The organism is Klebsiella sp. Q11, assembly GCF_964241505.1.
Classification (GTDB): Bacteria; Pseudomonadota; Gammaproteobacteria; order Enterobacterales; family Enterobacteriaceae; genus Klebsiella; species Klebsiella michiganensis.
In genome coordinates, this window is the sequence record NZ_CAXSXW010000020.1 from 56,446 (window position 1) to 112,860 (window position 56,415).

Consider the following 56,415-nt stretch of genomic DNA (forward strand, 5'->3'; position numbering starts at 1 on the left):
TAAAACCTTTGTCAGCTATACCGCCGCCACGCCGCGCCAGTATGCGCAGTCCCGATCAATAACAGACAATAATTAGCGTTTACGCTGGCGTAAGGTGACCTCAGATTAATACTGAGGTTGCTATGGACATACTCGCTACGCTCTTTCCCTCCGCCTTCCCCGCGCTGGCGCTCTCCCATTTTGTCGCCCTGCTGAGCCCCGGGCCGGATTTTTTTCTGCTGGTGGGCTACGCCATCCGCTATCGCCTGCGCGGCAGCGTCGGCCTGTGTATCGGCATTGCCGCCGGAAACGGTCTGTATATTCTTCTGGCCATTATCGGCTGGGGGATCCTGCGCCAGGCGCCGCTGCTGTTTACGGTGATTGAGCTGCTGGGCGCGGCGTATTTACTGTGGATTGGCAGCCTGCTGCTCAGAAGCCGTCCGACCACGCTGGCGCTGCACGGCGCCTCGGCTTCGCGCCCGCCGCTGGTGAAACAGCTTTTTCTCGGGCTGGGTTCTTCGCTGCTCAATCCGAAAAACGCGCTGTTCTACCTCGCGCTGATGACCTCCCTGCTGGGCCCGAACGTCACGCTGGTGCAGCAGGCCGTCAGCGGAGCCTGGATGACCAGCGTGGTGTTGATATGGGATCTGTTGCTGGTCACGCTGATTGCGCTACCGTCGGTGCAGCGCCGCCTTTCCGCCGTCGTCTGGCGAGTCGAGCGCACGGCCGGCGGCGTATTGATGGCTTTTGGTTGTTGGATTGTGTGGCAGTTTTTGCACGAGTTCGCCGTCAGGCTATATGCTTAAGCTTATGGAAAAACTCGCTGAACTGAAACGCGCCAAGCTGCTGGCGCTCTCGCTGCTGCTGATTGCAGCCGCCATTTTTATCACTACCCTCATGCTGCCGCCAACGCCATGGGTCGGTGCGCTAAAGGCTATTTCCGAAGCGGCAATGGTCGGCGCGCTGGCGGACTGGTTTGCGGTCGTGGCGCTGTTTCGCCGTATTCCGCTGCCGTTCGTTGCGCGGCATACGGCGATTATTCCGCGTAATAAGGACCGGATTGCCGATAATCTCGGCTATTTCGTGCAGGAAAAATTTCTCGATACGCCCTCTCTGGTCGCGCTGATCCGGCGCTATGAACCGGCGCTGATGCTCGGTAACTGGTTCAGCCAGCCGGAAAACGCGCGTCGGGTCGGCCAGCATCTGCTGCAGGTGATGAGCGGCTTCCTGGAGCTAACCGACGACGCGCGCATTCAGCGCCTGCTGCGTCGGGCGGTACATAAAGCGATTGATAAGGTCGATTTAACCCAAACCAGCGCGATGATGCTGGAAGGGCTGACGCGCGATAACCGCCACCAGAAGCTGCTGGATTCGCTGATTAGCCAGCTGATCGCCCTGCTCCAGCGCGACAGCTCGCGGGCGTTTATTGCCCGCGGTATCGTGCACTGGCTGGAGACCGAGCATCCGCTTAAAGCCAGGCTGCTGCCTACCGAATGGCTCGGTGAGCACAGCGCTGAAATGGTTACCGATGCGGTTAACACGCTGCTCGACGAAGTGAGTCAGGATCGCGCCCATCAGATCCGCCAGGCCTTCGATCGCGCGGCGCTGAAGCTGATCGACAACCTGAAGTCCGATCCGCTGATGACGGAAAAAGCGGACAATATCAAAGCGTATCTGAAAAACGATGAGACCTTTAACCGCTATCTGGGCGAGGTATGGGCCGATCTGCGCGGCTGGGTTAAAAACGATGTTAATAGCGACGATTCACGCATTAAGCAGCGCATTGCCGAAGCCGGTCAGTGGTTTGGCGAAACGCTGCTCCACGATGAGGCGCTGCGCGAATCCCTGAACGAACATCTTGAGCAGGCGGCGCACCGGGTGGCCCCGGAGTTTGCCGCCTTCCTGACGCGCCATATCAGCGATACGGTCAAAAGCTGGGACTCCCGCGATATGTCGCGACAAATCGAGCTGAACATTGGTAAGGATCTGCAGTTTATCCGCATCAACGGCACGCTGGTTGGCGGCACTATCGGTCTGCTGCTGTGGCTGTTTTCACAAATTCCTTCGCTGCTGCATTTACATATTTAATTCAACTTTTTGTTTTTAATGTATTTCTTATATGAATACATATTAACCATTAAAAACACATGGATATTTAGGTTGACCCTAAATTTATTGCAGTGTGAAGTGCTGAAATAGTGCGCGCATAAACGGCTATTTATGGCGTAGAGACTCAACAAGGAGCCCACCGATGTTGCAATGGATGACCCGTTTTTTCGCCCGCCATTCCACCACGCTGTTCTTCCCGGCGGCGCTGATCCTGTATGACTTTGCCGCCTATCTGACCACCGATCTTATCCAGCCGGGGATTATTCACGTGGTGCGCGACTTTGACGCCGACGTGGCGCTGGCTCCCGCCTCGGTCAGCCTGTATATGGCCGGCGGCATGGCGCTACAGTGGCTGCTCGGGCCGCTCTCCGATCGTATCGGCCGCCGTCCGGTGCTGCTCACCGGCGCGCTGATCTTTACCCTGGCCTGCTTCGCGACCCTGTTCACCACCTCAATGGAGCAGTTCCTCGCCGCGCGCTTTGTTCAGGGCACCAGCATCTGCTTTATCGCTACGGTCGGCTACGTCACCGTGCAGGAGGCGTTCGGCCAGACAAAAGCCATTAAGCTGATGGCGATTATTACCTCGATCGTGCTGATCGCGCCAATAATTGGCCCGCTCTCCGGCGCGGCGCTGATGCACTTCGTGCACTGGAAAGTGCTGTTCGGGATTATTGCCGTCATGGGCTTTATCGCCTGGCTGGGGCTACTGCTGAATATGCCGGAGACCGTCCGGCGCGGCGACGTCCCCTTCAGCGCCAGCGGCGTGCTGCGCGATTTCCGCGATGTTTTCCGCAACCGCGTTTTTCTGTTCGGCGCCGCCACGCTCTCGCTCAGCTATATTCCACTGATGAGCTGGGTTGCGGTCTCGCCGGTTATCCTGATTGACGACGGCGGGCTGACCACTGCCGAGTTCGCCTGGACCCAGGTGCCGGTCTTCAGCGCGGTGATTATTGCCAACCTGTCGGTGGCGCGCTGGGTAAAAGACCCGACGCGTCCGCGCTTTATCTGGCGCGCGGTGCCCATCCAGATGACCGGGCTGGCGATCCTGATCCTCGGCAACCTGCTGTGGCCGCACGTCTGGCTGTGGTCGGTGCTCGGCACCTGCTTCTACGCCTTCGGCATCGGGCTGATCTTCCCGACGCTGTTCCGCTTTACCCTCTTTTCTAACGATCTGCCAAAAGGTACGGTTTCCGCTTCGCTAAATATCGTGATCCTTAGCGTCAGCGCGCTCTCTATCGAAGCGGCGCGCTGGCTGTGGTTTAACGGCGGCAGGCTGCCTTTTCATCTGCTGGGGGTGGCGGCGGGGATCGCGGCCGCGTGCTGTCTGGCGGGTTTATTAAGCCGGATACGCCAGCAGCCGGAAGCCGAGCTGGCGCAGGAGTAGCGCACATTGGCTACTCCACGGTCCAGGCTTCACTAAAGCTCTCGTCGGCGAACAGCTCCGTCAGGCCGCTGATCTGTTTCAGGCGCAGCACCTCGTCCGCATCCATACCGAGCTCTTCGCCGATGCGCCGATCGTCCCAGCCCTGGCGATGTAAATCGCGGACGATGTCGGACATTGCCGCGATCTGATGTTTGCCCCTGGCGCGATTATGGCGAATGGTGGCGGCGATGCGCTCTTTCTGCCCTTCGCGTTCGGCATTGATGAGCGTCACCGGAAGATAACCATGCAGGCGCCGGTTCAGCTCCGGGCGACTCTTACCAATCAGATGGCGATGAAAACCGTCCACGACCAGGTGCCGTCGCTGCTGGCGAGCCACCACTACCGGTTGGGTAAAACCATCCAGTTCGATAGAGCGTTCCAGCAGTTTTTTTTCCACCGTCGCCATCACGTTGGGGTTGTAGTCATTCGCCTCAACCGTTTTGGCCTCGACCCACAGCACGCAGTCCACCGGCTCGCGGCAGAAGGGACTGTGCTGGTGGATCAGGCTCTTCAGCTCGTTAATCGCTTTGATTTTCAGGTCAACATCATCAAACGACTCGAGATATTCAATCACTGTCTTAGCCACATCCGGCGACATCAAAGCGTCCTCCACTCTTTACGTTTGTTACTCACCAGCCGACAGTAGCGCTCATAGTGCTTTGGCTGCGTCGGGCTGAACGACAGCATCCGGCACCAGAAATCGTTTTTCAGCAGCGTTTTGCAGATGCGGCGCCATGAGGGAACATCGCGATAGCCGAGATCTTTTTCCTGCTCGTCGGGAATATCGACAGGGAAACCGCGGGTCTGGTACCAGTGCAGATAAATAGCGATTTTATTACGGTAATGCTCGGCGGTTTTTGCCGGCATGCTGTCGAGCAGAAAGAGCGCATACTCGCGCCAGCTAAAATGCGCCGGTTTGCGGATTTTGGTCTTCAGCGCAAAGTAGTCGCCGCTGGCGTTGGCGTAAATCGCGCCGCTGTGCGCGCCGCATACCCGACGGCACATCCGCTCCCAGGTCTCCGGCTCAAGAATGTGATAGAGCCACAGCCCGCGCCGCTGCTCGGGGCCGAAGGGCTCGCAGACGCGCATATTTTTCAGCGGTACGCCGGCGCGGTGCATCAGGTCATAGAGCGGATTGTAGGGGAGGCGCGACTTATGATTAAAGATCCAGATGTCGCGGGTCCGCCAGTCATAGAGGGGATAGCAGGTATAGCTGAACCCTTCCGGCGAGGCGGTGGTCCAGGGTTTATCTTCCTCAAAGCGCAGTTTGGTCGGCGAGGTGAGCGCCATATAGCGATGCAGCGACTCGTCGGTGCGGATGCCGATCAGCGAAGCGAGACTGCGCCCCGCAGCCAGCCAGTGGGAAAAGGCCGGTATAAACGCTTCAAAGGTCATTTCCGGCTGATAAAAAGGGAAAAAACCGGCATCGGTGATGGCGTCATCCGGCGGTTGCCTCACCCATTCTTCCCCGGCCCGCCAGGCGACCCATTCCGGCTCATGCTGCGATACGCCGCTCACCGTGGTCATCGGCAGCGCCACCCAGTAAAAGCGGCTTACCACGTCCTGATAGCGCTCTTTCATATTTTGTACGTGCTGGATGGTTAATAAATATTGCGCTTCCCAGTCCACGAACAATACCGCAAACTTTTTCCCTTTTTTACGCGCAACGGCTGCCGCCAGATGAAATAATACCGTCGAGTCTTTACCACCCGAAAAAGATAAACAGACCTGCTCGAAAGTATCAAATACCCAATCCAGGCGCATCAGAGCAGCGTCAAAAACATTCATATTCAGTTTTACGCGTTTCATCCTTCACCCCTGATAAATGAATCGCCGTCAGAATGTACTTATAGAAAAATTCCGTAAGCCAGATAACCTGAAATCAGGTTCATAGATTATTCATCCAGATACCGAACATGCTGAAAAAAGGCGAGCGCGACTAAATGTTATTCACACCATAAAAATCATGTTATCTCATTTAAATTCATAAAGTTACGAGAATAACTCCTATTATCTTCGTTTTCTCGGGAGTACTGTGATCTCAGTCACAATTCTCCGCCGAGCGAGGTCATCAATATCCTTTATTGCGGCCAAAAACATCACGCCATATCGCAACTGACTCTCCGCAATCGGATATAATCAGCAGCCCCGATCCACCGTAACAATATTGATTAAGGAACGCCATGAGCGATATCGATCTCAGCCCGCCGCAACGCGATCTGCTGCGCGAGAAGCTGTCTAAATACTGCGAAGAGAATTTTGAGCTGGAACTGGAGCAATTTGACGCGGAATTCTTTGTCGACTTTATTGCGAAAGAGCTGGGTCCAATGTTTTATAACGCCGGGATTGATGCGGCCATCGCCACCCACCTTGCGTGGGGCGATCGGATTCAGGAAGAGATGGATCTGAAAAAAGTCTACTAGCGGAAGATCAATAAATACCCACATTAAACAGGGTTATAATGCGACCTCTTTCATCATCTCCCGTGTACGGGGAAGGAAAACCATGTCGCTTATCACCGATCTACCCGCCATTTTTGACCACTTCTCCGCAGCCCGCCAGCAGGGTTTCCTCACGGTCATGGAGCTTAAAGAGCAAAACATACCGCTGGTTGGCACCTACTGCACCTTTATGCCGCAGGAAATTCCGCTGGCCGCCGGCGCGGTGGTGGTGTCGCTGTGCTCCACCTCCGACGAGACGATTGAAGAGGCGGAAAAGGATCTGCCGCGCAACCTCTGTCCGCTGATAAAAAGCAGCTACGGTTTTGGCAAGACCGACAAATGCCCCTACTTCTACTTTTCCGACCTCGTGGTGGGCGAAACCACCTGCGATGGCAAAAAGAAAATGTACGAATACATGGCCGAATTCAAAGCCGTGCACGTGATGCAGCTGCCGAACAGCGCCAGCGATGATGCCTCGCGAGCGTTGTGGAAAGCGGAAATTTTGCGCCTGCAGAAGGTGGTGGAAGATCGCTTTGGTACGCCGATTACCGAAGCCGCCCTGCGCGAGGCGATTATCCTCAAGAACCGCGAACGGCGGGCGCTGGCGAACTTTTATCGCGTCGGGCAGCTCAACCCGCCCGCGCTCAGCGGCAGCGATATCTTAAAAGTGGTTTACGGCGCGACCTTCCGCTTCGATAAAGCGGCGCTGATCGATGAGCTCAACGACATGGCCGATCGGGTACGCCTGCAGTGGCAAGAGGGCAAACGGCTGGAGGCGCGGCCGCGTATTCTGATCACCGGCTGCCCGATCGGCGGCGCGGCGGAAAAAGTGGTGAAAGCCATTGAGGACAACGGCGGCTGGGTGGTCGGTTTTGAAAACTGCACCGGCGCGAAAGCCACCGAGCGCTGCGTGGAGGAGACGGGTGACGTTTACGACGCCCTGACCGAGAAATATCTCGCCATCGGCTGCTCCTGTATTTCGCCGAACGACCAGCGCCTGTCCCTGCTCAGCCAGATGGTGGATGAATATCAGGCGGACGGCGTGGTGGATGTCATTTTGCAGGCCTGCCACACCTACGCAGTGGAATCGCTGGCGATAAAACGCCACGTGCGCCAGCAGCACGACATCCCCTATATCGCCATTGAGACCGACTATTCGACGGCGGATATCGGCCAGCTCAGCACCCGCGTGGCGGCCTTTATCGAGATGCTTTAGGAGCGCGCGTGACCATTACCGTAGGGATTGATTCCGGATCGACCGCCACCAAAGGCATCCTGCTTGAAGACGGCGTGATTCAGCGCCGCTTTCTCTGCCCGACGCCGTTTCGCCCCGCCGACGCCATCGTTGAAGCGTGGGAAACGCTCCGCGCAGGCCTGAGCGAGCGCCCCTTTTTAACCTTAACCGGCTACGGTCGCCAGCTGGTGGATTTCGCCGATAAGCAGGTCACTGAGATCTCGTGCCACGGGCTCGGCGCGCGCCTGCTGGCCCCGCAGACCCGGACGGTCATCGACATCGGCGGCCAGGACAGTAAGGTTATCCAGCTGGACGAAGCGGGTAATCTCACCGATTTCCTGATGAACGATAAATGCGCGGCGGGTACCGGGCGCTTCCTGGAGGTGATTTCGCGTACGCTGGGGGCCAGCGTCGAGCAGCTCGACAGCATCACCGACGGTATTGAACCCCATGCGATTACCAGCATGTGCACGGTATTCGCCGAATCCGAGGTCATCAGCCTGCGTTCGGCCGGGGTGCCGCCGGAGGCGATCCTCGCCGGGGTGATCAACGCCATGGCCCGACGCAGCGCCAATTTTATTGGCCGTCTGTCGGCGCAGGGGCCGCTGCTGTTTACCGGCGGCGTCAGCCACTGCGCGGCCTTCGCGCGGAGGCTGGAGTGGCACGTGGGTATGGCGGTGCAGACGCATCCCGACGCGCAGTTTGCCGGGGCGATCGGCGCGGCGCTGATCGGCTTACGTCAGAGGAGCCGCCGGTGACGGAATATCTGTTTTTATTTCACTCAACGGTGGGGGTAGTGCGGATGCGCAAAGCCCTGCAGGCGGCGGGAGCGTCCTTCCGGGTGAAGGACATTCCGCGCCAGCTGCGCGGCGGCTGCGGGCTTTGCATTTATCTGAGCTGTGAGCCGGGCGAAGAACAGAAGTGGATTCTCCCCGGCCAAACGGAAGCTCTGTTTCGCGTCGCCGGGGATGATTATCAGCTGCTGGCTCAGTTTCCGCCGCAGGCGTAACCAGGGCGCGAATCATCGCCCGGCGGCGTACAGCGAGCACAATATCCGGCTTTGTTCCCTCAGCCCAGCAGCTGGCGAACGCAGGATTTAAACACCCGCACGCCATCCGCCAGCGCGGCGCGGTCGAAGTGCATCTCCGGATGATGCAGCCCCGGCAGCAGGTCGCAGCCCAGCCCCCAGAACCCGCCCTTCACCTGTGGACGCAGGCGCAGATAGTGGAAAAAGTCCTCGCTGCCCGGCGTACTCTTCGCCGCCGTTAAGCCGGCTTCGCCAAACGTTTCCCGGATCGCCTGGCTGACGATAGCCGTAGCCTGTTCGTCGATAATCGCGGCGGGCATCTCCTTGACGATCTGGATATCGACGGTGGCGCCGTAAGCCGCCGCGCTGCTCTCTATCGCCCGCACCACCCGCTCTTTCAGCGTTGCCATGCCGTCATTTTCCGCGCTGCGCAGATCCCAGCACACGTGCGCTTTCGCCGGCACCGAGTTGGTTACCCCCGCATCGCACAGAAAGCGCGTCGCTTTAGCGCTCCAGGTCAGCGAAGGCGCCAGATGAATCCCGTTTACCGCCTGCACCGCGTGCGACGCGGCATCCAGCGCGTTAACGCCCAGGTGAGGCCGGGCGGCATGCGCGGCTTTGCCGTGGAAATCGACCATCACCGTCGCCGAGGCGGAGTAGTACATCGCCGGCACCGCCTTGCCCTTCGGACACTCCTCCAGCGGCCTGAGGTGGAAGCCGAACAGCATCTCCACGTCGTCCAGCACGCCCGCGTCCGTCAGCGCGATCGCCCCGGTGCCCAGCTCTTCGGCGGGCTGAAAGAGTATTTTCAGCTTCCCGCGCTTCACCAGCCCTTCGGCGAGGATCTCTTCCGCGGCGGTCAACACCACCGAAGAGTGACCGTCATGACCACAGGTATGGCGAGCCTCTAAGCGGCCATCGATGATATGGCCCAGCGCATCCATATCCGCCCGCAGCGCCACGACCGGCCCCGGCTTACCGCTATCCAGCAGCGCAACAATGCCGGTGGTGCCGCCGACGTTGCGCTGAACCTGAAACCCCGCGGCTTCTAATGCATCGCCGATGTATGCCGACGTTTTGTGCTCCTCAAAGCCCAGTTCAGGGATTTGATGCAGATAATTGAAATGCTCTAAAGTTCGCGACACGTCTTACTCCTTGCCTTCTATTATGCAATCACGCGCATGACCAGCATGGCGATAACGGCATTGATAATGCTCACCGCCATCAGCAGCGGCCAATATTTTTTCGGGACATCCGCCACGCCGAGCAGGCGCCCCATGTACTGAAGCTGCGAACCCATGAGGAAAATCGCCGGGATGAGAATCGTGATATCCGCCACGTTGAGGGTGCCTTTGCTCAACAGGCTCACCGCCACGCCGGTTCCCGCAGAGGCGGAAAGCCAGGAGGTCAGCAATACGGTAATAGCTTCACCCGGCAGGCCAAACAGGCCCATCAGCGGCGCGCAGACGTGGCCGATGATCTGCATCACGCCGAGCAAATTCAGCATTTCTGCGATCACGTAGGCCATTAATACATTCGGCATCAGATTGTTGATGGCGATATTAAATCCTTTGCGCGCGCCGATAACGAAAATATCGAACGGGTTACTGCCGACTTTTGCCGAATTATTCATTTTCAAAATCCCTTTTATAAGCGGTATTCAGAACCAGACGCGTGATTGCCGCGCCGACAAATTTCAGCACAAACATTAAAAGCAGCGGAATAATGATAGGAATGGTTAACGAAGCGAAAAGCGCTGAGCCAATAGAGAAGTAGTTATTAATCAGACCGGCGCCGGAATATTGCCAGGCCCCCATAATAACCAGATCCTTACGATTTATTTTGTCGCTGTCATACAGCTCTTTGGTCAGCGCCGCCCCGGCATCGGTACTCTGTAAGTCGGTAATCAGCGCCAGGCCGGTATAACCCGGGATCCCGAGCAGCGGGCGAAGCAGCGGGGTCAGCAGCTTATGCGCCGCGCGGATCGCGCCGTAGTGGGTAAATATCTCCAGCAGCCCCAGCGCCAGCATCACCGTCGGCACCAGCGACAGGGCAAACAGGAAGCCGGCCTTGGCGCTGATGCCGCCGCTGCCGATAAAGGTGTTGGTTTCCGGCGTTTTCATGGTGCCGAACGCGCCGCCGAGGGTGGTAAAGTCAAACGCCCCCAGCCAGGCCATGCCTTCAACCTTAAACAGCAACCCGGAGAAAACTAACAATACGACGATCAGTGAAATCCAGGCTCCGGGCCCGACTTTCCACTCATTTGTCGTTTCGTCGGAGGAACATTCCAACGTTTTATTTTCACTCATACCCTGTCCTCTCACATAATGAAATGTTAGTGCGGTTGTTTGCAATTTGAAATTATGTCAATTTATTGTTATTCGAATTTATTATTTTCACTGATAAGCTTTTCCATATTCCCTTAATCAGCATCATCACCATTTCTTATTCTTCAACTCCCCGAGCCTTGCCGCCTTAATAGCGCGCCGGGAATAAGCGATGAGAATTTTCCTCCCTGTCAGTTTTTGTCCGAATTACGATTATCTATAACTTGCCGGGATGATAAATACCTGTGAAAGGGTGTTATTGTTGACCACAGGTCAACAAAGGAGCGAGAAACGATGTTGCATGAGAGGCCGATGAGCTATCTGTATGAAGTCGGGATTCAGGGAGGCATTCGCCGGGCCGCCGATATGCTGGGCATCAACCCGTCAGTCATCAGCCGCCAGATAGCGCAGCTGGAACGGGCGCTGGAGCTGCCGCTGCTGGAACGCCAGGGACGAAACGTGGTGCTGACCGAAGCCGGACGTCTGCTGGCGGAGGACTACTACGAAAGCCGTCAGCGCCGGGAAAAGCTGGAAAGTCACCTGAAGGATTTACGCCATATGCGCGGCGGGACTATCTCGGTGAGGATTGGCGGCGGGCTGGTCACCACCTTTATTGAATCGGTGATGAGCACCTTTTCTCAGTCCTGGCCTAACGTGTTCGTGGATATTATTGTCGGCAGCATGCAGGAGATGCTCAACGATATCGCCAGCGGCGAAGCGGATATGGCGGTCGCCTTCGGCCCCATCGGCAACCCGGAGCTTAAACGCCACAGCTTTCAGTGGGGCCCTATCTGCGCCGTGGTCTCGCCACAGCATCCCATCGCTGCCCTGCCCGCCGTCACCATCGATGAGCTTACGCAATATCGCCTGATCGCGCTCACCGACAGCTTTGGCCTGCAGCGCCATATGAACGCCATGTTTAAAACCGCCGGACGGCAGTTTCATCCGGCCTATCGCTGCAACCTCTTTTCCACCGCCATGAGCCTGAGCCAGGCGGGATTGGGGATCTCTTTTATGACCGCATACGCCGCCCGGGAAGCAATAGCCTACGGTATTCTGACCGCGGTCCCCATCGATCATCCCATCGCCAGCAGCGCCCAGTGCCACCTGCTACGCAACTCCGACCGCCGCTTTTCCCCGGCGGCGCATCATATGTGGCGGCTGCTGCACAACGCTTTTCGCGACGCGCAGCGGGCGCTGGCGGCCTGAGCTTATTCGGTCACCACGAACCGGGTTGGCGCAAAGCAGTTCAGCAGCCGATGCATAAGGAAGACCATGGTCAGAGTGACGATCAGCGCCACGGTGACGGAAGTGATGCGGTACAGATCGCTGAACACCAGGTCCTGGTCCGGATGCAGGTTCTGGCCGAACATGATGCCGATGGTGGTAATGCTGGCGAAGCCAACGCCGGCCCCCACCTTCTCCATCACGTGCAGGCGGGCGCTAAACGCCAGGCCGAGACCAATCAGCGGCATCATCAGCACCATATGATTGCTGAAGTCGTAGATAATCAGCTGCACCACCAGGATATAAAGGCAGGCCAGCACCACCCCCACCACGCGCCAGATCGAGCTGATCACCGCGCCGCGATAGTGCATCGGGAACAGAATTAAAATTCCCGCCATCAGCGCCGACAGCGAGTCGCTCAGGTCGCAGACCTGAAAGATCACAAAAATCATTGTCGCCACGCTGCCGGAGAGCAGCGATTCGTGGCGAATACGGGCAGCATCTTTTTCAATGCGCGGCGGCGGCTTGCGCGGTTCAACGTCCGGGATGAAGTAGTTAAGCAATGCGCTGAGCGCCACCGCCATCACGCAGGCCTCCATATTGGAGAACATCAGGGTGTGCCAGTTGCTGGTGGGATAGCTCATAAAGTTGAGCATCGTGCTTTGACACACCACGCCCATCGACCCCAGCAGAAACAGCGGCCCCTGGCTCATAAAGCGAAAGCGCATAACGTACAGGCCAAACACCACCAGCGTCATAATCACCGGCCACTGCGACAGATAGCCGACGATTAACACCATTTCGACGCAGTTCACCGCTGCGCTGAACACAAACTGCCGCGCCACGTGACGGTTAAATACCGGCACCAGCGACAGCAGCATCAGCGGATAAACCACGAAAAAGACGCCGTACTGTACGTCGTAGAAGGTCGAAATGCTCAGTGCGATAGTGCCGGCCACGGCGATGCGCAGCGTCTGGCGAAAATCGTTCGCCGTGTAGACGATGTTGCCGTGCGGGGTGAAGACCCGCGCCAGGGTATTAATAGACATAGTGCAGGAAGCTCACCAGATGGATCTGCGCGCCGGCGAAGGTACGGGCGAACGGACCATCGCTGTTATAGAGCTGTACCGTCGCGCGGGCGCCGGTGGGCAGCGGCTTATCCAGCGGTTCGTCCAGGGCGACGTGAATGCGCATGCGCTGCGCGTCGCGCACCCAGCGGGTGGACTGCTCCGGCTGCGATAGCTGGCCATTGACCTCTTCCTGGCCGGCCAGAATACCGGCATCGCTGCTGGTGACGTGCGCCGGGAAGACTTTCCCCGGCAGCGCATCAAACACCACCGCGGCATCGGTGTTGACGCCGGTGTGGCGCAGGCTCTTCTCGCGGAAATCGGCGACGATATCGGTCTGATTGCTCACCAGCGCCAGCAGCGGCGTGGCGGCGGTGGCGTACAGACCGGGGTTAAGCTGCAGATTGCTCACCATCCCGTCAGTCTCCGCGCGGACCTTCGTCCAGCCGAGGTTAAGCTGCGCCTCTTCCAGCGCATTGCGGTACTTCTGCAGCGTGACGTTGCGCCCATCGTCGCGCTCGCCGCGCTGGATCAGCAGATTCTGGATACTGGCGTTGAGCGCGCTGACCGACTGCTCGCTGGTCTGCCAGGTGGTGCGCACTTTATCCAGATCCGACTGGGAAACGTTCTGCATGGTGCTCAGGCGCTGGTAGCGCTCGAAGGTCACCTTATCGTTGCGCGCGGTGTACTGGGCGGTGCGCAGGTTGGCGCGGGCAGAGGCGATCTGCGCGTCCAGCTGCTGGTTGCTCAGCTTCGCCTGTTCAAGGGCGATCTGCGCCGCTTCCACTTTATTGATAAACGGCGTCGGATCCAGTTCATAGAGCAGGTCGCCCTTCTTCACCTGGCTGTTGTTGTGCACATAGACATGGGAGACATAGCCGGAGACGCGCGACGAGACCGGCGTGACCACGCGCATCACGGTGGAGTCCGGCGTGAGCGGGATCCAGATATCGGCAACGATAAACCAGGCGAATATGGCCAGGAAGGCGGCAATACTCACCCTTACCCAGCGGGCAAATTTCTGTTCAGGGGTCATCATAGTGTTTTAGATCTTGTTATCTTCTTCGCGGATAGTCCGCAGATTGCAGGCGATTTGATTTAACGTGGCGCTAAAGGCGGCGAGCTGCGCTTCAGGGATAGTTTCGGTGACGCGCTGTTGATAGGTCTCAATCACGCGGTTCAGCTTCTCCAGAATAGCGCGGCCTTCCGCCGTCAGCGTCAGCAGGCGTATGCGTTTGTCATAAGGCGATGTAGAACGCAGCAGATAGCCCTGCTTTTCCAGCTGCGTGAGGGTGCGCATCAGCGGCGGCAGTTCAATGCCCTGCACCTCCGCCAGCTCGCTGACCGAGACGTTATCCCCCAGCTGATGCAGCTGCATTAGCACCGTCCAGCTTGACTGGGTCAGGCCGGTGTCGGTAATGGCAGAATCAATAATCGCGCGCCACTGGCGCACCACCATCGCCATGCGCATCCCCATCGGGCGGCGGGCAAACAGGTCGTCTTCGGTCATCTTTTTTCCTCACTTAACGGTGAGGAAAATAATACTTATCACGGTAAGTATCAAGAAACGAAGAGTGGATAAGCATGAATTGATAAATTCTGTGAATGTATTATCCCCGGTCGCGCTCACGCTTACCGGGGCTACGGTTCTGCACGGTCTGGTCGCCCGGCCAGGCGCGTCAAGCGCCGCCTCCGGGGAAATCCCGGTCGCGCTTGCGCTTACCGGGGCTACAGCTCTGCACGGTCTGGTCGCCCGGACAGGCGCGTCAAGCGCCGCCTCCGGGGAAATCCCCGGTTGCGCTTACCAGGGCTACGGCTCTGCGTGGTCTGGTAGCCCGGACAGGCGCGTCAAGCGCCGCCTCCGGGAAAATCCCCGGTCGCGCTTGCGCTTACCGGGGCTACAGCTCTGCGCGGTCTGGTCGCCCGGACAGGCGCGTCAAGCGCCGCTTCCGGGGAAATCCCCGGTCGCGCTTGCGCTTACCGGGGCTACGGCTCTGCGCGGTCTGGTAGCCCGGACAGGCGCGTCAAGCGCCGCCTCCGGGGAAATCCCCGTCCGCGCTTACGCTTACCGGGGCAACAGCTCTGCACGGTCTGGTCGCCCGGACAGGCGCGTCAAGCGCCACCTCCCGGGAAATCCCCGGTCGCGCTTGCGCTTACCGGGGCTACAGCTCTGCGCGGTCTGGTAGCCCGGACAGGCGCGTCAAGCGCCGCCTCCGGGGCAACAACTCTGCACGGTCTGGTAGCCCGGACAGGCGCGTCAAGCGCCGCCTCCGGGAAAATACCGGGTAACAAATCGCACTTTTTAATTGATCTGATCCCGACGCAGCCCGACATCTTTTAGCTGTTCGTCGCTCATACGCTGCAATGTTCTGCGCGTTTGTTCACGAAGCCACCATTTTTTGATTATCCGCGCCAGAAATACGAAGCCGATAAACGGCTGTCTTGCCCGATTCTCGTGAAATTCCATCCTCTACCTCCTCACCTTGCCAGAGGCTTTATCTTCACGGATCCGCGGCCAAACAATACAGATTCACAAAATACTTTTCTTTAACATACAGATTCGCTAAAACGTACAGCAGACCTCATTTTTACCGCCAATCTGTACTGGTTTATTGATCTGTATGGCGACGATCAAGGATACAGCATGACCCGCTATCAACATCTGGCCAGCCTGCTGGCAGAACGCATCGAACAAGGGCTGTATCGCCCCGGCGAAAAGCTGCCGTCGGTACGCAGCCTGAGCCAGGAACACGGCGTCAGCATCAGCACCGTTCAGCAGGCCTACCAGACGCTGGAACAGCAGCAGCTGATCGTGCCGCAGCCGCGATCCGGCTATTTCGTGGCTCCGCGTAAAGCCCAGCCGCCGGTACCGCCGATGTCGCGTCCGGTCCAGCGTCCCGTCGAGATCACCCAGTGGGATCAGGTGCTGACCATGCTCGACGCCCGCCACGATAAATCGATTATCCCCTTCGGCGGCGGCTCGCCGGACGTCACTCAGCCAAGCCTGAAGCCTATCTGGCGCGAGCTGAGCCGGGCAATTCAGCACAACCTTAGCGAAGTGCTGAACTACGACGAGCTGGCCGGGCGTCGCGAGCTGCGCGAACAGATCGCCCGCCTGATGCTCGACGGCGGATCGGTGGTCACCGCCAACGATCTGGTGCTCACCAGCGGCTGCCACAGCGCGCTGTCGCTGGCGCTGCTGTCGGTGTGCCAGCCCGGCGATATCGTCGCCGTCGAATCCCCTTGCTACTACGGCACCATGCAGATGCTGCGCGGATTAGGGCTAAAAACCATCGAGATCCCCACCGATCCGGAAACCGGGATCAGCATCGAGGCGTTAGAGCTGGCGCTCGACCAATGGCCGATCAAAGGGGTGATCCTGGTCCCCAACTGCAATAATCCGCTGGGATTTATCATGCCGGATGCCCGCAAGCGGGCGGCGCTGTGCCTCGCCCAGCGCCACGACATCGTTATCTTTGAGGATGATATCTACGGCGAGCTGGCGACCGAATACCCGCGCCCGCGCACCATCCATTCCTGGGATATCGACGGCCGGGTGATGCTCTGCAGTTCGTTTACTAAAACCATCGCTCCCGGCCTGCGCATCGGCTGGATTGCCCCCGGCCGTTATTACGATCGCCTGCTGCAGATGAAATATGCCGCCAGCGGCACCAACGTTCCCTCCACCCAACTGGCGGCCTGTAACTTTATTCGCGAAGGCCACTATCACCGCCACGTGCGGCGGATGCGGCAGATCTATCAGCGTAATATGGAAATTTACACCTGCTGGCTGCGGGAGTTTTTCCCCTGCGGGATCTGCGTTACCCGCCCGAAAGGCGGCTTTATGCTGTGGGTCGAGCTGCCGGAGCAGGTGGATATGGTCTGCGTCGCGAAGCAGCTGTGCCGCCTGAAGATCCAGGTCGCGCCGGGATCGCTGTTCTCCGCTTCGGGGAAATACCGCAACTGCTTAAGGATCAACTGCGCCCTGCCGCCGACAGATAAACATAAAGAGGTGATGGTGCAGCTGGGAATGGCGGTGAAGGTGGCGATGGAGTGGGCGCCGGGGTGAGTCTGCGCTGGCCGGTGCTACCGGTTCCCCGCCGTCTGCGGGCCGGTAGCCCGGACAGGTGCGCAAGCACCGCCTCCGGATTTTACAGTTCGTCCACTTTCCAGCGTCTGAGTCATTTATGCTGCTGTCCTCATATCCACTTTAAAAAATTAAACAGACCGCAGCATTTTAACGATGTCATGCATCTACGCGAAAGATTTATTTATTTTCTCCTACTCCCCCCTTCGATAAATCAAATTTATAGTTATTAAGAGTTCCCGGCTATCTGAAATCTCTTTCTCTAAGAATGAGATTAATTTCCCGCAAAGCATCCAGCTGTCTTTTCTCAAAAGGAGTTGGTGTATTTGAACTACAAATAGCGGTAAGACTGAAAACCCCGCCAGCTAATCCGGTCAAACCAGAGACAAGATCCCATTGACCATGAATAAAATACCATCCCCAGCAAATAGCATTAGCAGGCCGCATCCGGCCAGAATCTTCAAGAAAATAGTTGATTTTCTTTTTCTCTCTTTTCGCAAAACTTTTAGTCGATGTTGCTCCTCTGAAATCAACTCATCGTTATCACAATAAATCAACAACTTAGATGCATGCTGATTCGAATGATCGTTAATAGTGACATCACCATTGATATTGCCGGAATTAAAATCTCGCATATTATTCACCTTATGAAGGTAACTGATTATAGAATCGCCCCAAACATTCTACTTGATATATTTATCATTTAACGAAAAAATATTTTAAAATTTCATATATTTGAAAAATATTTCACACAATACAGTGATTTTTTTGATATAACATATAACTATGATAAATAGTATTGATATCAGGGAGCCCATCAAATGGTACAAGATCCGCAATCACTAGCCCCTTTCTTCAGGCAATTCGCTCTGGACAATAACAAAAAAAACGCCGAGTGGGGGCCTGGATATCGGGAACTTTTTGGGCGAGTTCAGCGTGAAAACCCAGATTTCACCGATCAAACTATCATGGATCTTTGGTATACACGCGACAACAGGGTTGCCAGTCTGCGACAAGGCGGGATGTCCCATGAAGAATTCCTTCAAACTAAAGATGATCTCCGTGCTCTCACCAGACTCATTGCCTCTGGTTGTACACTTGAGGTTTTTGAACTGGCGCATCAACGCTTACAGTCTCTTAAAGAGCAAGGAAAGCTGAAGAAGTTTTACCGAGCATTGTGCAGCCGTACCTTTGCAGCCTTCTATCCCTCGCAAATAACCAGCATTATCAATGAGGGGGCCTTCTTCCGTGTTTATAACTACTGCAACAACCGCTTCCAACTGAATTTGCCTAAAGATGGTGAATGGTCTCCATCAAAATGGTTCAAGCTTAATCTGGCCCTTAAAGAAACATTTCATCGTTACGTTAGTAACGAACCAGAAGATATTGAACTCAATATGTGCCTCTGGCATCTTTATGCATCTGAAATTGAAGAAGATAGTAATAGCTCAGAGAACATAGAATCTTCTATCTCAAGCGATGATGATCGCGGTGATGAACCGAACGACATCCTTCCTGCCAAAAACCTCATTCTCTACGGTCCACCGGGCACCGGAAAGACTTACAAAACCATCGAAATTGCCGTACGTGCTTGTGAGCCACAAGCCTATGCTCGCCTTGAAGGAAAAGAAAAAATCGAACGTCGTGCTGAGATTAAAAGCATGTATGACGCACTTATCGCCGAAAAACGTATACGCTTCATCACGTTCCATCAAAGTTTTGGCTACGAGGAGTTCATTGAGGGACTTAGAGCCGAAACCAATGATGATGGCAATGTTCGCTATGATATAAAACCCGGTGTCTTTAAACAAATTTGCGAAGATGCTGCTTTCGGTAACGCGGGGGCGCAATTAGCGCTTGATGATGCTATAGAGAAGTTCAAAACGCAGTGTGCGGAAAAAGACGTCATTGTTTTAAAGACGACCAACGGTAGTGATTTTAGAGTCACATACGCCAATAACAATACTTTTCGAGTATTTCCTTCGCAATCGAAAAATGAACAACTGGACAAAGGATATCCGGCATCGATTGAAAATATTCGTCGCCTTTATCAGGGGGAGAAAGAAAATATTTATAATATTTCCTATGTCCGCGGTATTCTTCAGTATTTGATCAAAGAATGGCATCTCCCAGAAACACCAGGAAAGCAACAGATAAAGAAAAAACAAAATTACGTCTTGATCATTGATGAAATTAATCGTGGCAATATTTCAAAAATATTTGGCGAGCTCATTACGTTGATTGAAACCTCAAAACGCGCAGGAGAAAGTGAAGCACTAAGCGTGAGCCTTCCTTACTCATCGCAGCCATTTTCAGTCCCTAGTAATCTTTACATCATAGGTACTATGAACACCGCGGATCGTTCGCTGACTGCCTTAGATACCGCCCTACGCCGCCGTTTCGAATTTCAACCTCTCATGCCTGACGTATCGCTTCTAAGCGATACATTCATCCATGGCGTTGATCTTAAAAAATTACTCACTACGCTAAATGCACGAATTCAGGCACTTTATGACAGCGAACACACTCTCGGACACGCTTTTTTTATGCCGGTTGTACAAGAGAAAGATAACCCAGCTGAAGCGCTTAAGAAATTAAAACGAGTGATGAAGAATAAAATACTCCCACTGCTGGAGGAGTATTTTTATAACGACTGGCAGAAAATTCGCCTGGTGCTTGGGGATAATCAAAAAAAAGAGGAATCGCTACATTTTGTTCGTTCAGTAGAAAATCAGAGCGATCTGGCAACGCTTTTCGGGCAAACCGCTCTTGATGATCTTCAGGAAGCCGGTATTAGCTATCAGTTATGCAAGGATGACGATCAGGTCTGGGATAATCCGTTGGCATATCAACAAATCTACGCTCCCAATACAACTACAACGGTACAAAGCTAATGGCTGGCAGTATCCACACTATTTTTGAGTATGGTTATCTTATCAGTGAAGAGGACCACGGAAAGTTGGCTGATGCTGAATCACTACCTGCAGCTTCGTTTCGCTGGTTAGAACAACGCTGCCTTAGAGATAAAGAAAGTGAGGAGGAACGTTTATTATCCCTACGTGCCATTGGCGGCGTCAAAGTGATACAGGTGAAAAATTATGTAGGTGTTATTGCCCTTCCTCAACAACGGCTTATCGAAATTTTGCCGAAAACTGGTAAGTTGCGAGATGACAAATCTCATGCCCGTCGGCGGTTGTTGATGATGCTTGAAACGCTTAATAGCTTTCGCCATATGGCAACTACAACAGCAAATATCATGACGTCAAGGATGACATTAATGGATATTTTCATCCAACAGTTTGTCACGAGCATGGAGACTATCGTTCGCAGGGGATTAAAATATGATTACTTGCGTCAACGGGACAACCTTCCATGGTTGAGAGGTAAACTGTTAACTAGCGAACAACTCAAAAAAAATAGCGTTCATCGCGATCGCTTCTATGTCGAATATGACGAGTATCGTATCGAGCGACCAGAAAACCGATTGTTAAAAACCGCCATTGATAAAGTTTACGGTTACACAACTAATCCATTGCTTCTGCAGGCTCTAAACCGCCTGCAGGAACTATTTGATACCATACCTAAAGTCGATAATGTTGATATCGCCTTCAGGCAGGTTCATCTGGATCGTCATATGCAGTATTACGAATCACCACTAAATTGGGCAAAGCTGATTCTGCAAGGCAACTCGCCGCATTGTATGCAAGGCCATGCAGAAGCCATATCTCTTTTGTTTCCAATGGAAGCGGTATTTGAAGCTTTTGTCACCGCCTGGCTACGCCAGTACTGTCATACTCACTGGCAGGTGAAGCCGCAATCAAAATCACATTATCTTGCTCAGTATGGCACCTCACCCATGTTTCAACTTCGACCAGATATCTGGCTTATCCCCCGCAACCGACCAGAGCAGTCATCCGTCATTTGCGACATGAAATGGAAGCTGATCGATACGAACAACAATAAGTTCAACCTTACACAGAGTGATTTGTATCAAATGCTGGCCTATGGTGTGAACCACATGCAGGGCTCAGGGGACATGCTTTTAATTTATCCACGCCATGAAGGATTCCTGGTCCCCCTCGAACACCCTTTTGAATTCAATCATTCAGGGGGAAAAACGCTACGCCTGTGGGTTGTGCCATTCGAAGCTGGAACCAGCCTGCAAACCTCAAGATTACTCATGCCAGCAAAGTTTAGCCTGACAGACTGCGGAACTTCACCGTTTTTACCGTTACAATAGCCAGCAAATTTTTCCAGAACGAGTTCATCATGGCCAAAGCACCAACCAAAAAAACCAAAGCAAAGAAAGGCTTTGAAGACACATTATGGGATACCGCGAACCAGCTTCGCGGCAGCGTAGAATCCTCTGAGTACAAGCACGTGGTGCTGAGCCTCGTGTTCCTCAAATTTATCAGCGATAAGTTTGAAGCCCGCCGTCAGAAAATGAAAGACGAAGGCCAGGGCGATTTCCTCGAAATGGAAGTCTTCTATCAGCAGGACAACATATTCTACCTGCCGGAGGAAGCGCGCTGGTCGTTTATCAAGCAAAACGCCAAGCAGGACGACATTGCGGTACGCATTGATACCGCCCTCTCCACCATTGAGAAGCGCAACCCGACGCTGAAAGGCGCGCTGCCGGACAACTACTTCAGCCGTCAGAATCTGGAAACCAAGAAGCTGGCGTCGCTTATCGATACCATCGATAACATCGAAACACTGGCCCACGATACCGACGTGGAAGCGCTGTCGAAAGAAGACCTGGTCGGTCGCGTGTATGAATACTTCCTCGGCAAGTTTGCCGCCACTGAGGGTAAAGGCGGCGGCGAGTTCTATACGCCAAAATGCGTGGTGACGCTGCTGACCGAAATGCTCGAACCGTTCGAGGGCAAAATCTATGACCCGTGCTGCGGCTCGGCGGGAATGTTTGTCCAGTCGGTGAAGTTTGTCGAAAGCCATCAGGGGAAAAGCCGTGATATAGCCCTGTACGGTCAGGAGCTGACGGCGACGACCTACAAACTGGCGAAGATGAACCTCGCCATTCGCGGCCTCTCCGCCAACCTCGGCGAACGCCCGGCGGACACCTTCTTCAGCGACCAGCACCCGGACCTGAAAGCCGACTATATTCTGGCCAACCCGCCGTTTAACCTGAAAGACTGGCGCAACGATGCCGAGCTGACCAAAGATCCGCGCTTTGCTGGCTACCGCACACCGCCAACCGGTAACGCCAACTACGGCTGGATTCTGCATATGCTTTCCAAGCTGTCGGCCAACGGCACCGCCGGTTTTGTGCTGGCGAACGGCTCGATGAGCTCCAACACCAGCGGCGAAGGTGAGATCCGCGCGCAGATGATCGAAAACGATCTGATCGACTGCATGATTGCCCTGCCTGGCCAGCTGTTCTTCACCACCCAGATCCCGGTGTGCCTGTGGTTTATGACTAAGTCGAAGGCGGCCGATCCGGCCAAAGGCTATCGTAACCGTCAGGGCGAAACGCTGTTTATCGATGCGCGTAACCTTGGCACCATGATCAACCGCACCATCAAAGAGCTGACGGCGGACGACATCGCCATCATCGCCGACACCTACCATGCCTGGCGCAGCACGCCGGAAGAGCTGGTCGAGCGCGTTAAGCGCGGCGACAGCAAGCTGGCGCAGTACGAAGACCAGGCCGGGTTCTGCAAGGTTGCAACCATTGCAGAGATCAAGGCTAACGATTATGTGCTGACGCCAGGACGCTACGTCGGTGCCGCCGAGCAGGAAGACGACGGCGTGGCGTTTGAAACCAAAATGCGCGAGCTGTCGCAGACGCTGTTTGCACAGATGAAGCAGGCGGAAAAACTGGATAAAGCAATTCGCCAGAACCTGGAGGCGCTGGGTTATGGGGAGTAAGTGGAAACAAACAACCTTAGGTGATCTGGCGCTGGGCTTTGATGGTGCGGTAGATGGACCTTTTGGTTCAAATTTACCAGCTTCGGCTTATACAGAAAGTGGATATCCAATTATTCGAGGAAGTAATTTATCCATCGGATTAGATGATTTCAAAGATAGTGACTTTGTATTTGTACCGGAACCCATATTCCAAAAACTTTCACGTAGCGAGTGTAGGGCAGGCGACATTATATTCACAAAAAAAGGGACATTAGGGCAAACGGGGCTTATTAGCACTAAACATCGTTTCAAAAAATATTTGCTATCATCAAATCAAATGCGTCTTCGTGTAGATCCTGAAAAGGCATTACCTGAATATGTTTATTATTATGTTTCTTCACAAAAAGCAATTAACAAACTAATTCAAGATTCAGAGTGTACCGGTGTCCCTAAAATAAATCTTGCTTACTTGAAAAGCTTCCCTATTTCGTTACCTATTTTAAGCAAACAGAAAGATATAATTTATATTTTAGGGAGCCTTAATAGAAAAATCACACTCAATCGCCAAATCAACCAAACCCTGGAACAAATGTCCCAAACCCTGTTCAAATCCTGGTTTGTGGATTTCGACCCGGTGATTGACAACGCGCTGGATGCGGGACACCCAATCCCGGAAGCGCTGCAATCTCGCGCCGAACTGCGTCAAAAAGTCCGCAATAGTGCAGATTTCAAACCACTTCCGGCGGGTATTCGTGCACTGTTCCCGGCTGAATTTGAAGAAACAGAGTTGGGCTGGGTACCGAAAGGTTGGATAACAACATCTTTCAACGATTTGATAGAACTAATTGGTGGTGGCACACCTAAAACCTCTGTAGAAGAGTACTGGAATGGAGATATTCCGTGGTTCTCTGTCGTCGATGCACCTAATGAATCCGACGTATACGTATTAACTACAGAGAAAAACATTACCACTGGAGGGCTCAACAATTCCTCAGCAAAATTATTAAGAAAAGGAACAACAATAATCAGCGCCAGAGGAACTGTTGGGAAATGCGCTATGGTTGCTGTACCGATGGCAATGAATCAGTCATGCTATGGCGTTAATGGTAAAAATAATATTTCTGATGAGTATGTTTATTTCCAATTAAAAAATGCGGTCCAGATTCTTCAACAAATGGGGCACGGCTCAGTTTTCAACACAATAACAAGAGATACATTCAAAAATATTAAAGTCCCCTTTTGCAATGAAGAATTAACAAATAGTTATTCTTTGCTTGTTAAAAATTACTTTTCACAAATACTGAATAATAATTATCAAAATATTGCATTAACCGCCCTCCGCGACACCCTGCTCCCCAAACTTATCTCCGGCGAGCTGTCCCTGGAGGATCTCCCGGATTTAGTAACCCAAACCGAACCCGCATAACGCATTTTGCCCCTGAAAAATCAGGGGCTTTCTGTTAAGGTTTTCTCTGTTACAGGAACCCTTACCAGAAAACCAGCCAGGGCCGGAGCGAGATATGCCTCTCTCATTCAGTGAAGCGAAGTTAGAACAGGCGATAATTGAACTATTACAGGATCAGGGCTATCAGCACCTGATCGGCGATAATGTACCACGTTCCAGCCTCGATCAGGTGATTATTGAAGACGATCTTAGTCATTACCTCGCCGCGCGTTATCAGGCCGACGGCATCACCAATGAAGAGATCCAGCGGCTTATTAAGCAGTTCACCACCCTGCCCGCCTCCGATCTTTACGAAAGCAATAAAACCTTCTGCGCCTGGCTGGCCAACGGTTTCCTGTTTAAACGCGACGATCGCCAGCAGAAAGATCTCTATATCGAACTACTCGATACCCGGCACCTGCCCGCCGCGCTGCGTGAACTGTTCGATACCGAAGAAGTTCCGCTGCAACAGGCCGCGGAAACGCCGGCAAGTTATCATCTTACCCAGCCGCTGAACCGGGTAAAAATCGTCAATCAGCTGACCATCACCGGCAAAGAAAACCAGCCGCGCATTCCGGATGCCATCCTGTATATCAACGGCCTGCCGTTAGTGGTGTTTGAATTTAAAAGTGCGGTGCGCGAGCAGGAAGCCAATATTGGCGATGCGTATAAGCAGCTCTGCACCCGCTACCGTCGCGATATTCCGCAGCTGTTTGTCTACAACGCGCTGTGCATTATCAGCGACGGCGTCAATAACCGCATGGGCAACCTGTTTGCGCCGTACGAGTATTTCTACTCCTGGCGCAAAATCACCGGCAATGAAAACCGCGAGCAGGACGGCATCCCTTCCCTGCACTCGATGATTCAGGGGCTGTTTCATCCGGTCCGCCTGCTGGACGTGATCAAAAACTTTATCTGCTTCCCGGATAAAGCCAAACATGAAGTGAAAATTTGCTGCCGCTACCCGCAGTACTATGCGGCGCGCAAGCTGTACTACAGCATCGAACGGGCGCGTAAACCTTTCGGCGACGGCAAGGGCGGCACCTACTTTGGCGCGACCGGCTGCGGCAAGAGCTACACCATGCAGTTCTTAACCCGTCTGCTGATGAAAAGCGTCGAGTTCGCCAGCCCGACGATCGTGCTAATCACCGACCGCACCGATCTGGACGATCAGCTCTCGGCGCAGATGTGCAATGCCAAAAACTATATTGGCGACAACACCGTAGTGCCCGTCACCAGCCGCGACGATCTGCGGGAAAAACTAGCCGGTCGCAACAGCGGCGGCGTCTTCCTGACCACCATCCACAAATTTACCGAAGACACCGAACTGCTCTCCGAACGCAGCAATATCATCTGTATTTCCGATGAAGCGCACCGCAGCCAGGTCAACCTCGATCAGAAAGTGATCGTCGATAAAGAAAACGGCAAGGTGCGGAAGACCTGGGGCTTCGCTAAATACCTGCACGACTCCCTGCCGCAGGCCACCTACGTCGGTTTTACCGGCACCCCTATCGACGCCACGATGGAAGTCTTTGGCAACATCGTCGACAGCTATACCATGACCGAATCCGTGCAGGATGAAATCACCGTGCGCATCGTCTACGAAGGCCGCGCGGCGAAGGTCATCCTCGATGCTGGTAAGCTGGAAGAGGTGGAAAAGTACTACGAAGAGTGCGCTAACGCCGGTACCAATGAATGGCAAATCGACGAAAGTAAAAAAGCCAGCGCCACCATGAACGCCATTCTCGGCGACGATGATCGCCTTGAAGCACTGGCGGAAGACTTTGCTAAACATTATGAAAAACGTGTCAACGAAGGCTCCACGGTGAAAGGCAAGGCGATGTTTGTCTGCGCCAGCCGAGAGATTGCCTGGGATTTCTATCGTCAACTGAAAGACTTTCGTCCGGCATGGTTTGAGGTTAAGCAGGCCCCGGATGGGGTTGAACTGACCGAGCAAGAGGCAAAAGAGCTGCCGCCGTCCGAAATGGTCAAGATGGTTATGACGCGTGGCAAAGATGATGACGCGAAACTATACGACCTGCTGGGCAGTAAAGAGTATCGCAAAGAGCTGGATAAACAATTCAAAAACGCGAAGTCGAATTTCAAAATCGCCATCGTGGTGGACATGTGGTTGACCGGTTTTGATGTGCCGGAGCTGGACACCATTTATATCGATAAGCCGCTGCAAAAGCACAACCTGATCCAGACCATCTCCCGCGTTAACCGCAAGCTGGAAGGCAAAAGCAAAGGGCTGGTCGTCGACTATATCGGTATTAAGCGCCAGATGAACCAAGCGCTGGCGATGTATTCCCGCATTGATGCAACGAACTTTGAAGATATCCAACAGTCAGTGATTGAGGTGAAAAATCATCTCGATCTGCTGGCGCAGGTTTTACACGATTTCGATAGCCGACCTTACTTCAGCGGAGAACCGCAGGCGCAGCTGGCGTGCCTGAATCAGGCGGCAGAGTTTGTTATGCGTACCCAGAAGACAGAGCGCCGCTTTATGGGGCTGGTGAAGCGCCTGAAAGCGGCCTATGACGTCTGCTGCGGTAGCGAAGCGTTATCTCAGGCGGAGCGCGATCGTATCCATTTTTACCTCGCGGTACGTTCGATCGTCTTCAAGCTCACTAAAGGTGACGCGCCTGATGTGACGCAGATGAACGCCCGGGTGCGAGAGATGATTGCCGATGCGTTAAAGGCCGACGGCGTGGAAGAGCTGTTTTTCCTTGGCGACAAGAAAGCGGAGTCGATCGATATCTTTGATGAAGATTACCTGGCGCGCATTAATAAGATCAAACTCCCGGCGACCAAAATTCATCTATTGCAAAAACTGCTGGAAAAAGCCATCAGCGACTTTAAAAAGATCAACCAGCTGCAGGGGATCAACTTCACCCGCCGTTTCCAGTCGATTATGGATAAATATAACGAACGCCGGGAAGATGATGTGCTCAATGGTGAGGAATTCGATTCCTTCAGCCAGGAGATGACCGATATTATCTACGATATTAAAACCGAAATGGGTACCTATGCCGAAATGGGGATTGATATCGAAGAGAAAGCTTTCTACGACATTCTGGCGCATATGCGCGATAAGTATCAGTTCACCTATGAAGACGACAAGATGCTGGCGCTGGCGAAAGAGATGAAGGCGGTGGTCGATAACACGTCAAAGTACCCGGACTGGAGCAAGCGTGATGATATTAAAGCCAAGCTGAAGGTGGAACTGATTCTGCTGCTGCACAAACATAAATTCCCACCGGTGGCGAATGATGATGTGTATATGGGCGTGCTGGCGCAGGCGGAGAATTTTAAACAGCATCATATTAACACACTGTATTAATGTCACTGCCGGATGGCGCGTTGCTTATCCGGCCTTCATTATATTTCCTGTCATTTTAATTCTCTCATCAATATTTCCAGTAGCATTTTTATTATTGTCTATTTTTAGCTGGCTTTATTTTTATTTGCTGGGTAAATTTACAGGTGTTATTTAACGCGAACTGGTCGTGCGGCAACACGGCCAGCCCGCTAATCACAATCCCTATTAACAAGGAATAGAGACCATGACTACCCCGCATTCTATTGCAGAATTCACCGATCCAGAAGTCTCCCCGGAAAATAACCGTAAAGGCACCGTCAGTTACGCGAGCCGCTTTGAAGATCGCCAGCGTATCCCGGCGATTATCATGAAGGGCCAGTGGCTGGAAGCTGCCGGTTTCGCCACCGGTACAAAAATTGATATCAAAGTAATGGAAGGCTGTATCGTGATTACCGCGAAGCAGCCGGAGCCGGAACTGGTAGAGTCTCTGCGCCAGCTGCATAAGCTGTCGGCGCGCAAGCAAAAACAAGTGCAGGCGTTAATCGGCGCGATCGCCGGGCAGAAACGTAAGCTGGCCTAAGCTAAATCCCCCGGCGGCGCTGCGCTGACCGGGGCTACCGGTTCCCCGCCGTCTGCGGGCCGGTAGCCCGGACAAGGCGCGTCAAGCGCCGCCTCCGGGATTTCTCTTCTCCCTACACCTAAGACCTTATAATGCGCTCATATCACCGCATATATAAATAATCCTACTGCCGCACGCAGCAGCGTAATATGCTGGATAATAACCCCAGGGCAGTAAACAATTAGCGAATGACCACTAAAGCCAAAATAACAAAAAGTTTTTTGCTAAATAACCAGCATATAAGAAAACCCCACCAATATAGCTAACCGCATGATTCACCAGCAAATATATACCATTTATTTTTGAAAAAACTGACCTGATTGCCTTCCCATAATAATCCCGATACATTCACTCATTCCCTATACGGGAAACTCTAAATATAAAAATCACAACAATATAACCGGGATGAATGTCATGAAAATAACCAAAGATCGGGTGGTTTACGCCATGTCGCGGGATAACGCTCCTGTCGCTACCGTCAGCAGCGGCAGTGAAGTGCTGTTCGAAACCTGCGACTGCTTCTCCGACCAAATCACCTCCGCCGATGCCGTGTTCAACGAGCTGGACTGGCAGCGCATTAACCCGGCGACCGGGCCGGTCTACGTCGAGGGCGCCGAGCCGGGCGATGCGCTCAAGGTCACCATCAAGCGCATTACCCTGACGAGCAATCAGGCAGTGATGGTCACCGCGCCGCAGCTGGGGGTGATTGGCGACGAGCTTGATGCCCCGAAGGTCACTATCGTGCCCATTGAGAATGACCATGCCGTGCTGCCCGGCAACGTTCGCGTCCCGCTCAACCCGATGGTCGGCGTGATCGGCGTCGCGCCTGCCGGGGAAGCCATCTCCTGCGGCACGCCGGATAGCCATGGCGGCAATATGGACTGCAAAATGATTACCGCCGGCAGCACCCTGTGGCTGCCGGTCAACGTCCCCGGCGCGCTGTTCGGGCTGGGGGATTTACACGCCGCGATGGGCGATGGCGAAGTCTCGGTCTGCGGTCTGGAAATCCCTGGCGAAGTGCTGGTCGAACTGACGGTGGTTAAAAACCGCCGCCTGCCGCTGCCGATGCTCGAAAACAGCGAGACCCTGTTTACCCTCGCCTCGGCGCTGACCCTCGATGATGCCGCCGCCCTGGCCACCCGCAATATGGCGCACTTTATCGCCGACAATACCTCCCTGACGCTGGCTGAAGCGATCAGTATTCTGAGCATCGCCGGCGACCTGCAAATCTGTCAGGTAGTCGATCCGCTGAAAACCTGTCGTTATGCCTTACCGAAATCAGTGGCTGAACAGCTCTCCCTGAGCATCGAAGGGGAGCAGGCATGAGCGTTGAACAATTTGGCTATAAGCAGGAGCTGCATCGGGCGCTGACCTTCCGCGATCTGCTGGTCTACGGCATGATTTTTATGGTGCCCATCGCGCCGTTTGGCGTCTTTGGCTACGTCTGGGACGGCGCGCAGGGTATGGTGGCGCTGGCCTATCTCATCGGCATGGTGGCGATGTTCTTTACCGCCATGAGCTACTGGTCGATGTCGCGCGAGTTCCCTGTTTCCGGTTCGGTATACGCCTATGCCCAACGCGGGATTCATCCCATTGTCGGCTTTTTTGCCGGCTGGCTGATCCTGCTGGACTATATTCTGGTGCCGTCGCTGCTCTATATCGTCAGCGCGGCGGCGCTGGCGCCCATGCTGCCGGGCGTGCCGGGCTGGCTGTGGATTGTCGGCTTTATCGCGATTAACAGCCTGATTAACCTGCGCGGCATTACCTTTACCGCACGCGCCAATAACACGATTCTGATCTCGGAGATCGTGGTGCTGTCGGTGTTCGTCGTCCTCGGGCTGATTGCGCTCTACTCCGGCGCCGGGGCGGGCCATCTGACCCTCGACCCGCTCTACAACGCCGATAAGTTCAGCCTGCCGCTGGTGATGGGCGCGGTCTCCATCGCCGTGCTCTCGTTCCTCGGCTTCGACGGGATCTCCACGCTGTCCGAGGAAACGAAAGGCGGCGTGGATACCGTGGGTAAGGCATCGCTGGGCGCGCTGATGCTGGTCGGTTCGCTGTTTATCCTGCAAACGTGGATTGCCGCCGACCTGGCGCAGGGCATGACGTTCAGCAGCCTCGATACCGCCTTCTACGATACCGCGAATCTGGCGGGCGGCGGCTGGCTGAAGTACGTCACCATGTGGTCGACGGTGATCTCCTGGGGGATTGCTAACGCCCTGGTGGCGCAGGCCGCCGTGTCGCGTATTCTGTTTGCGATGGCGCGCGATAAGCAGCTGCCGCAGCTGCTGGCGAAGGTGCACCCGCGGCTGAAAACGCCTTACGTCAGCACTCTGTTTGTGGCGCTGATTTCGCTGGCTTCCGGCCTCTGGTTCTACGGCGATATCGATAACCTCAGCCGGCTGGTGAACTTCGGCGCGCTGATGGGCTTCCTGGTGCTGCACATTGCCGTGATAAACCATTACATCATTCGCCAGAAATCGCGCAATCTGGTGATGCACCTGCTGTTCCCGGTGATTGGCCTGTGTATTATCGGCTTTGTTATTTATGAGATGGACGCGCAGGCGAAGGTGCTGGGGCTAAGCTGGCTGGCAGTTGGCGTGGTCTATTACCTGCTGATGCGCCTGGTGCTCAAGCGCAATGTGGAACTGAAGCTGGAAGGCTAACGCGATTTATCTCCCCGGCTCGCGCTGCGCTTAGCCGGGCTACGGGTTCCCCATCGTCTGCGAGCCCGTAGCCCGGACAAGGCGCGTCAAGCGCCGCCTCCGGGGTAATCATGAGGCAGGCTATTTCTTGTTAAGATCGCGAATCATCGCTTCTCTTAAGATCGCATTCAGTCGCGTTTGATAACCTTTCCCGGGACGTTTAAGCCACTCCATAATATCGGCATCAATACGGACAGAAGCCTGAGTTTTTAGCGGTCGGTAAAATTTACCGCGTACGGCATCTGACCACTGTGCGTCGTCTGTGGCGGGAATATCGCTATAATCGATTTCATCATCCGTTTTGTTGGCCAGCGCTTTAAGCTCATCGTCTCGCTTAGCCGTAAGCGTATCCGGATTGTCACGTTTATGTTTAACCATGTTCATAACGATTTCTCTCTTTGCTGTCCGCCTTCCGGGCGCTGATAATACGAATGACCTCTGTTCCACTTTCAAAACGGACCGAATGCGCAACCATGATAACAATGATCCCATGAACGAGGCCGAGAGTTTGCCAGCGATATTCACCATTCTCATAACGATCCTGTCGGGAAAGATGCCGGGGATCGTCAAAGACGAGCACCGCTTCTTCAAACCGGATTCCATGTTTTCTTAGATTACTTATTGCCTTGTTCGCATCCCATTCAAACTCCATTGGCATCATATTCATCCTGATTGTATATACAAAAAAGTATAGACAATTATCCAGGGATAATACTCTCAACGTTGGAAAAAACTTCACATTTTTAAAGCAGGAATTGTAAAAGATGTTCCCGGCTCACGCTGCGTTTAGCCGGGCTACAGGTTCCCAGCCGTCTGCGGGCCGGTAGCCCGGACAAGGCGCGTCAAGCGCCGCATCCGGGGAAACAACGCGCAATACAGCCTCCACTTTTCCCCGGCTCGCGCTACGCTTAGCCGGGCTACGGGTTCCCGGCCGTCGGTTCGTCCTCGCCAAAAAACACCATACCTTTATAGGGCTTCGCCCGGCACGCCGCCAGGCGCTGGGCGAGGCTGCCGACGTGCAGCTCCAGCTTGTGGCCGTCCGGGTCGAGAAAATAGTGCGATGCGCCTTCGCTTTTGTTGGTTTTCCAAACCGGAACGCCAGCCGCATTCAGGCGCCCGGCAAAAAGCGCGAAATCCGCCTCCGCAATGCTGAAAGCATAGTGGGTGTAGTCGCTCTCCTCCGGCGGGGTAACGCGCCGCTGAGGGTCCAGCGACAGGCACAGCCAGAGGTCGCCGCAGGAAAAATATGCGCCGTTATCCCAGCGGGCGCGCAGCGTCATCCCCGGAAGCTGCTGATAAAACGCCACGCTCGGCGCCAGCTGGCTAACCGCCAGGGTCAGATGATTTAATCCGCTTAACATGGCTTTTCCTCTAATGACGTTACGATTTGCTGGCGCAGCCACCGGTGCGCCGGATCGCGGTGCCAGCGCTCGTGCCACAGCATCAGCATCTCAAACCCGGCGACCGCCAGCGGCGGTTCAACCACCGTCAGGCCGCCAGCGCCACGTACCAGCCGCTCCGGCAGCACCGCCACCAGCTCGCTATTGCGCAGCGTCTCCAGCATAAACAGGAAATGTGGCACGGAAAGGACAACCCGCCGTGCCAGCCCGAGATTCGCCAGCGCGCTATCGGTCGCGGCGCTGAATCCTCCGCCGTCCGGCGAGACAATCACCTGCTCCAGCTGGCAGAACTGCGCCAGGCTTAATGGCGACCGCAGCGCCGGATGCCCGGCCCTGCCCGCCAGCACGTAGCGTTCGCGGAACAACAAACGCTGATGCAGCCCGGGCGGCGCGCCGTCTCGCGTGTGAAAAAACAGATCCACTTCGTCGCGATCCGCCTGCTGTACCAGCCGCGCGGGCTGTAGCTCAAACAGCGCCAGGCGGCTGGCCGGAGAGGCGATGCGCAGGGTACTGAGCACCGGCAGCAAAATCGCCGACGCCATATAGTCCGTCGCCGCCACCCGCCAGGTCTGCGCCGCCGTGGCCGGGTCGAAAGGCTGAACCGGCGCTACCGCCAGCTCCAGCGCCAGCAGCGCATCGTGCAGCGGCCCGCGTAGTTCATCGGCGCGGGCGGTGGGCTGCATACCGCGCGGCCCCGGCAGCAGCAGCGGGTCGGCGAAAATCTCCCGCAGTCGCGCCAGCTGCACGCTGACCGACGGCTGCGACAGGTTGAGGCGCTGCGCCGCGCGGGTGACGTTATTTTCGCTGAGCAGAACGTTCAGCGTGCGCAGCAAATTGAGATCCAGCCCCTGCAGATTAATCATCGCTATACCTGTTATTGAAGCAATTCATTTCTACTATAGCGTCGCGGACTCTACTCTGCAGCTCTCCATTGCTCAGAGGTGATTTCAATGAAAATACTACTGGTTTACGCCCATCCAGAACCGCGTTCGCTTAACGGCGCGCTGAAGGATTTTGCCGTGCAGCATCTGCAAAACGCCGGTCATGACGTGCAGGTGTCCGATCTCTACGCCATGCGCTGGAAGGCGGGATTTGATGCCGATGACAGCAGCGCCCCGCCGGTCGGTGAAAGCTGGCGGGCAACGCGGGATTCGCAGTACGCCTTCGCTAACGGCACGCAAAGCGCGGATATCGTGGGCGAACAGGAGAAGCTGCTGTGGGCCGATACGGTGATTTTTCAGTTCCCGCTGTGGTGGTTTTCGCTGCCCGCCATCATGAAGGGCTGGATTGATCGGGTCTACGCTTACGGCTTTGCCTACGGCGTCGGCGAGCACAGCGAAACCCACTGGGGCGATCGCTACGGCGAAGGCACGTTCGCGGGGAAACGGGCGATGCTGGTCGTTACCGCCGGCGGATGGGCGGAACACTTCGCGCCGCGCGGAATTAACGGGTCTATCGACGACATCCTGTTCCCCATTCAGCACGGGATGCTGTTCTATCCCGGCTTTGATGTGCTGCCGCCGGTGGTGTTCTACCGCACCGACAAACTCGATGAACAGCGCTTCGCCACGCTGCGCGAGGCGCTGGCCCGGCGGCTGGATACCCTCTCTGAAACGCCGCCCATTCCCTTCCGTCGGCAGAATCACGGCGACTATCTGATCCCCTCGCTGAACCTGCGTCCGGAGCTGGCGCCGGGAGAAAACGGCCTCGCTATCCACGTGAAGCCTGTGTGAATCTCGGCAGGTGATATTCGCGGTGCGGCGAATATCACCACAATTCATAAGGTGAACTGTGAGCCTACACGCAATAACGTCATCCCGCCCCGCTGCGCCTCTTCGCATATTGATAGCGATCAAGAATAATCATACCGTCTGGTCGGTATGATTCGGGCCATGAATATGGAAGCCCAACATCGTAAAAAAGATCCCGTCCGCCTGCATAAGCAACTGCTGGAATCCGCCGCCACTATCGCCGGCCGGGACGGCATCGCCTCGCTGTCGCTGAACGCCGTCGCGCGCGAAGCGGGCGTCAGCAAAGGCGGTTTACTGCACCATTTCCCCAACAAGCAGGCGCTGATTTTCGCCCTCTTTGCCCGCCTGCTGGCGATTATGGAAGAGGCGATTGCAGAGCTTATGGCCGCGGATAACGTCTCTTATGGCCGCTTTACCCGCGCCTATCTGCGCTATCTGTCGGCGCCGGAACTCACGGATACCCAGGAGAGCCGCCAGCTGATGGTGCTGTCGCTGGCCATGCCGGATGAACCGGTGCTGCGAAAATGCTGGCGCGACTGGATGCTGGACCATCTGGCGAAAGGCGATGAACTGGACAATAGCCATACCGGCACGCTGGTGCGCTATGCGGCAGACGGCATCTGGCTATCGGAATTAACCGAGGGGCGCACCATGAGCCCCGGGCACCGGCAGTCGCTGGTCAGCGATCTGACGAAGATGACGCTTCCTGCGTGAAGCATATATACACTAAATAATTCGCGTTGCAGGAAGGCGGCAAGGGAGCGAATCCCTGGGAGCATAGATAACTATGTGACCAAGGTGAGCGAACGCAGCCAACGCACCAGCAACGTGAAGTATGACGTGATAGATTGAGGCCACGATGCGCTATAACATCCATGGCCGTCTTATTTATGATGCAATGGACGGCACGCTAACGTTACCGGGAAGCGATGAGGCGGACAGCCAGCTGTCCATCACCGCCAACGCGCTGCTGTGGTTCTTCCTGCGCCACACCGAGGTGGTCAGCCGCGATGAGGTGCTTAAAAAAGTCTGGGATGACAATGGGTTAACCTCATCCAACAGCAATCTCAATCAGTACCTGAGCATGCTGCGCAAAACCTTTCGCCACTACGATATCGACAACATTATCGTCACCGTGTCGCGCGGACTGCTGCAGCTCAATCCGGATCTCACCATCGAGAGGCTCGACGCCAGCCCGGAGCCGGAGCCGCCGCCCGCGCCAGAAGCCGAGCCAGACCCGGCCGCAGTCCCGGAAGAACAAAAGACCGTTTCCAGCCGCCACGCGCGCGGTACCTGCTGGTATCTCGCCGGCGGCTGCCTGCTCACCATCGCCCTGCTGCTGGTGGTCTGCAGTTTTCTCGGCGGCAGCACATCGCACCCCATCACCCTGACGCAAATGCGCCACAGCCAGTGCGAGCTGCTGGCCAGCGATGAGATGCTGCGCTCCGTTGCCGGAACCGCCTACGGCAAGAATTTTGATGCTGTACGCCAGCGCCTGAAGCTGGAGTGCAAGCCCGGCGAACGCTTCGTCTTCTTCTATGGCGACCGGCTGGAAACCAACGGTCTGGGCCGGGTGTTCCTCGCCCACTGCGCGATGCATGAAGATAACCCGTTCAGCTACTGCGATAACTATTTTTATTATTCATGGAAGCCGCAATGAGAATCGCCCCGCGCCCCTTTTTCGCCCTCTCCAGCCTGGTGTTTATTGCCGCCGCCGGGTTCTGCGCCTGGAAGCTGCTGCCGGTCGAAAACGGCGGGGTAATGAGCTGTTCGACAAAAGCGATTATGCGCTTTGAGAACATGGAGAAGGAGAACGTTAACGGCAATATCCATTTCAACTTTGCCGCCAACGGCAAAGGGTCGATGGTCGTTGAAGGCTACACAGATTCCGCCGCCGGCTGGCTTTACCTCCAGCGCTACGTCAAATTCAGCTACACCAGCAAGCGCATCTCCACCACCGAGCGCCACTATCGCATCAGCAAGTGGGAATCCAGCGCTTCGTCCATCGATGAGTCGCCGGACGTGATCTTCGACTACTTTATGCGTGAGATGTCCGACAGCCACGATGGCCTGTTCCTGAACGCACAGAAGCTCAATGAGAAAGCCATTCTTCTCAGCTCTATCAACTCCCCGCTCTACGTCTGCACGCTGAAGTCCGGCAGCAAGCTTGACTAAGCTCACACCCGCTTTTCCTTCCTCGCTTTCCCGTTAGTAGAACCGCACGTTTTGCATTTAGCCTGCCGAAGAAAACACGATCCTCCCCACACTTAGCATGGGAATAAATTACCCCCGATCTGCAATAAATTAGCAACTTATTAACATCAATCCGCCTCAGGCTAAATGGTGGAAAAAGCGCCACAATCGTCACTGAATTCGCCCCGCCATCGCAGCACAAATGCATAAATCAGCGCCTTAACCAACCTAAATCACAGAGCAAAAGACTAAAAATACCACGCTAGCAGATTTAAATTTCACTTTATTCGCCATTCCCTATAGTGAACCCCGAACGCCGCATCCGCGTCCTGACGCCGTTACGCGGTCGGTTTTCCGAATCACAAAACTGTTCTGGAGGAGAAACCATGGGTGATGCATTAGGGCTTATCGAAACCAAAGGTCTGGTGGCCTGCATTGAAGCCGCGGATGCGATGTGTAAAGCCGCCAACGTCGAGCTGATTAGCTATGAAAACATCGGCTCGGGGCTGGTGACCGTCATGGTGAAGGGCGACGTCGGCGCAGTGAAAGCGGCGGTGGATTCCGGCGTCGAATCCGCGCAGCGCATCGGTGAAGTGGTGACCTCGCTGGTTATCGCTCGTCCGCATAACGACATCAACAAAATCGTCATTAAACACAAGGCCTGATGGCCAGGAGAACGCAAATGGGTGATGCATTAGGTCTGATTGAAACCAAAGGGCTGGTGGCCTGTATCGAAGCGGCGGATGCGATGTGTAAAGCCGCCAACGTGGAACTGATTGGCTATGAAAACGTCGGCTCCGGCCTCGTCACCGCGATGGTGAAGGGCGACGTGGGCGCGGTGAAAGCGGCGGTGGATTCCGGCGTCGAATCCGCGCAGCGCATCGGCGAAGTGGTGACTTCTCTGGTTATCGCCCGCCCGCATAACGACATCAACAAAATCGTCTCGCATTACAAAATCATGGATTAACCGGAGAAAAACCTGATGAAAGAAGCGCTAGGGCTTATCGAAACCAAAGGGCTGGTGGCCTGTATTGAAGCGGCGGATGCGATGTGTAAAGCCGCCAACGTGGAGCTGATTGGCTATGAAAACGTCGGCTCCGGCCTCGTCACCGCGATGGTGAAAGGCGACGTCGGCGCGGTGAATGCCGCGGTGGATTCCGGCGTGGAAGCGGCAAAACGCATCGGCGAAGTCGTCACCTCTCGCGTCATCGCGCGTCCGCATAACGACATCGAAAAAATCGCGGCGCAGCACAAAGCATGACCTGACAGGGCGCGCCCCGTCTCCACTCTTTTAGTCTGATGAAGGATAGACTCATGATTGAACTGGATAACGATTTGCAGTCCCGGCAGAACGCCCGGGAGCTGGTGCGCAATGCCAAAAAGGCGCAGGCGATTCTGGCCACCTTTTCGCAGCAGCAAATCGACGCCATCGTGAAGAACGTGGCCCAGGAAGCGGCGCATCATGCCGAAGCGCTGGCGAAAATGGCCGCGGAAGAAACCGGTTTTGGCAACTGGCAGGACAAAGTGCTGAAGAACCGCTTCGCCTCGCTGCGCGTCTACGACGCCATCAAAGATATGAAGACCGTCGGCATCATTCATGACGATCCGCTACAAAAAGTGATGGACGTGGGCGTGCCGCTGGGGGTGATTTGTGCGCTGGTGCCGTCGACCAACCCGACCTCCACCGTCATCTACAAAACGCTGATTGCCCTGAAGGCCGGCAACGCGATTATCTTCTCCCCGCATCCCGGCGCCCGCCAGTGCAGCTGGAAAGCGATTGAAATCGTGAAGCGCGCGGCAGAAGCGGCAGGGGCACCGGCCGGTAGCGTCGACGCCATTAGCCAGCTGACCCTCGAAGCCACCTCAGAGCTGATGCACAGCAAAGACGTGTCGCTGATCCTGGCAACCGGCGGCGAAGGCATGGTGCGCGCCGCCTACGCGTCCGGCACGCCGACCATTAGCGGCGGCCCGGGTAACGGCCCGGCGTTTATCGAACGCAGCGCCGATATCCCCCACGCGGTGAAAGATATCATCACCAGTAAAACCTTCGATAACGGCGTGATCTGCGCCTCCGAGCAGTCGATTATCGTCGAACGCTGTATCTACGACGAAGTGCATCGCGAACTGGAAGCTCAGGGCGCGTACTTCATGAACGAAAGCGAAGCGGCAAAAATGGCGGCCCTGCTGCTGCGCCCCAACGGCACCATCAACCCCAAAGTGGTCGGTAAAACCGCGCTCTATCTGAGCCAGATGGCCGGCTTCTGCGTCCCGGCCAGCACCCGGGTGCTGATTGCCGCGCAGACCACGGTATCGCATTCCAACCCCTACTCGCGGGAAAAACTGTGCCCGGTACTCGGCCTGTACGTCGAAGAGGACTGGAAAGCCGCCTGCCACCGCGTCGTGGAGCTGCTGACCAACGAAGGCCTCGGCCACACGCTGGTGATCCACACCCGCAACCAGGACGTCATCCGCCAGTTCTGCCTGGAAAAACCGGTTAACCGCATTCTGATCAACACCCCGGCGGCGCTGGGCGGCATCGGCGCGACCACCAATATCACCCCGGCCCTGACCCTCGGCTGCGGCGCGGTCGGCGGCGGCTCCAGCTCAGACAACGTCGGGCCGATGAACCTGCTCAACATCCGCAAAGTGGGCTACGGCGTGCGCTCCATCGATGAGCTGCGCGCGCCGGGCAGCCGCCCGGAACCGCAGCCGACCATCGTCAGCCCGGCGGCCGGCCCGAACCGCAGCATTTTCGACGATGAACGTTTTAACGCCCCGGCGACCGCAGCCCACCCGGCCAGCGCCGACGATCGCTTTGCGACTGCCGCCGTCGGCGCGGACAGCGAGATTAATGAGCAAAACGTGGAACGCGTCATCCGCCAGGTGCTGGAACGCCTTGGTAAGTAACACATTGATATAAGGCGATAAAAACAATGATTCTCGCAAAGGTAGTCGGACATGTCGTCGCCACGCAGAAGTGCGATGAGCTAAGGGGCAGCAACCTGCTGCTGATCGTCAAATTAGATGATGACCAGCAGCCGATGAAAGACCAGACCTGGGTTGCCGTTGATAGCGTCGGCGCCGGTATGCACGACATCGTGCTGGCCGAAGAGTACCTGGCGCTCAACAAAGAGCGCTACAAGGCCATGTCGGTGGTCGCCATTGTCGAGAACGTGTTTCGGGACGCTTAAGGAGTCAATAACCCAATGAGTGAATTTTTGCTGAAACCCCGGATTCGCTTTGGTCAGGATGCGCTTGCCATCCTGAACGAGCTGCCCGCCCGCAACGTACTGCTGGTCACTGACCAGGCGATGGTTAAGTTTGGCCTCGCCGATCGCGTCACGCAGATCCTCAATGCGCGCGGCATCGCTTTCCAGGTCTGGGACGACGTGGTGGCCGACCCGGATATCGCCACCGTGGTGAGCGGTATGAAGCGGATGGATAACAGCTATCCGGATCTGGTTATCGCGCTGGGCGGCGGTTCGGTGATTGATGCAGCCAAAGCGGTTATTTTCGCCCTGGCGCAAACCCGTCCGGACGCTCACCGCGAGCCGCCCTGCTTTGTGGCGATCCCCACCACCAGCGGCACCGGCTCTGAGGTCACCGCCTTTTCAGTGGTGAAAGCCCACGCCGAGAAGCTGGTGCTGGTGGACCCGTCGCTGCTGCCGGATATCGCCATTCTTGACCCGGCGCTGGTGGCCTCGGTGCCGCCGGCGATCACCGCCGATACCGGGATGGACGTGCTGTGTCACGCGCTGGAAGCCTATGTCTCCCTCGCCGCCAGCGACTTTTCCGATGCGCTGGCGGAGAAAGTGGTGCAGCAGGTATTTCGCTTTCTGCCGACCTGCTGGCGCAACGGTGGCGACCTGCTGGCGCGGGAAAAGATGCACAACGCCTCCTGCATGGCGGGCATGGCTTTCACCAACGCCTCGCTGGGCATCACCCACAGCCTCGCCCACGCGCTCGGCGGCGTGTTTCGCGTCCCCCACGGCCGCGCTAACGCCCTGCTGATGGCGGACGTGGTGGCCTGGAACGCCGATTATCACGGGCAGTGCGATACCGATGCCGCCCGCAAATACGCCCGATTAGCCCATCTGCTGGATCTGCCCGCGGCCACTACCCGCCAGGGCGTCGCCAGCCTGCTGGTCGCCATTCAGGCGCTAAAAGACGAAATGAGCATGCCGGGCGGCATTCGCGATACCGGCGTCCTTGCAGACGAGTTTGAACAACGGCTGGCGGAGATGGTCGGCCAGGCGTTACGCGACAGCTGTACCCCGACGAACCCACGCGCGCCGGATGCTCACGCACTGACCGAACTCTATCGCCGGGCATGGACCGGCAACGCCGTTCAGGGCCACTGATAACAAGATTTGGAGAACCTTACCCATGGCACACTACAGCTTAACGCCGCGCGTCAAAGTGTTGGCAGAACGTTTACTCTCACAAAAAAGCACCCTGTGCACCGAACATGCCACCACGCTCAACGCCCTTGATGGCGATATCGCCGGGGTTCCCGCCTCCGTCAAACCGGCGCGCCGCTTCTATGAACTGATGCGCCAGCTGCCGCTGTGCATCAGCGCCGACGAGCTGATCGTCGGCAACCAGACCCGCAAACCGCACGGGGCGATTTTCCACGACGAGAGCGCCGTCCGTCGCCCGTCCGCGTTCCAGTTCCTCAACCTGAATAGCGATCTCGACTCCCCGGATTACAAGCTGGTGATCGAAAAAGGCGTGCTGGCGATAAAACATCAGCTGGAAGAGAAAACCCGCGCGCTGGGCAGCGCCGTCAGCCGCAGCGGCATGGATGAAGTCAACGGCTGCCGCGCAGCCATCTACGCCTGCGATGCCCTGCTGGCGCTGGCGCAAAACCTGGCCAACAGCGCCGAACAGCTGGCCGCCGCGGAAACCAACGCTTACCGCCGGGCGGAACTACTGGACAGCGCCGCCATCCTGCACCACGTTCCGGCGCATCCGGCGCGCAGCTTCAAAGAGGCGTGCCAGGCCTTTTATCTGTTCCAGCTGGCGCTCCAGCTCGATAACGGCAGCTACGCCGTCAACCCGGAAGGCGCCGACAAAGCCCTGCTGCCTTACTACCAGCACGATATCAACAACGGCGCGCTCTCCCCGCAGCAGGCGTATGAAATCGTCGAATCGCTGTGGTTCAAGCTGGCGGAGCTGTGCGAAGTGCGCGCCGCCTGCGCGATCGACGGTTATCCGATGTTCGACGCCCTGCTCCACGGCGCAAGCCTTGAGAACGCGCGCATTAACGAACTCTCCGACATGTTCCTCAGCGCACAGCACAACCTGAGCGCCCTGCATCTGCCGGTGCGTTTGTTCAAGGGCGTCCAGCACGTTTCCGCCGCCCCGTTTGCCGCCGCCGGCGAGACGCCGGCAGCAGAAGGGCTGACCCCGCGCATGCAGCGCCTGCGTAACCACTACCTGACCGTGCGCCCGAGCGTCTCTATCTACCGCGCGCTGGCCTTTACCGAAGTGGTCAAAGCCAACCCCGGCATGCCGACGATTCTGCTGCGCGCCAAAGCCTTCCGCCACGCCTGCGAAACCGCGCCGATTCTGATTCAGGACGATGAGCTGATCGTCGGTCATCCGTGCGGCAAGCCGCGCGCGGGCGCCTTCTCGCCGGATATCGCCTGGCGCTGGGTGCGCGACGAACTCGATACCATGAGCACCCGTCCGCAGGATCCGTTTGAGATCAGCGAAGCAGATAAAAAAACCATCCGCGAAGAGATCGTGCCGTTCTGGGAAGGCCGCTCGCTGGATGAAATCTGCGAAGCCCAGTACCGCGAAGCGGGGGTGTGGGCGTTCAGCGGCGAGACCTTCGTCAGCGACCTCTCCTACCACCAGATCAACGGCGGCGGCGACACCTGCCCGGGCTACGACGTGCTGCTGTTTACCAAAGGGATGAACGGCATTAAAGCCGACGCCGAGGCGCACCTTGCCAGCCTGAGTATGGAAAACCCGGAAGATATCGACCGTATTTACTACTACAAGGCGGCCATTGAAACCTGCGAAGGGGTGATTAACTACGCGCACCGCATCGCCGCCCGCGCCCGCGAACTGGCCGCGATTGAGCAGAACGCCCAGCGTCGCGCCGAGCTGCTGACCATCGCCGAGGTGAACCAGAACGTGCCGGCAAATCCGCCGAAAACCCTGCAGGAAGCGCTGCAGAGCATCTGGACCGTGGAGTCGCTGTTTGAAATTGAAGAGAACCAGACCGGACTGTCCCTGGGACGCGTAGACCAGTACTGCTACCCGATGTTTGAAGCCGATATCCGCGAAGGCCGCCTGACTCACGACACCGCGCTGGAGCTGCTGCAGGCGTTTATCATCAAATGCGCCGAGCTGATGTGGATGTCCAGCGAGCTGGGGGCGAAATATTTCGCCGGCTATCAGCCGTTTATCAACCTGACCGTCGGCGGTCAGAAGCGCTCCGGCGGCGATGCCTGTAACGACCTGACCTACCTGATCATGGACGCCGTGCGCTTTGTGAAGGTTTACCAGCCGTCGCTGGCCTGCCGTATTCACAACCAGTCGCCGCAGAAGTATATGGAAAAAATCGTCGACGTCGTCAAAGCGGGGATGGGCTTCCCGGCCTGCCACTTCGACGACTCCCATATCAAAATGATGCTGCGTAAAGGCTTCGATTTCGAAGACGCCCGCGACTACTGTCTGATGGGCTGCGTCGAGCCGCAGAAATCCGGCCGCATCTATCAGTGGACCTCCACCGGCTACACCCAGTGGCCCATCGCCATTGAGTTCGTTTTAAACCGCGGCCGGATGGTGCTGTTTGACAGCTATCAGGGGCTGGATACCGGCGACCTGCGCGACCTGCACACCTTCGAGGATTTCGACGCGGCGGTGAAAAAACAGATCGCCCATATCGTACGCCTGTCGGCGATCGGGACGGTCATCAGCCAGCGCGTGCACCGCGACGTGGCGCCGAAGCCGCTGATGTCGCTGCTGGTGGAAGGCTGCATGGAAAAAGGCAAAGACGTTGCCGCCGGCGGCGCGATGATCAACCACGGCCCGGGGCTGATCTTCTCCGGTCTGGCGACCTACGTCGATTCCATGGCGGCGATTCGTAAGCTGGTGTTTGAAGATAAGAAATACACCCTTGAGCAGATGCGCGACGCGCTGCTGGCGAACTTCGAAGGCTTTGAAGGCCTGCGTCGCGACTGCCTCAACGCGCCGAAATACGGCAACGATGATAACTACGTTGACCAGTATGCACTGGATATCACCGAGTGGACCGAGCGCGAGTGCCGTAAGTACAAGATGCTCTACTCCACCCTGAGCCACGGCACACTATCCATCTCCAACAACACGCCGATCGGTGAGCTGACCAACGCCACGCCGAACGGTCGCCTGGCGTGGATGCCGCTCTCCGACGGTATCAGCCCGACTCAGGGCGCGGATAAACAGGGTCCGACGGCGATCATCAAGTCGGTGAGCAAGATGAACGTCGAAACCATGAATATCGGCATGGTGCACAACTTCAAGTTCCTCAAAGGGCTGCTGGATACCCCGGAAGGTCGTCACGGCCTGATTACCCTGCTGCGCACCGCGTCGATTCTCGGCAACGGCCAGATGCAGTTCAGCTATGTCGATAACGAAGTGCTGAAAAAAGCCCAGCAGGAGCCGGAAAAATACCGCGACCTGATCGTCCGCGTCGCGGGCTACAGCGCCTACTTCGTTGAGCTGTGCAAAGAAGTTCAGGACGAGATTATCAGCCGTACGGTAATTGAGAAGTTCTGATAAAAACACGGACGTTTTTGGACACGGATGTCCCGATCGTATTTCTGGAGGTAAATGTGAGCGCAAAACAAGAACTAACCGGGCGAATATTCAATATTCAGAAATATTCGATCTATGACGGCGATGGGATCCGCACGCTGGTTTTTTTCAAAGGCTGCAATATTCGCTGCCCGTGGTGCGCTAACCCGGAAGGGCTGAATAGCCAGTTTCAGGTGATGTTCTCACAGGATAAATGCATTAACTGCGGCGACTGCGTCAACGTCTGCCCGGCGGGAATTCATTATCGGGCGGAAGAAAACGGCGAAATGAAGCATTTCGTCAACCGTAATAAAGACTGTATCGGCTGCCGCAAGTGCGAAGAGATCTGCACCCAGAACGCGCTGGATATTATGGGCAAAGATGTCACCGTCAGCGAACTGATGGAGATCATCATGCAGGACTACGACTTTTATATCTCCTCCGGCGGCGGCGTCACCATCGGCGGCGGGGAAATGAGCCTGCAGACCGATTTTGCCGTCGCGCTCTTTAGCGAATGCAAAAAGATGATGCTCAATACCGCCGTGGAAACGCAGGGCACTACGCCGCTGGCTAATTATCAAAAGCTGGCGCCGGTGACCGACACCTTCTTATTCGATATTAAGCAAATTAACAGCGAGCACCATAAAGCATTATTTGGCATCGGTAACGAAGGCATTCGCCGCAACCTGGAGTGGCTGGTGGACTCCGGCGCTAACGTCATTATCCGCATGCCGCTGGTTCGCGGCTATAACGACTCGTTCGATGCCATTACCGGGGCCATTGATTACGTACAAAAGCTGGCGAAGCGCGGAAATATCCGCCGCATCGATATGCTGCCGTACCACCAGCTCGGGCGCAAAAAATATGAGCGCCTCGATATGCCTTACCCCATCGCCCGGGACCCAACTTATTCCGCCGAGGAGTTAGACCGGCTGGAAACGTTCTTCACGCAGTTTGATTTTGATATTCGCTTAGTCCGCCATTAACAGGAGCCGACAATGAAAAGTTTAGGCGTAATTGAAACGCGAGGGTTAGTTGCCGCCGTTCAGGCCGTGGATGCCGCCTGCAAAAGCGCAGGCGTGTCCTGCATTGGCTACCGCAAAGTCGGTTCGGGGCTGGTGAGCGTCTGCTTTGAAGGGGAGATCAGCGCGATTCACACCGCTATCGAACGCGGCGTGGCCGTCGCCGCGCTCATCGACCCGCAGGTCAAATCCCTGACGATCGCCCGTCCGGAGCGCAGCGTCGTGGACGCCCTCAGCACCCTGAAAGGCCGTCCGCCGCGCGCGGAAGCTGCCGCGCCGCTTGAGGCTGAAGCCGTCGCGCCCGCCGCTGTAGAAACAAGGGAACCCACTGAACCCGCCGCCGCGCCTGCGCCGACGGAAGATAAAAACGCGGCGATGAGGAAAGGGAAGAAGGCATGATCGACACCCTGCTCCATGAAAAAATCGCCGCCCGCCTGAGCCACGCTGCTCCGGCTATCCCGGTCGGCATCTCTAACCGCCACGTCCATCTGGCGCAGCAGGACGTCGAAGCGCTGTTTGGCAAGGGCTACGTCCTGACGCCGTTTAAGCCGCTGCGCCAGCCGGGGCAGTTCGCGGCCCAGGAGTGCGTCACCGTGGTCGGTCCGAAGGGCTCACTCAGTAACGTTCGCGTCCTCGGCCCAACCCGCCCGGTATCGCAGCTGGAAATCTCCCGCGCCGACTGCTTTACCCTCGGCATCAAAGCGCCGGTTCGCGAATCCGGCCAGCTGGAGAACGCGGGCAGCGCGCTGCTGATCGGCCCGGCAGGCCACGTTGAACTGCGATCGCAGGTGATCTGCGCCTGGCGGCATATCCATATGTCGCCGCAGGATGCCCGCCAGCTGAACGTCGCCAACGGCCAGAAGGTTAGCGTCCGCAGCGACGGCGAACGCCAGCTGACCTTTGATGAAGTGGTGGTGCGGGTACGCGAAGACTTCGCGCTGGAGTTTCATATTGATACCGAAGAGGCCAACGCCGCCGGCTTGAAAAACGGCGCGCAGGTCACGCTCATCGGCTAACGGAGGCTCGCCATGACCGACCAACAGATGGAAGACCTGGTTGAACGCGTTATGCAGCGTCTGCGGCCGCCGGTACTGGTGATGGTGACCGCTGCGGCGGGCTACCGGCACGCTATTCGCCAGCGGCTGGCCGGCTGCGGCGAGAGCCTGCACCTGGCGCTGGATAGCGGGATTGACGACGGAGAGCAGTGGCGGGCTATCGGTAAAACGCTGCCGGCGGCCGACTGGCAACAGGGGCTGCCTTCGGCCTCGTATAAGGCGCTGCTGCTGCCGTTTCTCGACTACCCGCTGGCGGCGGATCTGGTGAAGGGTTCCCTGCACGGTCCGGTTACCCGCCGCGTGCACGATGCCCTGCTGAGCGGCCTGCCGGTGCTGGCGCTGCGCTATCACTGCGATCCCGCCAGCGAGCTTAACCAGCTGCGCGGGGCGCAGCCTGATAGCGCTTACGCCGGGCATATGCAGGCCACGCTGGCCCGCCTGGCCGAATGCGGCATCGCGCTGTGCACCATGAACGAATTGCTGGAGAAGCTGGCGTCGGGTCGCGGAGCGGCGGCGCCGTCGGCGAGCGGTCCGCGGCGTTATCTCACTGTCACAGACGTAGTGAATAATCCGGCGCTGGCCTGTGCCCCTGAAGCGCAGTTGACCGATGCCGCTATCGATTTTTTAAAAAACAGAAAAAAAGAACCTTACCTTAAATAGTAAACCCGGAGTTTAACTTATGTCTTCAAAAACAAAGTGTTGGCTATGGATGCTGCTGGTTATCGTTTCCGAAACCTCAGCCACCTCCACCCTCAAAATGTTCGGCAGCAGTGAAGGGATGAGCAAAATGCTGCTGCTCGGGCTGCTGGTGCTGCTGTACTGCACCTGCTACTACTCGCTATCCCGCGCGGTGAAGGATATTCCCGTCGGTCTGGCCTACGCCACCTGGTCCGGTACCGGCATTCTCGTGGTATCGACGCTGGGAATGGCGTTTTACGGCCAGCACCCGGACACCGCCGCCATTATCGGTATGGCGGTTATCGCCAGCGGGATCGTGATCATGAACCTGTTTTCCAAAATGGGTAGCGAAGAGAGCGAGGAAGCGCCCGCGCAGCCGGCCGCTGCATCTCTGGACAAAAAAGTCGCCAACTAACAGAAAAGGAACCGCTTATGTTTAACCTCGGATTTTTATGGCTGGCGCTGTCTATCGGCTCCGAAATCACCGGCACGTCGATGATCAAAAAGACCAATGGCTTCAGCAAGCTGGCGCCGTCGGTGCTGGTGGTCTTCGCCTACGGACTGTGCTACTTCGCCCTCACCCGCGCGATGAGCACCATTCCGGTCGGCGTCGCCTACTCGCTGTGGTGCGGCTTTGGTATCGTCGGCGTCACGATTTGCTCGATGATCCTCTATAAGCAAAAACCGGATATCCCGGCCATCCTCGCCATGGTGCTGATCATCTCCGGCGGCATCATTATGAACGTCTTCTCCAGCATGTAAGTCCCGCCTGCGCCTTCACTGATTGCGGTGAAGGCGCTAAAAACCTCACTCAATAAGCCGTTATTGGCGTAATAAAAAAACAAAAAACCATCGCCTGCTAATCAATAACGCTAAAAAGACGACGAGCGTCAAATTTTTATACTCCGCTTATCGATAAATTATTTTTTGTGATTTTAATCGTGGTTATTTTCTCATTTTACCTTATTTTTATGGCATCCCTTCACCCACAGAGGACGATGTCATGACGCAAAAATCGATTTATCGCCTCATTGCCCAGGGCGGCCTGGACGACTGGTATAATTTAGATCACCGCATCTCCAACGACTTCCCTCGTTAATTCTCCGCTGCTGCTTACTCCCTAAAAAAATTAATTCAGCACTGCGTTTAGTCGCTATTTGTTGCGCTTTTTATTTGTCGCCAAATAGACAAACGCGGCACAGCATCCCCATGGAGAAAATAAATGAAACGTATCCCTGAGCCGTTCCGCATTAAAATGGTCGAAAACATTCGCATGACTACCTTTGACGATCGCGTCAAAGCGCTGGAAGAGGCGGGCTATAACCCGTTTTTGCTCAATAGCCAGGACGTGTATATCGACCTGCTGACCGACTCCGGCACCGGCGCGATGAGCGACCATCAGTGGGCCGGGCTGATGATGGGCGACGAAGCCTACGCCGGGTCGCGTAACTATCAGCATCTGTGCGAAAAGGTCAAAGAGATTATCGGCTATCCGTATACCATTCCCACCCATCAGGGGCGCGGCGCGGAGCAGATTCTGTTCCCGAGCCTGATTGCTCGCCGCAAGTCAGCGCATCCGGTGTTTATTTCCAACTTCCACTTCGATACCACCGCCGCGCACGTGGAGCTCAACGGCGCAAAAGCCATTAACGTGGTGACGCCGAAAGCCTTCGATACCACCTCGTGGTACGACTGGAAAGGCAACTTTGATATTGATTTGCTGAAAGCGACCATCGCCGAACACGGCGCGGAAAACGTGGCGGCGATTATTACCACCGTCACCTGTAACAGCTCCGGCGGCCAGCCGGTATCGCTGGCGAATATGCGCGAGGTGTATCAGATTGCCCGCCAGAATAATATTCCGGTGGTGATCGACTCCGCCCGCTTCTGCGAAAACGCCTGGTTTATTAAACAGCGCGAAGAGGGCTACGCCGATAAATCGGTGAAAGAGATTATTCTTGAGATGTACCAGTACGGCGATATGCTGACCATGTCCGCCAAGAAAGACCCGATGGTGAATATCGGCGGCCTGTGCTGCTTCCGCGATGACGAAGATCTGTTCAACGAAGTGCGCATCCGCTGCGTGCCGATGGAGGGCTTTGTCACCTACGGCGGCCTGGCGGGACGCGATATGGAGGCGCTGGCTATCGGCCTGGAAGAAGGGACCAACGAGGATTACCTCGCTTATCGCATCAATCAGGTGGAATACCTCGGCGAACGCCTGCGCGAAGGCGGCATTCCGATTCAGTATCCGACCGGCGGCCATGCGGTGTTCGTCGATGCTAAGCTGCTGCTGCCGCATATCCCACCGGAGCAGTTCCCGGCGCACGCGCTAAACAACGAGCTGTATCTGGAAGCGGGCATCCGCAGCGTGGAAATCGGCTCCCTGCTGCTGGGCCGCGACCCGCAAACCGGCAAACAGAAGGCGTCGCCGATGGAGCTGCTGCGCCTGACCATTCCGCGTCGGGTTTATACCAACGATCATATGGACTATATCGCTGATGCGCTGATCGCCGTTAAGGCGCGCGCCGCCACGATTAAGGGCCTGACCTTCACCTATGAACCGCCGGTACTGCGCCACTTCGTCGCCAGACTGAAACCGGTGAAATAAACCGCATCACGGCGCTCTCGCAATGAGAGCGCCATTAATTTAATTCCATCTCTTTAAGCTCAATCATTCGGGTTGCGCCGGGTAGCCGTTTTCCCGCAGCCGTTATCTGTACCCTAAATAATTCGAGTTGCAGAAAGGCGGCAAGAGAGTGAACCCCCAGGAGCTTACTGAGGTAAGTGACTGGGGTGAGTGAACGCAGCCAACACATCTGCAGCTTGAAGTATGACGGGTATAATAATTATAGCCACGTGAGGAATGCACCTTATGGCTACACTATCAGTCTCAAAAGCGGTCTCAACTAATACGCCATCGCTAATTGGCGGAGCGATGATTATCGGCGGCACGATTATTGGCGCAGGCATGTTTTCTTTACCGGTGGTGATGTCCGGCGCCTGGTTTTTCTGGTCGCTGCTGGCGCTCATTTTTACCTGGTTTTGCATGCTGCATTCCGGGTTAATGATCCTCGAAGCCAATCTCAATTATCATATTGGCGCCAGCTTCGACACGATTACGAAGGATTTACTGGGAAACGGCTGGAATATTATTAACGGCCTGACCGTCGCCTTTGTTTTATATATCCTGACCTACGCCTATATTTCCGCCAGCGGTTCAGTTATTCAGCATACTTTTGCGCAGATGAACCTCGCGGTTCCCGCACGCCTGGGCGGGCTGGCGTTCGCGCTGGTGGTCGCCTTTATCGTCTGGCTAAGTACGAAAGCGGTAAGCCGGATGACGACTATCGTGCTGGGCGCCAAAATCCTCACCTTCTTTATGACCTTCGGCGGCCTGATGTGGCACGTGGAGCCCGCGATTCTGTTTAACCGTGCGGAGGTCAATGCGTCCTATCTGCCCTACGTCCTGATGACGCTGCCGTTCTGCCTGGCCTCCTTTGGCTATCACGGCAACGTCCCCAGTCTGATGAAGTACTACGGTAAAGATCCGCTTATCATTCGCCGCTGCCTGCTGCTCGGCACGCTGATGGCGCTGGTGCTGTATATCATCTGGCTGGTCGGCACAATGGGCAATATTCCGCGCCCGGCGTTTATCGCTATCGCCGAAAAAGGCGGCAACATCGACGTGCTGGTGCAGACCTTAAGCGGCCTGCTGAACAGTTCGACCCTGGACTTACTGCTGACGGTCTTTTCCAACTTCGCCGTCGCCAGCTCGTTCCTGGGCGTGACTCTTGGCCTGTTTGATTATCTGGCGGATCTGTTTAAGTTTGACGATAGTCGGCTGGGGCGGTTTAAAACCGCGCTGGTGACCTTTCTGCCGCCGATCGCCGGCGGGCTGCTGTGGCCTAACGGTTTTATCTACGCCATTGGTTTCGCCGGCCTCGCCGCCACCGTCTGGGCCGCTATCGTCCCCGCCCTGCTGGCGCGCGCCTCGCGCAGGCGTTTCGGCAGCCCGAACTATCGGGTGTGGGGTGGCAATGCCATGATTATCCTGATTTTGTGCTTCGGCGGCGCCAACGCAATAATTCATATTTTATCCAGCTTTAACCTGCTGCCGGTTTATCGCTGAATAAAAAAGGGCTTTTACTGCTGCGGCTTTTCGTGGCAGGATAAAAAGATGAACAGAAACGTTGTCATCTCTCACCTCCGCCGTTGGTGGCTGCCTGCATAACAGGCGGCAAGATTTGACGTTTCCTCTATTCAAAGCCGCCGGAAGGCGGCTTTGTTGTTTCTGAGTGTCGCCCTTCGGCCTGATAGCATCCTAAGGAGTCACTCATGAACACCAGCCAAACGATCCTGACCGGCGACCGTCCTACCGGCCAGCTGCACCTCGGCCACTACGTCGGTTCCCTGCGCCAGCGCGTGCTGCTCCAGCACGACCACCAGCAGTTTATCCTCGTCGCGGATCTCCAGGGATTGACCGACAACGGCAGCAACCCGCAAAAAATCAGCAGCAATATCCTTGAGGTGATGGCCGATTATCTCGCCGTCGGCATCGATCCGCAGAAGACCACCATTTGCCTGCAATCCGCCCTGCCGGCGCTGGCCGAACTCAGCGCGCTGTATATGAATATCGTCACCGTCGCCCGGGTTGAACGCAATCCGACGGTGAAAAATGAAATCGCCCAGAAGGGATTTTCCCGCTCGCTGCCGGTGGGATTTTTAGCCTATCCCATAAGCCAGGCCGCCGATATTACCGCCTTTAAGGCCGAACTGGTGCCGGTTGGCGACGATCAGCTACCGATGATTGAACAGACCAATGAGATCGTGCACAAAATGAATAGCCTGACGGCGACGCCGATCTTACAGCACTGCAAAGCGCTGCTCAGCGACGTCAGCCGCCTGCCGGGCATCGATGGCAACGCCAAAATGTCGAAATCGCTGGGGAACACGCTCACCCTTTCGGCCAGCGAAGAGGAGATCCACCGCGCGGTCAGCGCCATGTATACCGACCCGAATCACCTGCGGGTCGCCGACCCGGGTCAGACAGAAGGCAACGTGGTATTCACTTATCTCGACGCCTTTCATGCTGATAAGACCTTCGTTGCCGAGATGAAAGCCCACTATCGGCGCGGAGGGCTGGGCGACAGGCAGTGCAAAAACGCGCTGGAGACCTGCTTACAGGAGCTGCTGGCGCCGATACGCGAACGCCGGGCGACCTATATTCAGGATAAAGGCATGCTGCTGGCGCTGCTGCGCCGGGGAAGCGAGCGGGCGCACGAACTGACACAACGGACGCTGCATGAAGTAAAACGCGGCCTGGGGCTGCCGGTGCTGTTTTGAGGCGCGGCGATCTCTCCGCACTGAAATCCGCTGCCACATCTCTCCCGGGGGCGGCGCCTGAGGCGCCTTGCCCGGGCTACAGGTTCACAGCCGTCTGCGGTCAGGTAGCCGGGACAGGCTCAGCGCGCCGCCTCCGGGATGGCGCCCGACCGGCAGATATTCTGCGGTTTATTCCCCGGTGGCGGCTGTCGCCTTACCGGGGCTACGGGTTCACAGCCGTCTGCGATCAGGTAGCCCGGACAGACGCAGCGCGCCGCCTCCGGGATGGCGCCCGACCGGAAGATATTCTGCGGTTTATTCCCCGGTGGCGGCTATCGCCTTACCGGGGCTACGGGTTCACAGCCGTCTGCGATCCGGTAGCCCGGACAGGCGCAGCGCGCCGCCTCCGGGAAGGACCCGGCAGCTTAGTTGCCGTCGCCTTCATGCAGCTTCACGCAGTTGCGCCCATCGCGCTTGGCGACGTACAGCGCGCTGTCGGCATCGCGCAGCAGCAGATTGTAATCCGGATGACCGGTGTGGACGGCGTAGCCGATGCTGGCGGTAATCGAAATCTCATTGTCAGCGCCAACGCTAAACGCCAGCTGGCTGATTTTTTTACGCAGCCGCTCAAGGATAGTAAAGGCTTCCGCCGCGCCGGTCTCCACCAGCACCAGCAGAAACTCCTCGCCGCCGTAGCGGAAGATATAGTCGCTGGATCGAATATTATCGCTGAGCAGCTCCGCAACGTGCTTAATCGCCCGGTCGCCGACCATGTGCCCCCAGCTATCATTGATCTCTTTAAAGTGGTCGATGTCGATAATCGCCACCGTCATCGGCAGTTCATATTCCATCGCCAGCGTCACTTCATGCTTTAGGACAACCGGCAGATAGCGGCGATTCAGCAGGCTGGTCAGCGTATCCTTACCGCTTTGCATCTGCGACAGGCTGCTAAACAGCACCCCCATCTGGCTGCCGATCTGCTGGCAATGGATATGGATCCCCTGCAGCAAAGCCTGCGTGTTTTTATACTCAGAACTCTCAGACGAGGATTTCCAGGCGGATAACAGCGCATCCACCTTGCTAATTAAGTCGGCGATTTCCTGCATTTGCGGATTTTTGTTAAAATAACGCACGCATTTATGGCGGAACCACAGGCCAAATTCAGAATCAGATAATAACGCTCCGTTAATATCGCTTTTATTATCGCTAACGATATTAAAAATAGCGGTATTTTCCCATCCGGAGAGCGAGGCCTGCTGTTTGCCATATTCCAGCGGAACGTTATCCATCAGGCTATACAGGCGGTACGCTTCTTCATTTTTCGTTGCCCGATAGTGCGACAGGGTATAGGCGTGGCACATCATTTCTACCGCCATGTTAATGGCCATGATGGCGTAGTAGATGGCGGCAACGCTGGTCTCGCGATCGAGCTGGCTATCGCGGATATTTTCAATCAGCCCGGCTTTCAGCTGGCGCGCGCCGCGCAGTACCGCCTCTGCCGGGATACCGATGCGTGAATGGATGCTGCCGATCAGGTACTGCCGCTCCGCCAGCGCCTGCAGATTTTCCTTATCGCACATCAGGATATCTTTCACCCACCCGGCCAGCGAGCTGCTGAGCCGCTCCTGAACTAAGTCATAGCTAAGGTGCCGCGCAATGTCCGGGTCCTGGAAAATAAAATCATAAAAACGGGTCGCTAACGCCTCCGCCTGCTGCCCGGCAATATTTTTAAGTACCGCCCTCACTTCCGGCGTCAGGCTGTCGTACAGCGGCAACCACTCCTTAAAAATAATCGAGATATATTTTTGGCTTTCATCTTTCATTGAATAAAGCGCTCGCCCGGCGTGAGTGTATTTTCAGGGCCGGAGATCATACAACAGTTCTCCTGGGGCAACCAGATTAAAAATGCGCCAGTCGCCAGGGAATAATATCCTCTGGTTATTAGCGCTAAGGAATAGCTTATATGTACGATGATTTAATGAAGAACGATTAAGATTATCTGCGCCGGTATCCGGAGCATTAACCCCAATAGGCATTATGGGTAATATTGTTCCATCGCGCTCCTCGCTGTTTTTATGTTAACCCGACAACAAGACCCTGCTTTGTATATGGACATAATCATTGCGGGTGTTAGTATGACATTGACGGTAGCAATAAATATGCGTGTTTCATTTAAGGCGAGGATTGCTGATGATGACCACATTGATCGCACCTCTTTCTGACCGGTTAGCAGCGCTGCAGGCTCCCTGCGCCGGTCGGCCTTATCCCCGATTTCTCCCTTCCCTGAAGAGACGAAACTCCGCCATGCGGAGGAGAAGCGCGCACCACTCAGCCTATGGAACAAAGCGAGTCGCGTATGGACAAAATCAAACGGCGTTGGGTTGGATACGTTATTGGTTTAGCGGTGGTGATTGCCGCAGCGGCATGGTGGATGCTGCGCCCGCCGGGAATTCCTGAGGGCTTTGCCAGCAGTAACGGCAGGATTGAAGCCACAGAAGTCGATATCGCCACCAAAACCGCCGGGCGTATCGACACCATCCTGGTCAAAGAGGGGCAGTTTGTTCGCCAGGGCGACGTGTTGGCCCGTATGGACACCCGGGTACTCAACGAACAACGGCTGGAGGCCGCCGCGCAAATCAAGGAAGCAGAGAGCGCGATTGCCGCCGCGAAAGCCCTGCTCGACCAGCGCCAAAGCGAAATGCGCGCTACGGAAGCGGTGGTGAAGCAGCGGCAGGCGGAGCTGAACTCTTCGGCTAAACGACACGTCCGCTCCAGCACGCTCTCGCAGCGAGGCGCGGTCTCTGCGCAGCAGCTGGATGACGACCAGGCGGCGGCAGAAAGCGCCAGGGCGGCGCTGGAATCCGCCAAAGCGCAGGTCTCTGCCGCCAGGGCCGCGATTGAGGCGGCGCGCACCAGCATCATTCAGGCGCAAACCCGGGTCGAGGCCGCCCAGGCGACCGAACGGCGGATTATCGCCGATATCGACGATAGCGAGCTGAAAGCCCCGCGCGATGGCCGCATTCAGTACCGCGTCGCCGAACCGGGAGAGGTGCTGGCGGCGGGCGGCCGGGTGCTGAATATGGTCGATTTATCCGATGTCTATATGACCTTCTTCCTGCCTACCGAGCAGGCGGGTCTGCTGGCGCTGGGCAGCGAAGCGCGAATTATCCTCGATGCCGCGCCGAATCTGGTGATCCCCGCCAATATCAGCTTTGTCGCCAGCGTGGCGCAGTTTACGCCTAAAACGGTGGAAACCAGCGATGAACGGCTGAAGCTGATGTTCCGCGTAAAAGCCCGTATTCCGCCAGAGCTGCTGGCGGAGCATCTGGAGTATGTGAAGACCGGCCTGCCCGGGATGGCCTGGGTCCGCCTGGATAACCAGCAGGCGTGGCCTGAAGCGCTGACGGTGAGGTTGCCGCAATGAAAACCGTCGCCCGCCTGGAAAACGTCAGCCAGCACTTTGGCGCAACCGTCGCGCTGAAGGACATTACGCTGAGCATTCCCGCTCGCCGTATGGTGGGCCTGATCGGGCCCGACGGCGTGGGCAAGTCCAGCCTGCTATCGCTGATCTCCGGCGCGCGCGTGATTGAGCACGGCAACATTATGGTGCTCGGCGGCGATATGAGCGAGGTACGTCATCGCCAGGACGTCTGCCCGAAAATCGCCTGGATGCCCCAGGGGCTGGGGAAGAACCTCTACCATACCCTGTCGGTCTATGAAAACGTCGATTTCTTCGCCCGTCTGTTCGGCCATGATAAAGCCGAACGCGACATCCGCATCAATGAGCTGCTCCAGAGTACCGGCCTGGCGCCGTTTCGCGACCGCCCGGCAGGAAAACTCTCCGGGGGGATGAAGCAAAAGCTCGGCCTGTGCTGCGCGCTCATTCACGACCCGCAGCTGCTGATCCTCGATGAACCCACCACCGGCGTCGATCCTCTCTCGCGGGCGCAGTTTTGGGATCTGATCGACAGCATCCGCCAGCGTCAGCCGGAGATGAGCGTCCTGGTCGCCACCGCTTACATGGAGGAGGCGGAGCGCTTTGACTGGCTGGTGGCCATGAACGCGGGGGAAGTTCTGGCGACCGGCAGCGCCGATGAGCTTAAAGCGCACACGGCGAGTCAGACGCTGGAACAGGCGTTTATCGCCCTGCTTCCCGAAGCCCAGCGCCTGGCGCATAAAGAGGTGATCATCCCGCCGCGCAATGCCGATGAAAGCGAAATTGCGATTGAAGCGCGTGGGCTAACGATGCGCTTCGGTCAATTTGTCGCCGTTGACCACGTCAACTTTCGCATTGCCCGCGGCGAGATTTTCGGCTTCCTCG

57 protein-coding genes (2 of these 57 cut by a window edge) are annotated in these 56,415 nt (G+C 56.2%); 42 read left to right on the plus strand and 15 right to left on the minus strand.

Going from position 1 to position 56,415, the window contains the following annotated elements:
- The 4 genes from ACESQ2_RS25590 to mdtM all read left to right on the plus strand — a co-directional run.
- Positions 1–76: the 3' end of an AraC family transcriptional regulator gene (locus tag ACESQ2_RS25590; RefSeq protein ID WP_345911832.1), read on the plus strand. 740 nt of this gene lie to the left of the window's left edge; only the last 76 of its 816 coding nucleotides appear in the window; its start codon lies off the left edge, out of view; it ends in the stop codon at positions 74–76.
- Between the two features lie 46 nt (positions 77–122).
- Positions 123–785 (plus strand): LysE family translocator, encoded by a 663-nt coding sequence (locus ACESQ2_RS25595; RefSeq protein ID WP_032747768.1) that lies wholly within the window; start codon positions 123–125, stop codon positions 783–785.
- Complete coding sequence (locus ACESQ2_RS25600; RefSeq protein ID WP_373171526.1) at positions 778–2,067, plus strand: DUF445 domain-containing protein; 1,290 nt, start codon at positions 778–780, stop codon at positions 2,065–2,067. Before ACESQ2_RS25595 ends, ACESQ2_RS25600 begins: the two co-directional genes overlap by 8 nt.
- 163 nt (positions 2,068–2,230) lie before the next feature.
- On the plus strand, positions 2,231–3,472 hold the full coding sequence (mdtM, locus tag ACESQ2_RS25605; RefSeq protein ID WP_373171528.1) for a multidrug efflux MFS transporter MdtM: 1,242 nt from the start codon (positions 2,231–2,233) through the stop codon (positions 3,470–3,472).
- 10 nt (positions 3,473–3,482) lie between these two features.
- Here mdtM and ACESQ2_RS25610 read toward each other — a convergent pair whose 3' ends face one another.
- Both ACESQ2_RS25610 and ACESQ2_RS25615 read right to left on the minus strand, forming a co-directional pair.
- On the minus strand, positions 3,483–4,109 hold the full coding sequence (locus tag ACESQ2_RS25610) for a ParB/RepB/Spo0J family partition protein (RefSeq protein WP_014227775.1): 627 nt from the start codon (positions 4,107–4,109) through the stop codon (positions 3,483–3,485).
- Positions 4,109–5,320: a phosphoadenosine phosphosulfate reductase gene (locus ACESQ2_RS25615; RefSeq protein WP_032693014.1), complete on the minus strand. Its 1,212-nt coding sequence runs from the start codon at positions 5,318–5,320 to the stop codon at positions 4,109–4,111. Before ACESQ2_RS25615 ends, ACESQ2_RS25610 begins: the two co-directional genes overlap by 1 nt.
- Before the next feature lie 374 nt (positions 5,321–5,694).
- Here ACESQ2_RS25615 and ACESQ2_RS25620 point away from each other — a divergent pair, with 374 nt between their 5' ends.
- From ACESQ2_RS25620 to ACESQ2_RS25635, 4 genes are all read left to right on the plus strand, one after another.
- Entirely contained in the window at positions 5,695–5,934 is a 240-nt protein-coding gene (locus ACESQ2_RS25620; protein ID WP_009652824.1) for a DUF2164 domain-containing protein, read from the plus strand.
- An 82-nt stretch (positions 5,935–6,016) separates the two neighbouring features.
- A complete protein-coding gene (locus ACESQ2_RS25625) occupies positions 6,017–7,168 on the plus strand; it encodes a double-cubane-cluster-containing anaerobic reductase (RefSeq protein WP_048262610.1) in 1,152 nt (383 codons plus the stop codon).
- Between the two features lie 8 nt (positions 7,169–7,176).
- On the plus strand, positions 7,177–7,944 hold the full coding sequence (gene yjiL, locus ACESQ2_RS25630; RefSeq protein WP_102803610.1) for a putative 2-hydroxyacyl-CoA dehydratase activator YjiL: 768 nt from the start codon (positions 7,177–7,179) through the stop codon (positions 7,942–7,944).
- On the plus strand, positions 7,941–8,195 hold the full coding sequence (locus ACESQ2_RS25635) for a DUF3343 domain-containing protein (protein WP_014227770.1): 255 nt from the start codon (positions 7,941–7,943) through the stop codon (positions 8,193–8,195). Before yjiL ends, ACESQ2_RS25635 begins: the two co-directional genes overlap by 4 nt.
- Before the next feature lie 59 nt (positions 8,196–8,254).
- On the opposite strand, the gene ACESQ2_RS25640 is transcribed toward ACESQ2_RS25635, so the two are convergent.
- From ACESQ2_RS25640 to ACESQ2_RS25650, 3 genes are read right to left on the minus strand one after another with little or no spacing between them, the layout of a single operon-like run.
- Positions 8,255–9,358: a M20 peptidase aminoacylase family protein gene (locus tag ACESQ2_RS25640; RefSeq protein ID WP_254539707.1), complete on the minus strand. Its 1,104-nt coding sequence runs from the start codon at positions 9,356–9,358 to the stop codon at positions 8,255–8,257.
- 20 nt (positions 9,359–9,378) lie between these two features.
- Complete coding sequence (locus ACESQ2_RS25645) at positions 9,379–9,846, minus strand: YjiG family protein (protein ID WP_004128539.1); 468 nt, start codon at positions 9,844–9,846, stop codon at positions 9,379–9,381.
- Positions 9,839–10,522 carry a nucleoside recognition domain-containing protein gene (locus ACESQ2_RS25650; protein WP_014227768.1) on the minus strand — a complete coding sequence of 228 codons (684 nt, stop codon included), beginning with the start codon at positions 10,520–10,522 and terminating at the stop codon, positions 9,839–9,841. The genes ACESQ2_RS25645 and ACESQ2_RS25650 overlap by 8 nt, the downstream gene beginning before the upstream one ends.
- Before the next feature lie 312 nt (positions 10,523–10,834).
- Here ACESQ2_RS25650 and ACESQ2_RS25655 point away from each other — a divergent pair, with 312 nt between their 5' ends.
- Positions 10,835–11,749 carry a LysR substrate-binding domain-containing protein gene (locus ACESQ2_RS25655; protein ID WP_046877819.1) on the plus strand — a complete coding sequence of 305 codons (915 nt, stop codon included), beginning with the start codon at positions 10,835–10,837 and terminating at the stop codon, positions 11,747–11,749.
- A 2-nt stretch (positions 11,750–11,751) separates the two neighbouring features.
- Here ACESQ2_RS25655 and ACESQ2_RS25660 read toward each other — a convergent pair whose 3' ends face one another.
- The 3 genes from ACESQ2_RS25660 to ACESQ2_RS25670 are packed head-to-tail and all read right to left on the minus strand — an operon-like array spanning position 11,752 to position 14,344.
- Positions 11,752–12,816 (minus strand): DUF2955 domain-containing protein, encoded by a 1,065-nt coding sequence (locus ACESQ2_RS25660; protein WP_004098265.1) that lies wholly within the window; start codon positions 12,814–12,816, stop codon positions 11,752–11,754.
- Positions 12,806–13,873, minus strand: coding sequence for an HlyD family secretion protein (locus ACESQ2_RS25665; protein ID WP_032693019.1), 1,068 nt, complete (start codon positions 13,871–13,873; stop codon positions 12,806–12,808). Before ACESQ2_RS25665 ends, ACESQ2_RS25660 begins: the two co-directional genes overlap by 11 nt.
- 6 nt (positions 13,874–13,879) lie before the next feature.
- Positions 13,880–14,344, minus strand: coding sequence for a MarR family winged helix-turn-helix transcriptional regulator (locus tag ACESQ2_RS25670; RefSeq protein ID WP_014227766.1), 465 nt, complete (start codon positions 14,342–14,344; stop codon positions 13,880–13,882).
- Positions 14,345–14,435: 91 nt separating this feature from the next.
- Between ACESQ2_RS25670 and ACESQ2_RS25675 the strand changes: the two genes are divergently transcribed.
- A complete protein-coding gene (locus ACESQ2_RS25675; RefSeq protein ID WP_373171531.1) occupies positions 14,436–15,020 on the plus strand; it encodes a hypothetical protein in 585 nt (194 codons plus the stop codon).
- A 116-nt stretch (positions 15,021–15,136) separates the two neighbouring features.
- On the opposite strand, the gene ACESQ2_RS25680 is transcribed toward ACESQ2_RS25675, so the two are convergent.
- Positions 15,137–15,301, minus strand: coding sequence for a DUF1127 domain-containing protein (locus ACESQ2_RS25680; RefSeq protein ID WP_004098259.1), 165 nt, complete (start codon positions 15,299–15,301; stop codon positions 15,137–15,139).
- Between the two features lie 177 nt (positions 15,302–15,478).
- Between ACESQ2_RS25680 and ACESQ2_RS25685 the strand changes: the two genes are divergently transcribed.
- Positions 15,479–16,903 carry a PLP-dependent aminotransferase family protein gene (locus ACESQ2_RS25685; protein WP_025108159.1) on the plus strand — a complete coding sequence of 475 codons (1,425 nt, stop codon included), beginning with the start codon at positions 15,479–15,481 and terminating at the stop codon, positions 16,901–16,903.
- Between the two features lie 392 nt (positions 16,904–17,295).
- On the opposite strand, the gene ACESQ2_RS25690 is transcribed toward ACESQ2_RS25685, so the two are convergent.
- Entirely contained in the window at positions 17,296–17,556 is a 261-nt protein-coding gene (locus ACESQ2_RS25690) for a hypothetical protein (protein ID WP_373171532.1), read from the minus strand.
- Between the two features lie 186 nt (positions 17,557–17,742).
- Here ACESQ2_RS25690 and ACESQ2_RS25695 point away from each other — a divergent pair, with 186 nt between their 5' ends.
- From ACESQ2_RS25695 to ACESQ2_RS25730, 8 genes are all read left to right on the plus strand, one after another.
- Positions 17,743–19,815 carry an McrB family protein gene (locus ACESQ2_RS25695; RefSeq protein ID WP_286114891.1) on the plus strand — a complete coding sequence of 691 codons (2,073 nt, stop codon included), beginning with the start codon at positions 17,743–17,745 and terminating at the stop codon, positions 19,813–19,815.
- Entirely contained in the window at positions 19,815–21,161 is a 1,347-nt protein-coding gene (locus tag ACESQ2_RS25700) for an McrC family protein (protein ID WP_373171533.1), read from the plus strand. Before ACESQ2_RS25695 ends, ACESQ2_RS25700 begins: the two co-directional genes overlap by 1 nt.
- 29 nt (positions 21,162–21,190) lie before the next feature.
- Positions 21,191–22,810, plus strand: a complete 1,620-nt coding sequence (locus ACESQ2_RS25705; protein ID WP_373171535.1) for an N-6 DNA methylase — start codon at positions 21,191–21,193, stop codon at positions 22,808–22,810.
- The gene (locus tag ACESQ2_RS25710) at positions 22,800–24,215 is read left to right on the plus strand and encodes a restriction endonuclease subunit S (RefSeq protein ID WP_373171536.1); all 1,416 of its coding nucleotides are present in this window, start codon (positions 22,800–22,802) and stop codon (positions 24,213–24,215) included. Before ACESQ2_RS25705 ends, ACESQ2_RS25710 begins: the two co-directional genes overlap by 11 nt.
- Before the next feature lie 94 nt (positions 24,216–24,309).
- Entirely contained in the window at positions 24,310–27,576 is a 3,267-nt protein-coding gene (locus tag ACESQ2_RS25715) for a type I restriction endonuclease subunit R (RefSeq protein WP_373171537.1), read from the plus strand.
- A 223-nt stretch (positions 27,577–27,799) separates the two neighbouring features.
- The gene (symE, locus tag ACESQ2_RS25720; protein ID WP_047724615.1) at positions 27,800–28,135 is read left to right on the plus strand and encodes an endoribonuclease SymE; all 336 of its coding nucleotides are present in this window, start codon (positions 27,800–27,802) and stop codon (positions 28,133–28,135) included.
- Between the two features lie 453 nt (positions 28,136–28,588).
- Positions 28,589–29,500 (plus strand): acetamidase/formamidase family protein, encoded by a 912-nt coding sequence (locus tag ACESQ2_RS25725; RefSeq protein ID WP_102804073.1) that lies wholly within the window; start codon positions 28,589–28,591, stop codon positions 29,498–29,500.
- Entirely contained in the window at positions 29,497–30,840 is a 1,344-nt protein-coding gene (locus ACESQ2_RS25730; RefSeq protein WP_373171538.1) for an APC family permease, read from the plus strand. The genes ACESQ2_RS25725 and ACESQ2_RS25730 overlap by 4 nt, the downstream gene beginning before the upstream one ends.
- Positions 30,841–30,960: 120 nt before the next feature.
- Here ACESQ2_RS25730 and ACESQ2_RS25735 read toward each other — a convergent pair whose 3' ends face one another.
- The 4 genes from ACESQ2_RS25735 to ACESQ2_RS25750 all read right to left on the minus strand — a co-directional run bounded on the left by ACESQ2_RS25735 (position 30,961) and on the right by ACESQ2_RS25750 (position 33,142).
- Positions 30,961–31,263, minus strand: coding sequence for a BrnA antitoxin family protein (locus ACESQ2_RS25735; protein ID WP_014227757.1), 303 nt, complete (start codon positions 31,261–31,263; stop codon positions 30,961–30,963).
- Positions 31,250–31,537, minus strand: a complete 288-nt coding sequence (locus tag ACESQ2_RS25740; protein ID WP_064375702.1) for a BrnT family toxin — start codon at positions 31,535–31,537, stop codon at positions 31,250–31,252. Before ACESQ2_RS25740 ends, ACESQ2_RS25735 begins: the two co-directional genes overlap by 14 nt.
- A gap of 259 nt (positions 31,538–31,796) precedes the next feature.
- The gene (locus ACESQ2_RS25745; protein ID WP_049114456.1) at positions 31,797–32,240 is read right to left on the minus strand and encodes a FosA family fosfomycin resistance glutathione transferase; all 444 of its coding nucleotides are present in this window, start codon (positions 32,238–32,240) and stop codon (positions 31,797–31,799) included.
- The gene (locus ACESQ2_RS25750) at positions 32,234–33,142 is read right to left on the minus strand and encodes a LysR family transcriptional regulator (protein ID WP_046878033.1); all 909 of its coding nucleotides are present in this window, start codon (positions 33,140–33,142) and stop codon (positions 32,234–32,236) included. The genes ACESQ2_RS25745 and ACESQ2_RS25750 overlap by 7 nt, the downstream gene beginning before the upstream one ends.
- An 87-nt stretch (positions 33,143–33,229) precedes the next feature.
- On the opposite strand from ACESQ2_RS25750, the gene ACESQ2_RS25755 reads away from it, so the two are divergent.
- From ACESQ2_RS25755 to trpS, 21 genes are all read left to right on the plus strand, one after another.
- Complete coding sequence (locus ACESQ2_RS25755; RefSeq protein ID WP_373171539.1) at positions 33,230–34,012, plus strand: NAD(P)H-dependent oxidoreductase; 783 nt, start codon at positions 33,230–33,232, stop codon at positions 34,010–34,012.
- A 147-nt stretch (positions 34,013–34,159) separates the two neighbouring features.
- On the plus strand, positions 34,160–34,744 hold the full coding sequence (locus tag ACESQ2_RS25760; protein WP_004098242.1) for a TetR/AcrR family transcriptional regulator: 585 nt from the start codon (positions 34,160–34,162) through the stop codon (positions 34,742–34,744).
- Between the two features lie 145 nt (positions 34,745–34,889).
- A complete protein-coding gene (locus ACESQ2_RS25765) occupies positions 34,890–35,690 on the plus strand; it encodes a winged helix-turn-helix domain-containing protein (RefSeq protein WP_014837308.1) in 801 nt (266 codons plus the stop codon).
- Entirely contained in the window at positions 35,687–36,205 is a 519-nt protein-coding gene (locus ACESQ2_RS25770) for a FidL-like protein (RefSeq protein WP_004108661.1), read from the plus strand. Before ACESQ2_RS25765 ends, ACESQ2_RS25770 begins: the two co-directional genes overlap by 4 nt.
- A 404-nt stretch (positions 36,206–36,609) precedes the next feature.
- Positions 36,610–36,888 (plus strand): BMC domain-containing protein, encoded by a 279-nt coding sequence (locus ACESQ2_RS25775; RefSeq protein ID WP_004098239.1) that lies wholly within the window; start codon positions 36,610–36,612, stop codon positions 36,886–36,888.
- 17 nt (positions 36,889–36,905) lie between these two features.
- Positions 36,906–37,190: a BMC domain-containing protein gene (locus tag ACESQ2_RS25780; protein ID WP_004098238.1), complete on the plus strand. Its 285-nt coding sequence runs from the start codon at positions 36,906–36,908 to the stop codon at positions 37,188–37,190.
- Between the two features lie 15 nt (positions 37,191–37,205).
- Complete coding sequence (locus ACESQ2_RS25785) at positions 37,206–37,484, plus strand: BMC domain-containing protein (RefSeq protein WP_002442217.1); 279 nt, start codon at positions 37,206–37,208, stop codon at positions 37,482–37,484.
- A gap of 53 nt (positions 37,485–37,537) precedes the next feature.
- Positions 37,538–39,130, plus strand: coding sequence for an acetaldehyde dehydrogenase (acetylating) (locus ACESQ2_RS25790; protein ID WP_373171540.1), 1,593 nt, complete (start codon positions 37,538–37,540; stop codon positions 39,128–39,130).
- 26 nt (positions 39,131–39,156) lie between these two features.
- Entirely contained in the window at positions 39,157–39,414 is a 258-nt protein-coding gene (locus ACESQ2_RS25795; protein WP_004098229.1) for a EutN/CcmL family microcompartment protein, read from the plus strand.
- 15 nt (positions 39,415–39,429) lie between these two features.
- Positions 39,430–40,584, plus strand: coding sequence for a 1-propanol dehydrogenase PduQ (locus tag ACESQ2_RS25800; protein WP_373171541.1), 1,155 nt, complete (start codon positions 39,430–39,432; stop codon positions 40,582–40,584).
- Between the two features lie 25 nt (positions 40,585–40,609).
- The gene (gene cutC / locus ACESQ2_RS25805) at positions 40,610–43,996 is read left to right on the plus strand and encodes a choline trimethylamine-lyase (RefSeq protein ID WP_373171542.1); all 3,387 of its coding nucleotides are present in this window, start codon (positions 40,610–40,612) and stop codon (positions 43,994–43,996) included.
- A gap of 56 nt (positions 43,997–44,052) precedes the next feature.
- Complete coding sequence (gene cutD, locus ACESQ2_RS25810) at positions 44,053–45,000, plus strand: choline TMA-lyase-activating enzyme (protein WP_016807794.1); 948 nt, start codon at positions 44,053–44,055, stop codon at positions 44,998–45,000.
- 12 nt (positions 45,001–45,012) lie between these two features.
- The gene (locus ACESQ2_RS25815) at positions 45,013–45,435 is read left to right on the plus strand and encodes a BMC domain-containing protein (RefSeq protein ID WP_004098223.1); all 423 of its coding nucleotides are present in this window, start codon (positions 45,013–45,015) and stop codon (positions 45,433–45,435) included.
- Positions 45,432–46,052, plus strand: a complete 621-nt coding sequence (locus ACESQ2_RS25820) for a phosphate propanoyltransferase (protein WP_014227746.1) — start codon at positions 45,432–45,434, stop codon at positions 46,050–46,052. The genes ACESQ2_RS25815 and ACESQ2_RS25820 overlap by 4 nt, the downstream gene beginning before the upstream one ends.
- Before the next feature lie 12 nt (positions 46,053–46,064).
- The gene (locus ACESQ2_RS25825; protein ID WP_049069958.1) at positions 46,065–46,751 is read left to right on the plus strand and encodes a hypothetical protein; all 687 of its coding nucleotides are present in this window, start codon (positions 46,065–46,067) and stop codon (positions 46,749–46,751) included.
- 19 nt (positions 46,752–46,770) lie between these two features.
- Positions 46,771–47,184, plus strand: a complete 414-nt coding sequence (locus tag ACESQ2_RS25830; protein ID WP_014227744.1) for a multidrug efflux SMR transporter — start codon at positions 46,771–46,773, stop codon at positions 47,182–47,184.
- 17 nt (positions 47,185–47,201) lie between these two features.
- Complete coding sequence (locus ACESQ2_RS25835) at positions 47,202–47,531, plus strand: multidrug efflux SMR transporter (RefSeq protein WP_004098219.1); 330 nt, start codon at positions 47,202–47,204, stop codon at positions 47,529–47,531.
- Positions 47,532–47,772: 241 nt separating this feature from the next.
- Positions 47,773–47,868 (plus strand): tryptophanase leader peptide, encoded by a 96-nt coding sequence (gene tnaC / locus ACESQ2_RS25840; protein WP_004098218.1) that lies wholly within the window; start codon positions 47,773–47,775, stop codon positions 47,866–47,868.
- Between the two features lie 123 nt (positions 47,869–47,991).
- Positions 47,992–49,380 (plus strand): tryptophanase, encoded by a 1,389-nt coding sequence (tnaA, locus tag ACESQ2_RS25845; protein ID WP_004128455.1) that lies wholly within the window; start codon positions 47,992–47,994, stop codon positions 49,378–49,380.
- 264 nt (positions 49,381–49,644) lie between these two features.
- Positions 49,645–50,901, plus strand: coding sequence for a tryptophan permease (mtr, locus tag ACESQ2_RS25850; RefSeq protein WP_004098211.1), 1,257 nt, complete (start codon positions 49,645–49,647; stop codon positions 50,899–50,901).
- Between the two features lie 206 nt (positions 50,902–51,107).
- On the plus strand, positions 51,108–52,115 hold the full coding sequence (trpS, locus tag ACESQ2_RS25855; RefSeq protein WP_047724640.1) for a tryptophan--tRNA ligase: 1,008 nt from the start codon (positions 51,108–51,110) through the stop codon (positions 52,113–52,115).
- Between the two features lie 404 nt (positions 52,116–52,519).
- Here the strand turns inward: trpS and ACESQ2_RS25860 are convergent, their stop codons facing one another.
- Positions 52,520–53,917, minus strand: coding sequence for a diguanylate cyclase (locus ACESQ2_RS25860; RefSeq protein WP_046878027.1), 1,398 nt, complete (start codon positions 53,915–53,917; stop codon positions 52,520–52,522).
- Between the two features lie 533 nt (positions 53,918–54,450).
- Between ACESQ2_RS25860 and ACESQ2_RS25865 the strand changes: the two genes are divergently transcribed.
- On the plus strand, positions 54,451–55,518 hold the full coding sequence (locus tag ACESQ2_RS25865) for an HlyD family secretion protein (RefSeq protein ID WP_004098195.1): 1,068 nt from the start codon (positions 54,451–54,453) through the stop codon (positions 55,516–55,518).
- A protein-coding gene (rbbA, locus tag ACESQ2_RS25870; RefSeq protein WP_373171543.1) for a ribosome-associated ATPase/putative transporter RbbA crosses the window boundary here: on the plus strand, positions 55,515–56,415 show its start. It continues 1,829 nt past the right edge of the window; the window shows 901 of its 2,730 coding nt (coding positions 1–901); its start codon is at positions 55,515–55,517; its stop codon lies off the right edge, out of view. The genes ACESQ2_RS25865 and rbbA overlap by 4 nt, the downstream gene beginning before the upstream one ends.

What these genes read in the sequence shown, in the direction of transcription:
- ACESQ2_RS25595 (WP_032747768.1), top strand. Translation starts at nt 123, where the DNA reads ATGGACATACTCGCTACGCTCTTTCCCTCCGCCTTCCCCGCGCTGGCG.
- ACESQ2_RS25600 (WP_373171526.1), top strand. Translation starts at nt 778, where the DNA reads ATGCTTAAGCTTATGGAAAAACTCGCTGAACTGAAACGCGCCAAGCTG.
- mdtM (WP_373171528.1), top strand. Translation starts at nt 2,231, where the DNA reads ATGTTGCAATGGATGACCCGTTTTTTCGCCCGCCATTCCACCACGCTG.
- ACESQ2_RS25610 (WP_014227775.1), bottom strand. Translation starts at nt 4,109, where the DNA reads ATGTCGCCGGATGTGGCTAAGACAGTGATTGAATATCTCGAGTCGTTT.
- ACESQ2_RS25615 (WP_032693014.1), bottom strand. Translation starts at nt 5,320, where the DNA reads ATGAAACGCGTAAAACTGAATATGAATGTTTTTGACGCTGCTCTGATG.
- ACESQ2_RS25620 (WP_009652824.1), top strand. Translation starts at nt 5,695, where the DNA reads ATGAGCGATATCGATCTCAGCCCGCCGCAACGCGATCTGCTGCGCGAG.
- ACESQ2_RS25625 (WP_048262610.1), top strand. Translation starts at nt 6,017, where the DNA reads ATGTCGCTTATCACCGATCTACCCGCCATTTTTGACCACTTCTCCGCA.
- ACESQ2_RS25645 (WP_004128539.1), bottom strand. Translation starts at nt 9,846, where the DNA reads ATGAATAATTCGGCAAAAGTCGGCAGTAACCCGTTCGATATTTTCGTT.
- ACESQ2_RS25650 (WP_014227768.1), bottom strand. Translation starts at nt 10,522, where the DNA reads ATGAGTGAAAATAAAACGTTGGAATGTTCCTCCGACGAAACGACAAAT.
- ACESQ2_RS25655 (WP_046877819.1), top strand. Translation starts at nt 10,835, where the DNA reads ATGTTGCATGAGAGGCCGATGAGCTATCTGTATGAAGTCGGGATTCAG.
- ACESQ2_RS25660 (WP_004098265.1), bottom strand. Translation starts at nt 12,816, where the DNA reads ATGTCTATTAATACCCTGGCGCGGGTCTTCACCCCGCACGGCAACATC.
- ACESQ2_RS25665 (WP_032693019.1), bottom strand. Translation starts at nt 13,873, where the DNA reads ATGATGACCCCTGAACAGAAATTTGCCCGCTGGGTAAGGGTGAGTATT.
- ACESQ2_RS25670 (WP_014227766.1), bottom strand. Translation starts at nt 14,344, where the DNA reads ATGACCGAAGACGACCTGTTTGCCCGCCGCCCGATGGGGATGCGCATG.
- ACESQ2_RS25680 (WP_004098259.1), bottom strand. Translation starts at nt 15,301, where the DNA reads ATGGAATTTCACGAGAATCGGGCAAGACAGCCGTTTATCGGCTTCGTA.
- ACESQ2_RS25685 (WP_025108159.1), top strand. Translation starts at nt 15,479, where the DNA reads ATGACCCGCTATCAACATCTGGCCAGCCTGCTGGCAGAACGCATCGAA.
- ACESQ2_RS25690 (WP_373171532.1), bottom strand. Translation starts at nt 17,556, where the DNA reads ATGCGAGATTTTAATTCCGGCAATATCAATGGTGATGTCACTATTAAC.
- ACESQ2_RS25695 (WP_286114891.1), top strand. Translation starts at nt 17,743, where the DNA reads ATGGTACAAGATCCGCAATCACTAGCCCCTTTCTTCAGGCAATTCGCT.
- ACESQ2_RS25700 (WP_373171533.1), top strand. Translation starts at nt 19,815, where the DNA reads ATGGCTGGCAGTATCCACACTATTTTTGAGTATGGTTATCTTATCAGT.
- ACESQ2_RS25705 (WP_373171535.1), top strand. Translation starts at nt 21,191, where the DNA reads ATGGCCAAAGCACCAACCAAAAAAACCAAAGCAAAGAAAGGCTTTGAA.
- ACESQ2_RS25710 (WP_373171536.1), top strand. Translation starts at nt 22,800, where the DNA reads ATGGGGAGTAAGTGGAAACAAACAACCTTAGGTGATCTGGCGCTGGGC.
- ACESQ2_RS25715 (WP_373171537.1), top strand. Translation starts at nt 24,310, where the DNA reads ATGCCTCTCTCATTCAGTGAAGCGAAGTTAGAACAGGCGATAATTGAA.
- symE (WP_047724615.1), top strand. Translation starts at nt 27,800, where the DNA reads ATGACTACCCCGCATTCTATTGCAGAATTCACCGATCCAGAAGTCTCC.
- ACESQ2_RS25725 (WP_102804073.1), top strand. Translation starts at nt 28,589, where the DNA reads ATGAAAATAACCAAAGATCGGGTGGTTTACGCCATGTCGCGGGATAAC.
- ACESQ2_RS25730 (WP_373171538.1), top strand. Translation starts at nt 29,497, where the DNA reads ATGAGCGTTGAACAATTTGGCTATAAGCAGGAGCTGCATCGGGCGCTG.
- ACESQ2_RS25735 (WP_014227757.1), bottom strand. Translation starts at nt 31,263, where the DNA reads ATGAACATGGTTAAACATAAACGTGACAATCCGGATACGCTTACGGCT.
- ACESQ2_RS25740 (WP_064375702.1), bottom strand. Translation starts at nt 31,537, where the DNA reads ATGCCAATGGAGTTTGAATGGGATGCGAACAAGGCAATAAGTAATCTA.
- ACESQ2_RS25745 (WP_049114456.1), bottom strand. Translation starts at nt 32,240, where the DNA reads ATGTTAAGCGGATTAAATCATCTGACCCTGGCGGTTAGCCAGCTGGCG.
- ACESQ2_RS25750 (WP_046878033.1), bottom strand. Translation starts at nt 33,142, where the DNA reads ATGATTAATCTGCAGGGGCTGGATCTCAATTTGCTGCGCACGCTGAAC.
- ACESQ2_RS25755 (WP_373171539.1), top strand. Translation starts at nt 33,230, where the DNA reads ATGAAAATACTACTGGTTTACGCCCATCCAGAACCGCGTTCGCTTAAC.
- ACESQ2_RS25760 (WP_004098242.1), top strand. Translation starts at nt 34,160, where the DNA reads ATGATTCGGGCCATGAATATGGAAGCCCAACATCGTAAAAAAGATCCC.
- ACESQ2_RS25765 (WP_014837308.1), top strand. Translation starts at nt 34,890, where the DNA reads ATGCGCTATAACATCCATGGCCGTCTTATTTATGATGCAATGGACGGC.
- ACESQ2_RS25770 (WP_004108661.1), top strand. Translation starts at nt 35,687, where the DNA reads ATGAGAATCGCCCCGCGCCCCTTTTTCGCCCTCTCCAGCCTGGTGTTT.
- ACESQ2_RS25775 (WP_004098239.1), top strand. Translation starts at nt 36,610, where the DNA reads ATGGGTGATGCATTAGGGCTTATCGAAACCAAAGGTCTGGTGGCCTGC.
- ACESQ2_RS25780 (WP_004098238.1), top strand. Translation starts at nt 36,906, where the DNA reads ATGGGTGATGCATTAGGTCTGATTGAAACCAAAGGGCTGGTGGCCTGT.
- ACESQ2_RS25785 (WP_002442217.1), top strand. Translation starts at nt 37,206, where the DNA reads ATGAAAGAAGCGCTAGGGCTTATCGAAACCAAAGGGCTGGTGGCCTGT.
- ACESQ2_RS25790 (WP_373171540.1), top strand. Translation starts at nt 37,538, where the DNA reads ATGATTGAACTGGATAACGATTTGCAGTCCCGGCAGAACGCCCGGGAG.
- ACESQ2_RS25795 (WP_004098229.1), top strand. Translation starts at nt 39,157, where the DNA reads ATGATTCTCGCAAAGGTAGTCGGACATGTCGTCGCCACGCAGAAGTGC.
- ACESQ2_RS25800 (WP_373171541.1), top strand. Translation starts at nt 39,430, where the DNA reads ATGAGTGAATTTTTGCTGAAACCCCGGATTCGCTTTGGTCAGGATGCG.
- cutC (WP_373171542.1), top strand. Translation starts at nt 40,610, where the DNA reads ATGGCACACTACAGCTTAACGCCGCGCGTCAAAGTGTTGGCAGAACGT.
- ACESQ2_RS25815 (WP_004098223.1), top strand. Translation starts at nt 45,013, where the DNA reads ATGAAAAGTTTAGGCGTAATTGAAACGCGAGGGTTAGTTGCCGCCGTT.
- ACESQ2_RS25820 (WP_014227746.1), top strand. Translation starts at nt 45,432, where the DNA reads ATGATCGACACCCTGCTCCATGAAAAAATCGCCGCCCGCCTGAGCCAC.
- ACESQ2_RS25825 (WP_049069958.1), top strand. Translation starts at nt 46,065, where the DNA reads ATGACCGACCAACAGATGGAAGACCTGGTTGAACGCGTTATGCAGCGT.
- ACESQ2_RS25830 (WP_014227744.1), top strand. Translation starts at nt 46,771, where the DNA reads ATGTCTTCAAAAACAAAGTGTTGGCTATGGATGCTGCTGGTTATCGTT.
- ACESQ2_RS25835 (WP_004098219.1), top strand. Translation starts at nt 47,202, where the DNA reads ATGTTTAACCTCGGATTTTTATGGCTGGCGCTGTCTATCGGCTCCGAA.
- tnaC (WP_004098218.1), top strand. Translation starts at nt 47,773, where the DNA reads ATGACGCAAAAATCGATTTATCGCCTCATTGCCCAGGGCGGCCTGGAC.
- tnaA (WP_004128455.1), top strand. Translation starts at nt 47,992, where the DNA reads ATGAAACGTATCCCTGAGCCGTTCCGCATTAAAATGGTCGAAAACATT.
- mtr (WP_004098211.1), top strand. Translation starts at nt 49,645, where the DNA reads ATGGCTACACTATCAGTCTCAAAAGCGGTCTCAACTAATACGCCATCG.
- trpS (WP_047724640.1), top strand. Translation starts at nt 51,108, where the DNA reads ATGAACACCAGCCAAACGATCCTGACCGGCGACCGTCCTACCGGCCAG.
- ACESQ2_RS25860 (WP_046878027.1), bottom strand. Translation starts at nt 53,917, where the DNA reads ATGAAAGATGAAAGCCAAAAATATATCTCGATTATTTTTAAGGAGTGG.
- ACESQ2_RS25865 (WP_004098195.1), top strand. Translation starts at nt 54,451, where the DNA reads ATGGACAAAATCAAACGGCGTTGGGTTGGATACGTTATTGGTTTAGCG.